Below are 56,968 nucleotides of genomic sequence, written 5' to 3'. Positions count from 1 at the left end.
ACCTCCTCGCTTTCAGCGGGAGCATCTGCAAGGGGGGAGAACCAGAAGGGGTAAAAGCCGTAGACATTGCTGTTGCCGGGCAGGTTCCGCTCAGGCACGCAATTGCAGTTCGGAATGGCGAAATCGCCGGTCAGACGCGGATCAGCGGTGTTTTCGATCCGTGTCGTGGCCAGGGCCACAGTCCGCGTTGTCAATTCCTTGGAAAGTGGCGCATCTTCGGTCTGGCCAGTCGCAGGCGGGACGGTATCGAGTGCTGCGCGAAAAAGCCTTTCCGTCGGATAGGTTATGCCCAAGAGGGTTTGCATGCGCGCTTCGAGATTTACCGCCGTGGCATCGCCCGCCGCGCGAATGACGTCGGGCAGCGCGACGATCCGGTCCAGCAAGTCCTGTGTGAGCTGCCAGTCACTACTGATCGCCGCATCGATCAGCGCCATGTCGCGGGCCACGATTTCATTGACCTGATCGGGCACAAGCGGGCGCAGCAGCTCGCGGACATCCGCTTTCAGCAGTTCCACATTTGTCCCAACGATGAAGGGACCGTCATAGATGGCCTGGGCAAAGACCTCGTTGGTCAGCGTCTGCAAGGCGGCGGTGACACTGGCATCGGTGATCCCAAGCAGCGGCGGCAATTCAAGTGGTTCAAAGTTTTCCGGATCGACGCGGGCCACGTCCAGCGTATCCGTGACCTCCTCCGCCGCACCGCTGAGCAAATCTGCCGCAGCCTCGATCTGTGCATTCAATGCATCGGTCAGCGCATTGGACAGGTTCACCTCAAGCCCGGCGATCAGATCATCGCGATTGGCCACCTTAACACCGGTGAGGGGCGCCAGAATGGGGGCGCTATCGATCAGATCCGGGTTCAGCTGGAACCCGGCGACCCGCTCCGGATCAAGCTGATACCTGAGGCCCAACTGCTCAGGGCTCAACACAAGCTGGCTGATCCGATCCAGCCCGCAGAGGTCCAGCGCATCCTTGAGCAGATCGCGGATTGCGGTGTTGAGCAGATCTGCATTGGTAAAGCTTTGTTCGGCGAGGGGAGCCAGCAATCCGGCGATGTCCACGGTCTGCACCAGAAGATCCAGTTGCGGCTGATCGAAGCTGAAAAATGTCTGAGTGCTGGGCTGAGATACCACCGTGCAGGATGGCGGATCTTCCGCAACACCGGCCACCGCGTCAGGGGTTTTCACCGTCTCAAATTCCTGCAACAGAGACAAAACCGTGTGCTCCGTGCCCGCCAAGAGGAACAAGCGCCGCTGCAAATCCTTGGGCATCCACCGCGCAAAAGCCGGGTCCTGCAGATCCTCCAACGCGCCGGGGAAGGCGGCCTCCAACCGCCCAAAGGCCTCCAGCGCATCGACAAAATTTGCCCCGGGACCGGTGACGGGAATGACCTGACAAAGCTCCTCTGGTGTCTCGTCCAACCCCAGAATGTCAAAGGCAGTCTGTGCGTCATTGGTCAGCGCAACATCCGCGAGACCGCTACAGGAAACGTTCAGGCTTGGCCGCAACACCACTGCCGTCATGGCAGGCGTGCCCGCAAGGCGCAGGAGCGTCAGATCGGGGGTCTCGGCCGGTGTCAGCGAGACAAAATTATCAACCGCCGTCAGGCGTCCGCGCCAAAGCGGCGCATAGGATGTCAAATCACCGAATTCGAGGGCCAGTTTCACCGTTTCAGCGGCGCCGTTTTCCGTTGTCAAACCGGGTATCTCGGCGCATAGCCGGGCCAGCCCACCCCTGGTGTAGCTTCCCCAGGTACTATCGGTCAGCAAGGGGTTCGCATCCTGCAGCGACGTCGCCAACCCCCGCTGCATCGTTGCAAAAAGCGTGACCTGATCCGCGTCTTTCAGGCTCTCAGGCAAGACCGCTCGGGTCTTGATGTCGAACAGATCAGTGGCGGAAAGGGAACTGAACAAGGCCTGGCAAAAGCTCTGATCTCTCTCCTGTTCCTGCGCGCTTGCTCCCATCGGGAGCAGGCTGATCAAAAGGGCGAAGACAGCCAACAGCCTTTGGATCAACGGGGTCATGCTGTACGTCCTTCTTTGCGCATTTCGCTTGTGATTGCGTTGCGGATATCCTTGGCGGAAACCGTCGCTGACTTGCGCCGCAAGGCGGATATCGCTGCGTGCCGCACCACATTAGTGATTGATCCGCCAACCAGCGCATGTTCCTGAGCGATCTTGTCCACATCCACGTCGTCGGCCAGGGGAACGCGTGCGAGCAGCCCTGACCAGATCTTGTGACGCTGCTCCGGATCCGGTCTGGTGAACCCCAGAGCCATCTGAAAGCGCCGGAAAAACGCGTCATCGATATTGCCGCGCAGGTTGGTCGCGAGGATCACAAGGCTGCGACAATCCTCGATCCTTTGCAGCAGATAGGAGACTTCCTGATTGGCATATCGGTCGTTGGAAGAGGTCGTCGCGGTACGGTTTCCAAAAAGCGCATCGGCCTCGTCAAAAAACAGAATCCACTCGCGTTCCGCCGCCATGTCAAAGACAAGCCCGAGGTTTTTCTCGGTCTCGCCGATGTATTTGGAAACAACCATTGACAGATCGATGCGGTAGACGTCCAACCCGGTGCGTTTGCCCAAAAGCGACGCGGTCAGGGTTTTGCCGGTGCCGGGTGGGCCATAGAAAAGCGCCTTGAAGCCATCCCCCAATTGACGTGACAGGCCCCAGTCACCCAAAATCTGCTCCCTGTTCTCCAACCAGGCGATGATGTGGCCTAGGTTGTGTTGCAGATCACGGGGCAGGGCGAGGTCGTCCCACTCCAGCCCGGTCTTGAGCCGTTTGGCTGGAAAGCTTGGGGAAAAATCAGGTTTTGGGGCCGATCCTTCGCACAGGGCGACAACCCGGTGCACCGGCAGATGGAGCGTTGCCGAAAAAACCGTGGTGGAGGTGGTGCCAAGATCGAGCCCCGCCGCCTGTCGCAAGGGATTATCGACGTCGAAATAATGCATCGCATGAATGCGTTGTGTCGGATCCGACCCGGCCACCAGAAACAGGGCCGTTTCTGCCGTGGGGTGGAAGGCATTTTCATTGATGATACCCCCGAACTGCGAAAACACGCGATCAATGGGCGTGTTTTTGACAAAAAAGGGATCAAGAATGGAGGAATGCACATGGGGCGCGATCGCCAGCGCCAATATCAACCGTGCCTCCAGGGATAGCTTTGCGCGTTTGATCAGCTGCGCCAACGCCGATGCGGGCGGCAAATCGGGTGGGGACCGCAATTCGAATTCAGTCTCTGTTCCGGCGAAAAAATGCTTCAGCCGACCATCGATCACCTGCGCCAGCCATGACAGCTCCGCGCTGATGGCCCGCGCATGATCTGTTACCTGTGCGGCGTCAGGCAAGCGGTGTACCTGGGCGTCAGCCATCTTGCTCTCTCCAATTCACGGTGCAGGGCTCAGGCATCCAAGGCAGGGCGACCGTCCCAAAGCTCCATGGCAACTGATCAAGCAACATATCAAACGGGCCACGTTCAACACGCAGCACCCAAGAGGCTTCCTGCGCGCGCAGCGTTGCGTTGCGCCGGATAAACGCCTCCCGCAACCCGTCTGGTGACGTCTGCCCCAGCGCGCCCCAACGCTCAATCACCGAGGCAAGCAGGCTGTTGATCAAAGCCAAGTCAGGCGGTTCCGCCACCTTGCCTGTTGGCGCCGCCCAGTTTTGCGGCAGACCCAAAAGCAGTTTCTCAACAGGATCGGTGGGCTGATCTTCGACGGCTTGCGGATCGCCAATCAACTGCAGCGCGCGTCTGGCGATGGGCACGTGCTGCTTTGGAAGCCGTCGTTTGGAATCCAAGAGCTCCAGACGTTCGAACAGGAGCGGGAGGAACGGGTGGAATAAAACCAGACCGCCGCGTTGTGAAAGGTAGCTTCGTCCGGGTTCTGTCGAAACAGGCTTTACAGGGTCTGTAACGTTGGATTCACCGCCCGTTTTTGCTCTGTCGCTCTTTGTGTTCGCAAGAAGGGCTTCCACCGTAGACAGCGCTCTGTGTCGCAACGCCGGAGAATACGTACCATCCGCGTAGCTCAACCGTACTGCGACCTGCCGCAACGCCTTGCGCAAATCGCGCGTGTCTGGAAACAGGACGCTCAACCGCTGCGCTAAGAACGCCTCAAACGTGTCGTCAGGGCCACGCGGGGCGGTGACCAGCGCCATAATCGCCTGTGCGTATGCGCGCTCCATTTCAGAATGAGACGGGTCAATGTGGCTTTCGGATCTAGCGCTCCTTGAGGTGTCTTCGACTGCGGTGTCATGGGCTGTCTCCGCCCCATCTAGAGCCTTCGCATCCGGGGTATGGGTCGGAGAAGACATCCCGCTGCCTCGCGGTTCCTGCTCAAAATCCAACGCGCGCGGCTCTGTTTCTGAACCCGAAAAGGGACTGAGGTCCTCCCCGTCTTGTTCGAAGGACGAGTCGGGTTTCGCAGATGGTGCGCTTTGGGGATCAGATTCCGAAACGGTCGCCTCGCGGTTTGTCTTAGGGTCAGCTTGCTGCGCGGCGGGTCGATTTTCCGCATCATCCGCAGTCTCCAGCGCGCCGCCCTTAGGTGCCAGGTTTTGATCGCTTAGAGGCCCAACGGATGGCACCGATATCGGCGAAGCCTCTTCGGTTTCGCTGCCCCCGCGATGCGGAGTTGCGGCGCTTGACGGTGAGGACCCGAATGAGGCTTCCGGAGCCCCCACATCAATTCTTGGCAAGGCTTGCCAAACCAAATCGAACAATGCGCGCCAGTGAAGGCCACTTTCTGCGTCGAGACCATCCGCGACAGCCTTGAGTGTGGGTGCTACGGCACGCAGAGCCGAGGCACCCACAGATTGGTTAGGTGGAACAGTATCTCCTGGATTGAGATCGCGCGTTGCGATGGTTTGCCGATCATCGCGGGCCGTATCCTCTGATGCGCCTCGCGCCATAGACTGGGTGTCGTAGCCATAAGCCTCCGGGTTTTTCAAATCGCTCGATTTGCCTAAACTGGGGTGCGTTTCATTCAGAGCTGCGAGGGTCTCTTCTGATCCGAAGTGATCCGAAGTCTCGCGCGGCGCGCCGTCTAAAGATTCGTCACTCTTGCCGTCGCCTGGCTCGCCGGGTAGGGAGCCAGCGCCATCACCGGCCCGGCTTGTATCTTCCGCCGTTGGCGCAATCGGATCAGGCGTATCGACCACTGGGTGGCGTGGTCGCGTTTCCACCAAGGGTGGCGAATTTTCGGAGCGTGTTTTTGAGTTTGTGTGCGAGGCTGTCCGATCAGCAGTCTCAGCTTTGAAATCGCGTTTCTCTACTTTGCGCAAGGTGGAAAAACCATCAGCGTTACCGCCGCTTTGCAGATGGTTGAGTGCTGCAATCGCTACGTCTTCGCTATGTCCAGCGGCAACCAGCAGCCGGATCCATAGATCAGCATCACTCTCTGGCGCATCATGGCCATCGTAAAAATGAATCGGCGGCTTCTCCGACGGATCAATACCAACTGGCTCCGCGTCCGCAACGTTGGCGGGATGTTCTAAACCCGACGCGTGTGGCCAGGTAGCAACTTGATCTGTCGGCGACGCATCATCGCTTGAAACAGGCGGAGGTATTTCTTGATTGGCCGCTACCGCTTTCTGCTGCGCGGCGGCCTTGTCCTTGGCATTGGGACTGGGAAATGCTGACCCAAGCTCCGCTGCTTGCCAAGCGTCGGGGTTCTGAATCTGACGATCAGAGGAAACCTCGTGCACCTCAGCAAGCTCATGCAACTCAGCAAGAATACGGGCTGCAAGGTGAGAAGCGATTGACCCGGCACGAGCACCTGCCTGTGTGTGTCCGGAGCGCACCAGCAATTCTGTTGTGACAGCCTCAAGGCGCTTCGCGATTGCGCCAAGCTGATCAACCCGATCGACCAGAAGCTGCGCAAGATCATCGCTTCCTTCAGCCACAGAGGTTTTTCTGGTGACTTCCGCTCCAGTTAATGATGGGTGTTCGGACAAATCGCTGTTTGACAGCAAGAAATCCGCCTCTGGAGCTTCTTTGTCTGGTTCACTTCGCTCGGTTTGCGAAACTTGACGCTCATCATCCGTTTCTGCTGCCGAATTCGCTTCGACAAAACCAGAGGAGGACACACCGTGGTCTGCCCCGAAACGCTCCGGGGTTCCCGATTGCCTCAGCCGGTCGTAAACACCATCCTCAGCCTGATCTACGGTCGCTGTTGGGTACGCGCGGATTGCCCCGCCTGCCGTCCCGGAGAGTGTTGCGACCTGCACATGATCATGATCCGAAAGGAATTCGCGAAATGCTGCACGCGTTTCCTCATCCAGGGACCCAATGGCGGCCCTGATATGCGCATGCAGCGTCGTCTCGGTCAGCCCGCCGGATTGTGGCGAGGGCGTCATGGCGCGGATGGCGCGGGTCACTGCCATGCGTTGCGCCTGATCTGAAACCCCTTGCAACCTCTGCTGCATCTGAAACAGCACCGCAGAAAAAGCTACCGAAACAGTTTGCTTGAGAGGGCTTGTATGGTCGGGTTCTGCTTGCGGAATAGGATCACCCCGCGGGCCGGATTGGCCAGCCGTCTGATGGGTCTCAGACAATGTACGGGGCAGGGTCCCTGGGGACCCCGAAGGCAAAGCATCCTCATCTGGCCAGTGCAAATAGGGGTCCAAGGCCGCCCTGAGCCTTTCCGCAAAGACACGGCGCACATCTGTCCAGTCTGGATTTTCCGGCCAGGTGCCCAGGTCGATTTCCAACATCTCGACCCGCGCGACAGCCCCGTCGAGTGAAGGCTCTGTCAGAACGGCCTCAAGGGTGGTGAGCAAATGCAATCTGGTCTGGGACAAAACTGCATCCGGCGTCGCGAGTGGCCCGGTTCCTGAGGCGACATTGAAGTCAATGGCCATGGTGCCGATGGCGTGCACGGGTCCTGACCCATGAGGTTCTCTGAGGGGGTTGGCACTCATCGCGACACCTTCCGATCACTTAGGAAAGCACGCAGGCTGCGTTTGGCCTCAACATCGCCAGCCAGATATTGGTGGTGCAAATCCTCGAATTGCACCATTTCCTGATGCTCAAGCCAAAGCGGTTCAATCAGCAGATGCGCCGGTGAAAGCGCATGGATCAGACCCTCGACATAGGACCGATAGGTTGGTTGCGTGGTGCGCGCGGTCCACCCTGTCAAAACGAGGGTGGCCGTGTTCGGTGCAAAATCGACCCCGGCGGTGCGCAGCAGAATATCCTCGACCAGATAGGCCCCCTCCGCAAACATGTGCTGCCGCTTCCAACTGGCGCGTAAGCGCTGGGTGAATGTGACGGCATCCGCGTGTGTCTCAAATACTGCGCAGGTAAAAAGATGCGTGGCATGCCCGCCGTCAAAGAAAACGCCAAAGGTTCCATCCGCTTTTTCGGACACCACAAAGCAGCCCGGCGAGGCCGCGCGCACAAACAGATCCGAAGGGCATGACGTGTCGGAGCTCCAGGGGCTGGCCTCCCGCAGCGCATCTATGGACAGAGGGTCGGCAGATATGTCGCGCGGGATCAGCATGTCAAAAGGATTGGCAGGCAGCTTGAGTTCGCTACGGGGAAAATCCGGCTCCACACCCGCGGGCTCAGCTGCGCCGGATGGCGAGATATCCTGACCGGCCCGCGCCAGACCCTCGCCGTTGCCGCGTTTCAGATCGGCAAGGAGCCTGAATTTTTCCAGGAAAGTGCCAGGCTTTCCGCCTTCCGGACCGGACCCCCGCCCCCGGTTCAGGCGGGGCAGGGCATCCAGGAAATCAAGTCGCCAGCGGATGCCGAACGATCCCCGCTCTGCCGCCGTGCGATAGGTATGAAGACCCGCATGCAGGGTTTTGGGCATTTCTTCACCCTGATGGGCGATCAGGAAGTCCAGCAATGCAATGCGTTCACGCTGCACCGCAGGGTCAGCGGTGTTTTCTTGCGTGGATCTTTTTAGAAAGCTCGGCAGATCCCGCAGGGTCACAGACATCTCTTTCAGATGCGCGTTGATCGCGGCACGGTATCGCTCAAGCAGTTGCGCCTCTGGCGATTTTCGCGCCTCGGCCTGGTAGACATTTGGCAAAAGCGCATCGACCGGCGCAGTCTCAAAACTCCGGCGCTGACCCGGCGATGGCGGTGCCCAATCCGCAGCTTCAAGATGGTGCTGCGCCTTCGCAATATGATCTGCGGAGACACGCACAAATTCTTCAAGGATTTGATTGGCGTCCAAGGTCAGAGGAACGCCATTCAGTGTCAGCACAAGATCGATATCAGAAGAAACCTCCGGAACCGTCAGGTCGAGGTAGTGCACACCGGCGATTTCTTCGGCTTGCGCTGATGTCGGCTTTTGACGTGCAAGCGACATATCGGTGATGTCCGACACGCCAGGGATCGCCCGCAGATCGGTCAGGTGGTTTTCCAGGTTCGGCACCTTGCCGTCCTGATCCGAGGGCGCATGCAGATAGGTTTGTGGATGATCATAAACCGTCTGCCGCGTCGCGCCCGCGGCAATCTCGGTGCCAACAGCCTGCCCGCGCAGGATGGCCGATATATGGTAGTAAATCTCCGCCGCCACGCGCTCGGGGATTGCGGTACCGGTGATTTCCACGATACCCGAAAGCTGCGCGGGCGCGCGCTCGGCAACATGAAGATTGTTGAGATCACAACCCAGCGGCCGACGCGCCCGGAACGCCCGCGTGACATCTGCGAGCACCTGCGTTGTAATGGTTTTCGCATCCGTTCCCGGCGCGCCCGGTGCCGGTATGATCACCGCATCAAGCAACCCGACTTGCGGGCCGCGCGAGATCAGAACGCGCGCGGCGCCCGCCACCTCAGCAAGCTCGGCAGCGAGATCCAAAAGCGTGACCGGATCGCCCGGAAGCGTCTCTGCGGGCAGGAATAGAGACAGTTGATCAAATTGAATGGCGCCCTTGGCGTTGGTCAGCAGGTCCGGCGTTGTGTGGGTTGCCTGAAAGGACACTTCGGTCAGCGCATAACACGTCTGCTCCAGCAAGGTGACGCCGGGATCGTGAATATTGTAGTCCGTCCAGATGTTGCCGGATGCCGCCTGCGCGTGACCGATCGCTGTCCGACTCAGCGTATCGAAATCAATGGGTGCAGGCGGCTCCAGCGTCATAGCAAGCCCTCATCCCGGTCCGCATTCCCGCGAGAGCCTTCCATGAGGGAATCAAACCACAGCCGCGTGAGGTAATAGCGGATGTTTTTACCAGCACCGTAATTCGCATTTGAGCGCAGTTGCAGTTTGAAATGGTGTCGTTCCTGCGTGGCCACCCACCGCAGTTTCAACCGGTCTGCATAGCTGCCATAGACAGCGGTCTGCGACCGGATGCGTCGGCGCCCGAACAACCAGTTGAGGATTGGATTGCGCGGATGAAAGGCATTCATCGCAATGGCATGCAGCATTGCATAATGGCCCGCGTTCACCTCGGCACCCGCACCCGCCATGACTTCAAAGGCCTGGCAGCCCGTCATCGACGCGGTGATATCGTGCCATTTGCCATCCGCCGGGATGTGCGCGATGTCAGGCGAGGGCATGCCGACCCGTCCGGCCATCCGGGCGACCCCGTTGATGTCCAGCCGCCATGCCGGATTTTCATTGTCAAACCCCGCGCGCCCATCCCGCGTCAGACTGAAACCCTGCGCCTTTGTCTGGGGGGTGCGGTTGTCCAGCTGGTTGTCCTGCGCCCCGAGATGCGGTTTGAAATGCAGCGCGCCAGGCGCCTGCCCGGAGGTCGTTGGCCCGTGTTCGATTGTCCAGGACGGCGTCGGTGTGCTGAGCCCCTGATAGAGGCTCATAACGCGCAGGGATGTGCCCACGGAATTCAGGTTGAGACCGTCGATCGGGGTCTTGGAATACCCATCCTCGACCATATTCACATTGCTGTCGATCAGATCGCGGTAGTGCTCTGCCGTTGGCAAAGCCCCTTCGCGGAAAAAAGATTTGAGCGTCGTTCGGTCTTGTTTTGTCACGAATTCGTCCTTTGGCTCACAATGAGCATGTCGCCAATGGACAGCCTGCCAATCCCGCTTTGGGTGGGTCGGTCGTCCTGTGGCGTGAGTAGCGGTGTCAAAGCGTGATCTGCGGCGGATAGCGGCAGGCTCCAGGGATGCGCTGGCGTGATCCAGGGGCCGTGCGGGCCGCGCGTATCGGATTGCGCCGTATCCAGCAGGACGTGGCGCCCAGTATCATCCGCGGCCAGATGCAAGACGGAAAAGTCATTGATCCGGCGCACATAGTCCAGCGCGTTGATATGCGCACGCAGCAGCTTGACATTGAGCGACCAGCCAAACCGTTTCATCGGCTCTGGCGCCGTCCAGACCGAGAGATACCGGTTCAAATGTGTCTTGAGCCGTTGCGCCATCGCGCCGTCATCGCGGTAGTGATCAAATGCAAGACTGGCGCGCACGTGCAGACGCTCGAAGCTGGGGTTCACCACGTCATATTCCGCGAATTCCGGGCCGAGCGCTTCCAGGTGATCCTGAATGCGTTGCAGGGTGCCCACGTCAAACACCTGCGGCGATGCCGGTGCATCCGCGGTCAGAACGGGCGGCTTGCGGACGGCAACCACGGTCACCCGGCCTGGCGCGGGTTGCGGTGAGCGGCGGTCCAGATGCGGCAGGCATTTCACCATCCAGACTTCGGGAAAGGCATCGAGCACGAGCCGCTCGACATCCCATGGTGTGACACCTCTTTTGCGGTGGCGCAGACGCTCTCCGACCCGCGCGGTGAAATCCCGCGCCGTTTCAGGCGGGCGCACCGCGCCAAAGATCGGAATCTCCGTGGGCGCGCCGATGCCCACCTGGGGCGGCTCAAACGTCCAGCTCCGCGGCTCAGAGCCATTGCTGAAGCTATCATCCCTGCGCACCACCCAAACGCCATTGGATTCGATTGAGGTGACATTTGGAAAGGCGCTGAGATCGGGCTTTGTCGCCACAGCCGCGAGCCAGACCCCGGTGCCCGGCATTTCTGGTGTCTCACGCACTGCGTCCTCAGGCAGGTTGATCGCAATCAGACCGGAGCGCATCAGGCCCGCCGTGCTGTCGGACGAAATCGCCGTCGCGGGCAGAGGCGTCCAGCCGGAAGTGGTCAGATAATACCAGGCAATCGGATTGGGTGCAGGCACACGGCGCAGATGCCCGCTGTCTGCGACATTCAACAACAGCGTCACCGGGCCAGTAGCGTCAGGGCCGGAAATCTGCAGGAAGAGATGCCCGTACCCAAGCCGTGGAGGGAAGAGCGTGACGTGACGCAATGCGCGCTTGGGAAAGACTTCGACCTGACCAAACGGGCCAACCTGAACTACTTTCTCGCCAATCCGTGCGGTTTGCGGTGCGTTTACTTCGATCTTCGCATGCGCCGTATAGGAAAGCGAAATCTTGGCAATGCGCGGCACGAAAGGGGCGGGCGGCACGGGTCGGGGCGGCAGGATGGGTTGCGGCAAAACACGTGGCCGCATCGCCTTGACCAAGGCCATTGGGTATTCATCCGCCAAAAACCCATTTGCCGTATCGCTCAACGTCAGGCGAACCATGCCTGAGGGGACGTTTTGACGTGCACTGAAATCCTGCGGCCCGAGCGTCCGATTTGCGGGTGCGGAAGGCGCGTGCAGTTCCCCCTCGAAGGTCCAGCGCTTCTTCATCTCGCCCAAATCGGAACGTTCAAACATGGGCGTGGTTTCGGGCCCCAGTGCTTTCCACCCCTCGCCGCTGAGGAATTCAAGCGCCAGTTTCGGATCCGGGACCTGTTTCGTGTTGGCGTAGTTTTCGTAGTGACCTTCGAAACCGCCAATGGGATCGGGCGTTTCCGCCCACTCAATCTCGATTCCCACATCGGTCACCGGTTTTGAGGCCATTTCGGCCGACCCGACCCAGAAAGAGGCACCGTCCTTGGGCCGTGCCCCAAAGGGCATGAACAACTGATCCGTGACAACCGGACCGTCATCCGAAAACGCAACAAGCTGTTTCGTCCCGACCGCTTTGACACGCATATCAAAGTTCTTGATCTGGTAGCGTTCAAAGAAAGACACCGGGCAGATCCGCGCGTTCGCGGCGTATCGTATGGACAGGATTGGCGCAACTTCATCTGGCGGCGCGACAATCGGAGCCACCGTATCATTCAGTTTGAGTTTGAGCGTCAGGCCCCCTTCGCTCTTGTGAACATTGGACAGCACCTGCGTCACGGTCGCCTGTACCGGGCCATCTTTGGTGCTGAGGGTAATGGCAAAGGCATCGCTCAGCAGTTTTTCAAAAACGTCCTCTGGCCCCAGCACAAAGGACCCGTCCGGCTCCGTCTCGAAGGCCTCGAAAATCATGGAAGGGTGTGTTGGGCCATCCGCCTCGGTGGCTGACTGGCCGCTCAGATCCGCGCGACATACATCGATTTTGGCGCGCAGGGCAGTCCAGTAACGCCCCGTGGGAAAGGGCTGATTTTCAATCAGGCTGAGCGTCACAATCCGGCCCAGCAGCACGCGCAACGGCTCCACCCCAAGCGCATGATGCGCCAAAACCTCGTAGACAAGCGACAGGGACAGGGTGACGCGCCGTTCTGCCGCCAGAGCCTGTGTTTTGCGCGCGATCCTTTCGATGCTGAGGTCGAGATCGAACGGGCTGAAGGCCTGCACCAGCTCAGGATCTTCGCGCAGGGCCAGCACCAGATCCGGATCGAGTGGCCCGTCCCCTCGGATGTCGGACAACGTTTTGGGCCGGTGATCCGATTGCGCGGGCAGGGCGCTGCGCCGCGTCATATTGATGGAAACTTCGATCCAGCGTTCCCCCTCGGCCAGCGCCAGGATCGGCGAGGCAACGTCGAGGCCCAAGGTAACGGGTGCGCTGGTCTGTGGTGAAAAGACCGGAGTGCAGTCGGTACGCGACCCCGGCGCATATTCTTCGGCACGCACACCCGTTATGCCATTCAAAGCGGCATTGAGTGAGACAAGTGGGTCCATATCGTAGCTGAGCACGGCGGTTCGGGACAGGGTCGCCGAGCTCACCGCCACGGTCGCCTCTGTCTCAAAGCTCTGGACCATACCTGCCTCGGTACGGGCCTGCAGCGGCGCGCCTTTTTCAAGAACCGCAGATCTTCGGTTGAGGGGCAAGTGCAGCAGGACGCGTTCGCGCGATGCGGCTTCTGGCTCCTGTCCAATCACCGCGCGATAGTAGTATTGCGTGAACCGGTCCAGAAAGTCGTTGATCTGCGCGTCCACCAGCTCAGAGGCGCTCAGTTCGGCGATGAGCAACCCAAGGGTCGGGTCCATATTACCTGATGCAATACGCGCATCGAAGGCCGTCTTTGCCACGGGTTGCAAGGTGACAACCGTATTGCGCAACAGCGCATGGGTTCCGCGCATCCCGGTCTCGATGGCACGGGCCTTGTGCAGCGCGTCCCGGTTGTCTTCGAGCGCCCGCGCCGCAATCCCCCAGCTTTGCACAGCGGCAAGAACATCCTTTGATTTGCTGCGCGACAAACCGTTCAACCGTGGGGTCAGATCCGCCTCTGCATCGATTTGATTGATCTGTTTGGAGAAAAGCGACAGGTGGCTGGCTTTGATCCGAATGAGCCAGTCCCTGAGGCGGCGCGACAAGGTGCCGATTTGCTGAAGCGCCGCATCGGGGTCTTCCTCAAGTGCGACATCGAAACGGCGCGCGGCATCCTCGGCATGAAACGAAATCAGTTCGGCCAGAACATAGGCAGGCTCTGCCAGAAACAACCGCGCCCAGGGTCCGATATCGGCAGCGCTGCGCATATACGCGTCCTGCGCACCCAGGTGTGTCCCAGCAGCGCAGAATGCTTCAGCCAAGCGCAACGGGCGCAAATTCAGGGGGCGGTCTTCCAGCGGTTGCGGCAGCCGTTCGCCTTCGAGTGCACCGGGGGTTACCTTGATGTTTTTCCAGTCTTTAAGCACAACAACCGCGGAATTAGGAGCATGTAGTCAGGTCGGAGGTCATTGCCCACCAAGCGGAGGCATCTGTTAATAACGTATTCGGCAACCTAAATTCCCCCGAAAGTAGAGTGCAGCAACCATTGGTTTGGCGCAAGACAAAGGTTCCCGCCTAGGGCGAATTATCCGACAGGAATACGGCTGAAAGTGTCCCTACGTCACTCTCAATCGAAAAAATGCCTCCAAAGGCCTCTGGCGGGGCCGGACGATCCTGATTGGCGAATTGCATCGACTCGAAATTCGACCGCGCGGGAACGACAGAACGCCCGGTGATGAACGGGCTGACTTTGCGACCCTCTTCGGTCACCACCTTTATGTTGCCCTGACCGCTGCTGACCACGCGGGTGCCGCAAACGCCCAGGTTGGCCCAGGTCAGGCTCTCAAAGGGAAGGGCGTTGCCGTCGGTTGTCTCCAACGCTGAAATGGTGAAAAGCGCCCGGCCCGAGCCATACCCGATATCGGCGTTGAACCGGCCTTGTGCGGCTGAGGATTCCACGGTGCCGTCTGCGAGAAAGAGATTCAGAGACAGTTGGACGGGACCACTATAAAGCGCCCGGCCCGTGGTCGGAATTTCGAAACCCGCCGCACTTGTCCCCACAACAAGAGGGCCTGCATAGTCGATGCGCTCCGCCCGGTAGGTCATATCGTAGACCGCAGGCAGCGTGTCGGACTTGGGGAACCCCGCCCGGGGCGTGATCGTGCTGCGCCGAGACCCACTAAAGCCGCCCTCGCTGAGCTGTGACAAACGCCGGATTTTGCTGTCGTCGAAATTCAGATTGCGCGGCAGCCCGCTGTTGCGCGGCACACCGGTGATCGAAAACATGTCATAGCCTTCGGTGACCGTGACCTGACGCAGATAGGCACCAATCAGGCGCTTGCCTTCAAGTTTGGTCACTTCACAGGGAACAATTGGCGCCAGTCCCAACCGTTCACCGACTGCGCTGGATTTGAAGGCATCGATCGGCCCGCAACTGGTCAGCGCCAAAGCAGTGGTCGTGAGGATGAGACAAGGACGTCGCCCGCATCTTTTCATAATGGTAATTATGTTGTTTAAACCTGCCACGATCCGGATTACTCCACCGGGATCGGCAAATCGGAAACCAGTGTGCCTTCTCGGATATAGTACGGGAAAACCATATTGTGGCGGGTGTTGGTCTGGTTGACCGTATATCCAAGCTCGACCCGCAGAACCCCGTTGGCCCAATCACTGGGCACGACCGACACCGACTTCAGCGTGATGCGCGGTTCAAAAAACAAGATGGCCTGTGTGATGGCAACTCGGATGGCCGCCTGGGTTTCACCGTTCATTGGCTCAAAGACAAGGTCGTGCAGTTTGCACCCGTAGGTCGGATGCATGACCCTTTCCCCCGGGCGGGTTTCCATCAGAATGCGCAGGCTCTCAACAATGTCCTCTTCGGCCTGGGAGAGATAGGCCTGCCCGGTGTGGCCATCAAACCGGGGCGGGAAAGACCAGCCGCGCCCCAAAAACGAAGGATCGTTCTGCGCCATCTCAGCCTCCGATCAATACGGTTGGGGCGCCAAGGACAATGGCACCGCCATGAGAGGTTGTATCGCCCATGCGGGCGGCGGGTTTGCCGCCGATCATGACTGTGGCCGACCCTTTGGCGATGGTCGAAGGCGGCCCGACGCAGGTGCAATTGTCGCCCACAACCGCCGCGGGCAAGCTCACGATCAACACCGTTGCCTCACCGGGTCCGATGATCGGACCGCCCACATGCGGCACGACACCCGTCACCATCGGGCAGGTCTGCATATCGGTCAGTCTGGCGGCGGGTGGCATGGCATGTCCTCCTAGTTGATCATCACAATGGCGCCCTTGACCACCGTTTGCCCGCTTGCGGACAATTCTGCGCCAGCATTGCCGGAGGCAGTCAGTTGTGTGTTTGCGGTCAGGGACACGTTCATACCCTCAACGGTGGCGTCCCCGGTGGCCTGAAGGGCAATGTTCCCGGTGGCTTTCAGCGTGATGTCCCCGGGGCTGTCCAGGGTGATGCCGGCACTGGCCATTTCCATGGAATTGCCGTTGCTGTCGGTGATTGTGATGGTCTGAGCCTCATCGTCGAGCACAACGCTATGCCCGCCCGGTGTTTCCAGCGTCAGGATTTTCTTTGCGTCCTCGAATTCGATCTTGATCAGCGATTTGCTGACAATGGCCTTATAGGTGTTGGGTTCATCCGGCGCATAGGGTTGCGCATTCGATCCATTGTGCAGCGATCCAAGGATCACGGGGGCATTGGGATCCGCGTTCAAAAAGGCGACAACAACCTCGTCATCCACTTCGGGCATGAACTGAATGCCCGCATCTGCCGTCGAATAGGGGGCTGCATAGCGCGCCCAGACCAGCGTATCCTTCTCTCCAAACATCGGCAGGTTGATCTGTACACGCAATCGGCTGTCTGGGTCTTCGGTGATCTTGACGACCTTCCCGATCTGCAAACCGTGGATGGGCGTGGTCAACCCGGCGGCATCTGCCCCTCCCAGATCGGAAGTGTCGGAGCGCCAATCCCCCGGCAACCCCAGCGTGACTTCCGTGCGCCACTCACCGTCTTCGATAGTGTTCTCGACAGCGGACACATAAGCTTTGCCACCAAAACGATCGCCCACCCCGGTGAGCTCAAGAACCGTGTCCGGCAAGGGCAGCGCACTGCCGATAAAGCTGCACCGCCCCTGCAAGGCCGACAGGGAGGATCGCAGGGTCCGTGCGGATGCCATAACGCCGATATCCGCTGCATCAATGATATCGGGGACCGCGAAGTGATGCTCTTGCGCGCCAATCACATCGGCAAGCGCCGTGCTGGTCAGATTGCCCCAGTTTTGCGTCGGCAGCGCATCACCATCTTTTGAGACCGTCTCCTGCGCACTATCGTCCCAGGACGTGCCGGAAGCGGCCCCCAGCAAATGCCCGGTATCGGCGGCAACATCAAAGTCAATGATGTCTACCCCCAGGGTCAGGGTCAAAACCGCCGACCCGCTATCATCCGGTTCCTTGGCAGTGACTGTGCCCGCCTCCGCGAGCAGGATGAACCCATTGCGGTCCGCCAGCGCCCGCAGGAAATCCCAATCTGTCGTGTTGTTTTGCAACTGATCCCGCGCGCTGGTCGAGGTCGCGCTGACGTCCGCAGTGAGCCCGGCATCCGATATGATCTGGGACATTGCGTCACTGTCTTTCTGGGCCATGAACTGCGCGGTTTTCTCGATCACGTTCAACGCAGCGGCCTTGTCACGGCAGGTCAGGATCATGCGCGGCGGATGCGGATTGCGAATGCGCATCCGCTTGCCGTAGATCACGCCCTTGAAGATCTCCCCGGGGGTGCCCGAGCCGTAATAGGCCGAAATCTCGATTTCCTTGCCGAGGTCAAAACCCGTGCTGTCGATGGCGTCGAACTCATTTGTCGCGATGGACCCGGTCTCGATGGTCACGACCGCCTCCGGAATACGCCCGATTTTCTTGAAAACCTTCACCGAAGCAACCATCAGGGAATCTGCAATCGCGGTACCATCCACCTTGATCGTGACCCCAACGGGACCGTCGGCATTCGCTGTCGGGCTATCGGCCATGATTTACCTCACTGGCGGGAAGCGCAAAAGCGTATTAGGCGCCAGCGTCCGGAAATTGTCGAGATTATTCAACCGCGCCACTTCCATATAGCGTGAGGCATCGCTGTAAATTTTCTGGCACAGAAGCGGCAGAGTATCGCCTTCGCGCACACGAACCACATGGGTCATGTCCGGCGAAGATCGGCCCGCTTCGCGCGCTTCCTGTGCCTCGGTCACGGCCTCGACAAATGACAGGGTGATCTTGGCTCGAAGTGCCGCACCCTCCGGATGAAACAAGGTGTAGTCGACGGACATGCTCGTCAGGCGTCCAAAGAAAGCCTCCAGCCCCTCGCCCCAGACAACCTTGACCGGATTAGGCTCATGCGTGTCCCCATCGTAATCATAAGCAATGTCGCGCAGTTTCACGATCTGATCGGCAACCGTGGTCTCGCGCGTGCTCTCCACCACACCGGTGCCGTCCAGGGTGATGGAGAAATCCAGTTTCTCCGGTTCGGTACTGGAAAACTTGGTGATTGCCGCGGATTTGCCGATGGCACCAGCGCCCCCCGCTGGCGACGCGCCAGAGTATTTCAGACCCAGTTTGTGGGTATATTTTTCGGGGTTGATGGTCGCTTCAAAGGTGTTGTCATCGCCGGATTGCTCCTCGATCTGATCATTGTTGATCTTGCAGCGAATGATCTTGAGCTTGGCCACCGATTACCTTTCCTGCGCGCGGCGGTGTGCTTCTTCGATCATGTCGCGCATCTCATCGATCATCGTCCGACGCATCAGCATCAGCTGTTCTTCGAGCTCCTGCGGGCTCACACCCCCCTGCCCCGCGCTCTGACCAAATGTGCCGCGCACCACAAGACTGCCAATTTCCACCGCCATTACATCATCCTCTTGATCGTCGTGTAGGACAGCTCGATTGTCTCAATCGCCAGCTCGTTTTTCATGGCGTCCAGATTGCTCACGGTCCACTTGATCGGATAGGCATTCCCAATCGACCAGCTTGTCACGGGGATCTGGTTTTCGCTCAAGAGCGACACAACCATGTCCTTTGGCACGATGGCATCGGAGAAATCGCCCTCAAGCGTGGATTTGCACCAATGCACAAGACCACTGGCCATTGTTGTCACCGCACGCTTGAGCACGAGATTGGGATGTTTCACCGATTTGGGCAGCTGGTGGACAAAGCGATTTTCGCCCCCCTCCACCAGCGGTTCCAGATCAATGGAACTCTCCAGTCCGGACACCTCCTGAAACGCCATATCGGGCACCGGTGGGATCAATCCCACAAAGGACACCACGAAATGAAACGCGACGGGAGGGTCCATCAACTGCATGAGATTACGCGTTCTCTATGACGAACCCTTCATGCGCGATCTCGATGCTCTCCACCGCGACCTCATTGCCCTCAGCCTTCAGGTCGGTGCCCGTCACCTTGACCGGGAAGGCATTTTGCACCTTCCAGACCATCGTCGGGGCCTGCGCCTCATCCAGCAAGGAGATCGTCAGCGCCTTGCGGGTGATCGTATTCATCTTGATCTCCGCAAACCAATCCCAAATGGCATTGTCCTTGACGAACACGCCTTTCTTCATGGTGATATTGCCGGTTTTCAGCATGCCGGGCATCTTGATCGTGGAAAACACCGGGTTATTACCCGCTCGGTATTCCAGCGGCTGGGTTTCGATATCGAGGCCGGAAACCTCCTGAAACGCCAACTCCGTATCGTCCCACTTTACCTGAAAGTGGAACTTTGGAAGCGGCCAAACCGCCTGTGTCTGGGCGGAACCATCATCTGCCATAGTCTTCGTCCTTTATGATATGTCGTGTCTTACGATTTCTGCATTTGCTGCTGGAAGGTGACTTCGATGAATTCCGCAGGGCGCGTCACCGCGACCAACACGGTGATCCGCAAAATCCCCTCCAGAATGTCGACCGGCGTCATGGTTTCGCCCAGACCCACATGCACGCTGAAGGCGTCCGTGGGCACAGCGCCCGCCAGGCCGCCCGCTTTCCAGACCGACGTGAGGAAATTCTCGATCATTGAGCGCATAGTCACCCAGGTCTGCGCCGTATTGGGTTCAAACACATAGGCTTTGGAGGCCAGCCGGATCGATTCCTCAATCATGATCATCGTGCGGCGCACGTTGATGTAACGCCAATCCAGGCTGTTGCCATCCAGCGTCCGCGCGCCCCAGACCAGGGTCCCCTCCCCCACAAACGGCCGGATGGCGTTGATCGATTTACCGGTGGTGGAGACGTTGAGGTTTTCCTGTTCCTCGTGGTTGATGTTGACCTTGGGCCCGACCACGGAATTCACCGACACATTGGCGGGGGCTTTCCAGACACCGCGGTTGGCATCGACCGCCGTGTAGATCCCGGCCATGGCAGCCGCGGGCGGCATCCCGTTCATATAGGCGGTGATCTCATTCATCACATCCGTATAGAGCAGCACCGTGGCGCGCAGCGTCTTGTCGATTGTCGCAGCTGATGGATTGTCGAATACCGGGCCTGTGACCGGCCCGTCCATCAGAACCCGCAGCAAGGCAGGCGCGGTCTCCGCCCCGTCACCGGCGACAATCGTGTAGCTTGCGACGGCTTCGGGGCCCGCAAACTCAGGATCAGGCTTGAAGGTCACCTTGCCTGCCTTGCCGACCGTCCAGTCACCAACACCTTTCTGGGACTTTGCCTTGCCCTCGGCATCGTCGGAATCCATGAGCTTCACGGTCGCCTTATCCGCACCGGGATGATCCGCGGGTACGTCGATTTCAACGGCGGTACCCGCCTCCACGGCATCGGGATCAAGCAGCCCACCAACGACTTCGACGTCGATGGTCTTGGCATCTGTCGCGATCCCGTTCTTGTCGGTGACGATCAGGTCGAACTTGCCCTTGGCACCCGCGGTCGCCGTGTGAACAAAGGACACCTTGCCCGCTTTCAGATCCGCCTGGGTAAAGCTCGTGGCATCCGCGCCGTCGACTTTAAGCGCACCGGCCATGTCATCGGTGCCGCCGTCCAGCTGATAGATCAGATCTTCATCGCCGGTGTCGTCGTCCTCTGACACAACATCCTTTTCGGTCACCGCCACCGTGCCGCCCCGCGTCACCGACAGCGTAAAGTCACCGGCCAGAACTGGCGCGCCGACGCGGTCAATCTCAGGCGAGATTTCCGGGTCGCGCTTGACGCTGCGCTTCATCAGCCCGATGAGCATCTTGCGGCTCTTGGGGTCGATGTTTTCAAAGTTGAAATCACGCGACTGGAAAATCGAGGTATCGAGCCACGGATAGTAGGCCGTGCCAAAGTCCAGATCGTTGATCCCGATGTCATTGCGGAACGTGGCAACCGGGTTGCCCAGAGGATCGGCCTGCGCCAGATGCCCGCCCGAAATATCGAGAATCGCAAAGCGGTTCTTCATATCCGATCCGCAATGCTTCAGCATCGCCTGCTGCACCTTTACCGCGTTCTGACGCACCATGCGCGTGGTCTCCGGAATGACCACCATCGTGGGCTCCGGTTCTTTTTTCAGCAGGGTAATCCCGGCCATGATCTTATTGGCGTCGATCTCATCATCGGCATAGGTGCCGACGGAAACGATGTAGCAGGGCCCGCCGCCGTTCTGGAAAAAGAGCCGCATCGCCCCGTAAAGCGCATAGGCCTTGTTGGTCTGCTTGAGCTCATATTCTTCCTGACCCTGTGGGCCCTGGGTGGTGAATTTCGCACGTGGCAAGGCGGCCGGTTTCGCGGCACCCTCAGGTGAAAGGGGCGAAACGTCGTCGAATTCCGCCCAGGGCACGATCTCGAACTTGGGGTCAGGCGCATAGCCGAAATAGCTGTGGAACTCCGACATGGACGTGATCCGCCACGGCGTGTTCGACAAGGAAACGTTACCGTTTACCGCTTTCTCGGTGTAACCGATAAAGGCCGGAACGGCGGTTGCGACCTGCACAACCGAATTGGGGAATGCGTTTTTCTCAACGATGTAAACGCCCGGCGTCTTCATGGCCATCTTCAGCTCTCCTTCACCATAGTGAGACGTAAATGTCTGATTGCAGGCGCGCAGCGCCGCCCTGCTCTTCTTCGATCGGTTTGAACGAAATCCCCGCTGCGGGAAGGACTGGTACAAGTGTTTCGGGCCCGAACGCACTGGGCCGCTGTAATGTGAATTTCTGATCCGGGCGGGCGCGGGCCGGTACCGGCACATCCGAGCGGATGACAAAAGCCTGCTGACCATTGGGCAGGATCACCTGGCCCTGCGCGGAAAAGGAGACATGTGCCTTCGGGTCAACGACCTCGAGGTCTTCGATGTTTTGCCCACCGGTCACATGATAGGCCCAGAGTGCTTCGACGGCCTCAAACGACAGATCGAAGGATCGCGTCGCATCATGCGCCATCGCAAAATTAAGACGGGCAAGCCGCTCTGCACGGTGCTGGGGCAACTTGTCCTGGGCCTGATCCGGATCCAGGGTCAGCGCCTCTGTGTCGAGGCTCAGATCGAACATCAGGACATTGCGCCAGTCAGCACCCTTGGTGACCACAAACACATCCGGCGTCTGGGCCAGCACGTCCAGCGACAGTGTGTCGGGATGGGCCTCGGCATCATCTGCCAGAACCTGAACGGTGTTGCCACGCTGGCGGATCAACAGCCCCGCCTTGTCAAAAGCTGGCGCATCGGCGGGCCTGACTTGCAACGGAATGGCGTCCGATCCGTAGTACTCATGTGCCAGCGACAGGGTCAGGATTGATCGGTAGGCCATCAGGATGCCTCCCCGCCCTGCCCGGCCGATTGCCCGGGTCTGGTGATCAGCGGCACAACTTCGGAGACAACGCCCGCGTCGATCATCACAGAGCGCATCTTGAACATGACCGACGGGACGTAGCGCCCGCCCAGATTGCCCCACATCTGACCCATCTCTTCAACGCGGAGGTTGGAGATGTCGAGACTCAACTGGCTCAAACCCTGCGGCATGTCTGGCGTGTTGCGCGGTGTCATCACCGGGTTGGCCTGAAAATAGGTCAGCGCCGCGGAGATCAGTTTGAGCCCCTCGGCATAGGTTTCGGCGTCATAGGCGGAGGCCAGCATGAAATAGATATCAAGGTGGATCGCCTGGGCCTGCATCACCTGTACCGAGCCGCGACTGGCCCCGGTGCGCGGCGTTGCGTCCTGGGCGATGTTTGTCAGAAACAGGACCAGCCGGTTGCGCGCATCCGCAGCCGGTTTACCTTCGGCATCGGTCAAGGGTGACAGACTCACCAGATCGTCCTGCACGCCGTAGCGCGCCGCCAAATGGCTATTGAGGCGTTGCGCCACAAGTCCCAAGGCAAGATCGATCACAAGCCTGTCGTTCCCATCGCAATGGTCTTGATGAATGTGCCAGGTCCAGAAAATCCGACCGACATCGACAGCCCCCAAAACAGTTTCCGTAACGGCAGCGTAGACATGCTGCCGCAGAAATCAACTCATGAGTGAACAATCTTTTGGCGATCACTATTCGTCAAGACCAACTTAAGAGCGAATGATACTTTTGCTGATGCTGGTCACGATCAATCCCGTCGTGATGAACCAGAGCGCCACATACATATATGTGGTGAGCAGAAACAGCGGGCTGTTGCCGCTGGCAATCACGATATTGGCGCGCCCGACGATCTCATCCGCACCAATCACCGAGGCGGTTGCGGAGGCCATGATGATGATCAGGAAGTACTGTACCCAGGCGACGATAAAGGTCTCGCGCGCGCCATGCACACCCGCTGACTTCTGGCGGAAATACCCCACCGTCTGGTCGGACGCGAAGCCGATCACCGGAAACGTCAAGGCAAGCGTGGCCTTGAGCCAGAGCGGCACTTTGTAGATTGCTTCCCCGATCTCCACCTCCGAGGGCAGCATGAAGGCCATGTAGAACATCAACACAAAGCTGGGCACATTGCGGCAGACATCCGTGGCCAGCCGCGCCGGTTTGCCAATAAATCCGCCCCGCGCACGTAAGCTGCCAATCGCCAAGCCCACGGTCGTGCCAAAGGTCATCGACAGCGCCGAGATCAGCAAGTTCATCGCGAAGCCGCCGGCCAGATAGGGGGTGCGGTCGATCAGAACATCGATCATTCGCTCAACCCCTGCACAGTCGGTCGCGATATGGGCGCGCGCAGCAACACGCGCCGGACCCGCTGGAACAGCCAAAGCACGGACATGACAAAGACAAAATAGAGCACCAGCAGCCCGTTCATCAGCACGGAAGCATTGCCGCCTTCGGTGATGATCAGGTTCACCGTTGCAATCAGTTCTGTCAGGGCGATGGCACTGGCCATACCTGCCGCTTTGACAATATTCACGCAGGTGGAGACCAACCCGTCATAGGACCGGATCAAAGCCTTTGGCAAAGCATGTATGAGGTCGGCTTCGGGGTGTGCCGCGCGCTCCTGCTGCAGACCGTGGGTGATCAGCACCGCATTGGTGGCACCGGCGTAGAAGGAAAAGATCAGCGCCGCCGTCACAAAGGCGCCGGGCGTGACGTGACCGGCATTGCTCATCAGCCCGCCCAGACCGAAAAAGACAATATAGAGCTGCAGGATCGGCGGCGTCATCCGCGCCAGCGTGATGATCGCCAGAACAGGCGCCCGGAACAGGCGCCCCAGCAGGGCAGCCTGTGACAGGCCTGCGTTGATCAGACCCAGCGTGATGCCGATCAAGAGCGCCCCTAAAATCGCGCAGAGGCTCAGCGCCAGTGTCATGCCAAGTCCGCGGGTCAGCCGCGTGCGGTCGTATGCATCGAACAAAACGGACAAATCCCAACCGGTCGCGTCTTGGATCGCCTCGGCCCATGCCGGCACATCAACCGGCGGCGCGCCGGTGCGCAGCACATCCGTGGTAACACAGGTCGCCGTGTAATCGCCGGTCTCGGGATCACGGGCGCAGTAAAACCCGTCCTCCCCGCTCCGCGCCCATATTTCCTGCGCGGTTGTCAGATAGGGGTTCGGCAAAAGACCCCATTTATCCTGCAGTTCCAGAAATTTACCCTGCGCATGCCATTCTGCCATCAGGTCAGACAGGAACAGACCCCAATCCGCAGTTTCCTCACCCTGCGCCACAGCAATCGCCCAAGGTGTGGCCAGGATCGACGGCAATTTGACGGTAAAGTTTGCATCGGCCTCTTCTGCTGCCAGGCTGACAAGGGCGACATCGTCGAAGGCCCAGCCCACACAGGCGTCCTGACGCAAGGCCAGCAAAGCATCGCGTGAACTCGGGTAGTATTGCGCCGACACAAGGTAAGTGTCATCCAGAATACGGTTGAAATATGCCCCCTGCACCAGACACACGGGACGTCCACGCAGCTGCCCCCAATCGGTATAGGGATGATCGCTGCGCCCATAAAGCGCAACACCGCTGGCATAGTAGTTGGGTTGAATCAGCCCCGCTTGCCCCCTGCGCTCTGCCGTATCGCCCATGGTCGCGATCACCAGATCGATTTGCCCTTGATTGACACGGCCCAACCGGTTGTTGGAGGTCACCGGCACAAGATCCAGCGCCACGCCAAGCCGCGCCGCAATCGCACGGGCCATGTCGGGCTCGAACCCGACGATCCCGCCGTTGGACGGATCACGGTACCCCATCGGAGGATAGTCATCCTTGACCCCGACAATCAGGGTGCCGCGCCGCAATATGTGATCCAGACGTCCCTGCGGGTTCTCTGGCATCTCTGCCCGGCGTTCCGTGGCTGGCGTTTCAGCGGTTTGCGGCAGGACCGGTCCAGCGAGCAGCATCAGCCCCAACAGGCACAGCCGCATCAGACAGGTCACGCGGGCACCGCCAGCGCAATGATACCATACCCCCAGCGGGCCGGGCAGAACGGCGTTAGGACGCTGTCGACCCAGCGTGCAAGCGCGTTGTTCAGCAGCCAGCTCTCCGGCAAAACGCTCTCTGCTTTCAGACTGCGCAACTCGAAACCCGCCGCCGCCAACTCGCGACACAGGCGTGCGGGGTCAAACAGCTGGTAGGGCAAGACCACATGGGTGCCGTCCATGCGGCGTTCATAATGTATGGCACCACCTGCATCCGGACCGGCGACGCGCTGTTCGGCAAAGAAGCGGCGGGCCATGTTAGGCACTGATATCAGCAGGCGCCCGGTCTCTGGTTTCAGGGCACGATGCATCTGGCGCAGCGCATCATGACGCACCTGCGCATCCTCGATATGTCCGAGCACGCCGAAAAGACAGAGCACCACGTCTGCCTCCCCTACCCTTTCAATGTAGTTCTGCAAGGCGTCCGGCGCCGGACCCAAGATCGCCAGATCGTCCCAACCGATCTGTGCGGCGCGCTCTTTCAGGAGCGCGATGGCGGCCGGGCTGATGTCAAAGCCTGCGGCCTGTGCCACCTTGCCCTGCAGACGCAACAGATACCTGCCGCTGCCACAGCCGAAATCCACCAGATGGGTGGATGGCGATACGATATCGCAAATGCGCTGCCAGGTCGTTTTGTTCGGGCTGGGATACCGACGATCATAATGACCAGACGTGAAATATGCGTGGTACGACGAAGTGATGTCTTTACGGTCAGGAGCCATATCTGCGTCCTCATGGTCACGCATCAGTTCGGGGCCACAGTGCCAACGCCCAGATAGGCCTCAACCCGTTTGCGCCATTTGGGGTCGCGCATAAGCTCGATCATGGCTTTGTCGATGCCGCGGCGCAAATCACTTCGATCGCGCGAAACGCCCCACCCATAGGGTTCGTTTCGGTAGACCTTTGAATCCACGGAGATCCTGTCCAGATATTGATCCGTCCGCGACAGATAGGTCAGCGCCACCCAGTCCCCCAACACGGCCTCTACCTCGCCGCGGTCCAAAGCATCAACAGCCTCGGACCAGGATTGGTAGACAAGGCATGTGTCACTCTCATCGGCTGCGGTCGGCACGCTACACAAGGAGTGCGTCGTGTTTTCTTCGGTTTCGGGATATTGCGCGATCAAAAAGGCCTGAGCGGTCGACCCTTCTAGCGTGGCAATGCGCTTTTCCGGCAGCCGTTCGGCCGGTGTGACGTCCAATCCGCCGATGGACCCCACAAAAGCTGTGGTCAGCACGCCCAATATTGTCGCAGAGAGCACAGTGCCCAGAAGCGCCATGAGAATTTCCAGCAGTCGGCCCCAGCGGGTCCGGAATTGGTCGGACAGACCCTTGAGACCGATTGTGCGGACTAAGGCCTCAACCATGCTGTCGAACCAATGCCCAAGCCCGGTGTCGATCTCCTCCCCCGAGCCGCCCGCACGCAACGCCGCCCGGATCAACACGGCAAGCACGAGATTGATCGCCAGGAACACCAGAATTGCCCGAATAACCCCCGGTTGCGAAATGGTCTGCAGGATCACACCAGTGGCTTCGCTGAAATCAATTGCGCTGGTGGAACGATGCGCCAGCGTGAGACCGGACTGCAGGTATTGCTGTGAAAAATCAAACCCCTGCATCCGTTCTGCGGTGATGGTCAGGGGGGAGATGACCACATCCACCGCGCCGCTCTCTAGGGCGCGCAGATGATCATCGATGCTGTTACATAGAATGATGTCGCTTTTGGCCATCAACCCGTTTGAGGTCAATTCATGCTCAATCGAGGTCCAGATATCGACGGAAAACCCTTCATCGAGCCCGCTTGGACTGCGTGAGGTGAAGGGTTCGGCATTGCGGATGGCAACCACCACGTCGGCGCTGGCGTCTGGCGCCTGGCAGGACGCTGATGCACCCTGTGGAACAAGGGTTGCCGGGATCAAAACAAACAGTGCGACGCAGGCTGGCATCGGCAACAGACAGGATAGAAGCTTAAGAAGGTACTTTGGCATTGCGTGGGTGCGGTCCGTGAAAGCGTCAGGTTTTCGTACAGCGCCTAGTCACGCTCTAACGCATTTCCCTCTTGCATCGCCCGCGCGCCCATCACATCCGCCTCGCGTTCCAACCCGGCATCATCGTTCAGGGCCTGACCTGCAACCTGACCATTGGGTTGCACCCGCCCCTGCGCCTGTTGCGCCACATGCCAGGCTTCATGCGGCAGGTGGGTTTCCTGACCGGGCCCGAGGTGAATCGCCTGACCCTGCGCATAGGCATGCGCCTGCAACTGCGCCGGTCGTGAAGAATTGTAGTGCACTTGAACGCCGCTCATGTCGACGCCGGACAGCTGCTCAACCCCGCTTTGAAGCGAAGCCGGCAAACCCTGGGACGATCCATCACCAGCCTTCAACTGCACAGGGTCGGTGGCCAAAGATCCGTTCTTGGCTTTGCCTTGCAGCATTTCCTCGTCTTCGATGCGTTGAACAGGCTCTGCCGCGCGCTGAAGTGACTTGAGATTTTGCGGGTGACCGCTGGCATCCGCGTGTTGTTGCAGGTTCTCAAGCGGGGACCCCGCCACCGAGCGGCTTGCCGCTTGAGCCGCATTCCGGGGTTTCTGAGCCCGATCCGAAGCAAAAATATGAGCCATAATGTATCCCTTTTGAATACAACCGTAGCACGAAGATTATGCTATCGTCACCCGTCATGTGAAAAAGTTGATCACACCGATCTGCAGATAAGCTTTTGCGGTGCGCGCTATGGCTCAAATTGGACCTGATCAATCGGCCCCAATTCCGCTTCCACGACACCCGCAAGCAGGCGAATGTGGTGTGTCTCTATATAGCGCTGAACAAACACGCTGGGGGCTTTCAAGCGGAGTACCCCTTTTTCGAAACGGACAAAGCGCAGTCGTGTGAACCATGCTTCAAAGAGGTTGGGATGTTCCCGGGCCAGATTTGCCATCGCATTCTGCCAGGTGCTGGGTGTGGGATTTGGTGCGCGATCAGGTTCGGTTGGTCGCACATAGGTTTTCAACTGAACAACCTTGACCTCCTCTTCGCCATATCTTTGGCGCATACGATGATCAAAATCAGGCCCTACCAAAGACCAAGAGGGTTCTGAAAGCGCCGCGATCTGTCGGAAATTGAGGCTGTAGGCCCCTACCCTGCCCCGCACACCGCTGCGTTTGCAGATCAGCAGGTTGCTTTGCGTTAACCGCTTCATCTCGCGTTTAACCGTGCGTTCATTGACCGACCACATGCGCGCCATGTCGCGCTGTCCAACCGAAAGCTCATTTGTACGCCAATTGTAGCGCGCCGTGATCAATGCGATCAAACGCATCAACGAGGTCTGCAGTGTCTGCGACCCATTCAGCCCGGCAACGGACAAGGCCGTAAGCACATCATATTTCAGGGGCCCGGCTTCCGGTCCCGTCAGTTTTTGCGGTTCCATTTTGAATTTCTGCCCACTGCTTCTACAATCCTGTTTGCCTCGAATTCCGATCTCTCTGGACCGATTCCATTCACGGGTTAAGAAACGCTGAAATCCCGTATTTTGTCAACAGGACGCGAAAAACGGGAAAATCCGGAAAAAACTAAAAATATCAATTTGAAAGGGTATATTGGTTAAGGGTGACATTGATGCTGTCACCAAATCGTGCCCCTCGTGACACCGTATATCACCAAATCAGTCTCTGACTGTCACCAAATATTTCACAAGATGCGGCAATCTCCTGGTTCGGCGGGAAAACTCAGGATTTTGAGAAATCGAAAATTCCTTTTGCTCAAATCATGAAATCCCGTTATTCATCGAGCAACCCGAAAAAGCACGAGCAGCGCCATGAGAGACTTCAACGACCTTCTGACAATGAATGAACGCAGCCTGGCCCAGCAAGCTGCGGTGCGCAGGGCGACCTTTTCACCAGGTGAGGTGAAAGAGCTTCGACCCTTCTCGATCTGGGAGATCAGTCAGTTCATGTTCGATGTGCCGGCAGACACGCTGCGCAAGAAACTGGCGGAAGACCCTTCCCTGCCGCAGGGTTTGACAGAAGAAGATGGCCGACAACGCTGGTTTTCTTTGCAGGAGATTAATGAGCTGCGCCGCAGGGTGCGTTTTAGGGGGCGAGACCTGTTACCGGAGCGGCCTAAGGGGCGTGCGATGCGGGTTGCGGTTTCGAACTTCAAGGGGGGCGTTGGCAAGACTGTCGTGGCACAGCATCTCGCCAATGCCGCAGCACTCGACGGCTACCGCGTGCTGTGCATCGATTTCGACCCACAGGCCACCTTGACCCACTCGATGGGGATTACCGAGGTCAAGGAGTGGAATACGGTCTGGGGCATCATGTGCCGCGATCTCTGCCGCGAAGCGGATCGGATCATGGAGGGATATGACGATCCGGATGATTGCCCCTACCCGTCCTCTGATGAGTTGCCGGATGATGTGCGGTCGATTGGCGCACAACGGTTTCAGGATTTCATTCAGCCGACGTGCTGGCCGACCATCGACATTATCCCTTCCTGCGCCAATGCGGCCTTTGTTGAATTTGCCAGCGCGCAATACCGGTCGCTGCATAAAGCATGGAGCTTTTTTGGCTGTGTTGCGCGCTACCTCGATGAGCTGCCGGATGATCAGTATGACATCATCATTTTCGACTGTCCGCCAGCGATCGGCTATCAGTCCCTGAATGCGGCCTTTGCCGCGGACATCCTCTATATTCCGTCGGGCCCTGGATATTGGGAATATGACAGCACAACCAGTTATCTGGGACAGCTTGGCGATGCGATGGCGGACATCTCGGTGGGTTTCGCGTCGCTGGCGGCTGATGCGGGCATCACCTTGCCAAAACAGTTCAGCGATATTCGGTTGCTGATGACCCGCTACGAGGGCGCGAACCCGTTGCACCTGGCGATGATGGATGCGTTTCAGAATGTATTCGGCGCGGATGTCTGCGCCAACCCCATTGAAATGACGCGCGCGGTGGAGCAATCCGGCCGGTTCCAGATGTCCGTCTACGAGCAGGACTATCGTCAGATGACGCGGGAAACCTGGAAGCGCGCACGGCAAAGTTTTGATCGGGCCTACGCAGAATTTCGCACAACCGTGCTTGCGGCCTGGAAGCACAATGGAACCCGAAAGGAGGCCGCAGAATGAGCAGTAAAAATAAATTCGGCTTCGAACCCCTTGATGCAAAGCCCACCGGGGCCCGTCGCGAGCGTTCGCCGGGGCCCATGGGGGCTGCGGTGCGTGACGTGGCTGAAAGCCTGCAGGAGACGACTGAGGCCAAAGTGGCACAGCGCCGCCAAAATGCGGAGGACGCCAAAGCTTTCCGCGCTGCGCAAGAAGAGGGCAGGGTGCTCGTCCAGCTGGCGCTCAGTGACATTGCGACCGATGATTTGCCGCGGGACCGCTTGGAGCTTGAAGCCGTTGCTGCCTCGGATGAAATGGAAGAGCTGAAGGCGTCGATACGCGAGCGTGGGCAGAAAGAGCCGGTCGAGGTCTATCAGGGGCCTGATGGTCGCCATCAGCTGAAAAAGGGCTGGCGGCGGTTCACGGCGCTGTCGCAGTTGTTGAGCGAAACGGGCGAGCAAGATTTCGCGACAATCGTCGCGCGGGTGGAGCCGGGCCAATCGGATCGTATTTCGCGCTATGTGGATATGGTCGAAGAAAACGTTGTGCGCGAGGATCTGACCTTTGCCGAGATGGCCCAGGTGGCGATCACGGCAGCGCAGGACGATGGGATCGACGAAGCGGATCCGGCACAATTGGTCAATCGGCTCTATGGGGCGCTGCACAAGACAAAGCGATCTTATATTCGGAACTTCGTCTTTCTGCTCACCACTTTGGGCGATAGCTTGAAGTGGCCCAAGGCCGTCGCGCGGAACCTTGGCGTTGATGTGGCGCGGGTGATCGGCAGTGAAGAGAAAGCTGCGGAGCTTAGAGCGCAATTGGCGGAGTGCAGCACGCCCGAAGCGCAGAGCCGGGTTCTGTCGGGTTTTCTGGAGAGTGAGAAGAGGGGGCGAACGGCTGCGCCCAAGACGGTTCCCGCGAAACAGAAGTTCGAATTCTTCGTTGGTAAGACCAAGGTGACCGCTCGTCAGGGTGAGTGCCGTCTGGTGAGCGAGCGCGATTTCGCGACCATCCCCAAGGACCGCCTCGAAGACGCTGTGCGGGCGTTTGAAGAAGCACTCGGCATGGGCGTGACGGTGCGGTAATGCGTTGGGTTACCCGCGGGCAACCGGAGAATTTATGTTGTGTACAGTGCGGTTACCCACGGGTAACCTGACTAACGCGGAATAAATTATAAATAAAAACAACAAGTTAAGATGATTCTGTCTGATTGAACGCCTCGCGCGACCCATTTCCGGATGCTCATCGACGATGCCTACCGCTTATCTTTCTGTGACGAAGGCATTGACGCTTTTCTGCGGGCGTCGCGTATCGACGGGTTCAGGTCTTATCCCGGCTGGTTGGTCGGGTGGCTGTTTGCCGTTGATCGGCAGGCGGGCTTTGTGCTGTGGGAAGCGCATTTGCGCGAGACTGCAGCGGGGCAGGAAGATCATGCGCTTTGCCCACTGGGAGAGAGCCAAACGCCCTAATGATCGCGAACCAGGCCCATAAGGGCAGGGCGCGCACATCCACCGGGTTGCCCTCCTTCGATCTGCGTGTCGTCATCAGAAAAGTTCACGAAGAAATCAAAAAAGCACTGCGCTGTTGTACCTTCATTGTATGGCAGGACCGTTTCGAGCGTGTTGAGCCACAAGAACTGATCGTGGAGCACGAGCTGCGGGTGATGTGGGCGCGAGGGTGATCATCTAGGCGGTGGCACGGATAGAATTGGTCCTCATAAAGGCGTCTCCTATGATCGAGGTTTGAAAATGGGTCTGTTGGGGCCAGGGGAGCCAATGGCTGAAAGGTACCTTGCCCGCAACGCTGTCACCCCGAATTTTAGCCCCCTGTTCCGACGCAGAACAAACGGCACCATTTCGGGAAACACGGTCTTACAAGAATCGGTTGCCAATGTTGTAAAGAGGAGCCGGTTTGGCATGGGGGCTTGATGTGCGCGCCCGTTTGACCACACCGAGCAGTGAGAGGTGACCGCGTGAATGAAATCCGAAGAGCCACGCCTGCCGATGCCGACGCATTCTATCGCATATCGCTTGAAACGGGTCATCTTGGCGGCGATGCAACCCGTCTTTATGCTGACCCGAAGATGATGGGTCATATTTACTCCGCGCCCTATCTGCGATTTGAGCCGGATCTGGCATTTGTCGTGGGGCGAGAGAAAGAGGTTGCAGGCTTCTGCGTCGGAACGGCAGATACCTCGCGTTTCGAGACGCTGCTCGAAGCTGAATGGTGGCCGTCACTGCGTGCGCAGTATCCCAAACCCGATCAAGCCCTTCAGGCCACTTGGTCGGCGGATGCGCGGCGCAGCCATATGATCCATGTACCGGAAACAGCGCCTGCGGAGGTTGTGGCACGATTTCCCGCGCATATTCATCTCAATCTGCTCCCCGTGCTGCAGGGGCAAGGGATTGGCCGCCGATTGCTGCAGTATTGGGTGGAGGTTGCCACACAGTTTGGGGTCACCGCCGTTCATATCGTTGCCAACGCCAAAAACCCGCGTGCGCTCCGGTTTTGGCGCAGCCAGGGCTTCGATGAAATACCCTGCCCGCTTTCCCGAACGGTCTGGATGGGGCGTAACCTGTCTTAGTCGGACGGCAGCGGACCTCTTGAAGTTGCCTGTTCTCGTGGTCGGGCAGGGGACGCCAACAGTGTTTCAATCGCGCAGAACTATGTTAGCCTGAGACAAGGAACCAACCGTGTTCGCCGATGGGAACCTTTCACAAGACTGGAGCGCAAACGCATGACCGACAGGCTGAATACAGTTTTGGAAAAGATCGATGCGGCGAATGCAAAGGACCCGGATGGGGCCTGTCTGATCTATGGTCAAAGGATGAGCGCGGAGCTCGGGCGGCTGTTCGGGACAGATGTTTCCGAGGTGTTGCAGATTGCGGCGCGGGGGCAGCATATCGAGCGGTGGTTGTCCAAACGCACAGACTATCCAGAAGGGCGGGCGGGTTATTTGCAATGGCGTCGCGATCTTGGGCGTGCGCATGGCGAAAGACTGGCAGGTCTGATGGCGGATGCCGGTTATGACGCTGAAGATTGCGCGCGCGTGGGTGTTTTGCTGCGAAAGGAAGGCATCAAGCGGGATGCCGAGGTGCAGGCGCTGGAGGACACCATCTGCATGGTGTTCATGAAATGGTATTTCGCCGATTTTTCCAAAAAACATGCGGATGAAAAGGTGCTTGGCATCGTCACGAAAACGGCTCGAAAGATGTCCGCTGATATGCGGGCCCGTGTCCTGCAGGAATTCGATCTGCCGGGCGATTATGTCGAAGCCTTGAAGGCTGCCTAGTGGCGGTGGTTGCCCACCATCCGGGGCGAGTTACCCAATGGCGATCAGGTGGTTATCAAATGCCAGCGGGTGCTGGGCAAGGGTGGTTGTGCCGCCGGCATCAATCCGTTGCACACCGCCCAAACCATCCGTCGCCAGCGCGTCCTGGTTTGCGCGGGCAATGCCACATATGTCCGCCCGGCGCAAAATTTTTGACGTTTCTCTTTTTAAATCAATAATTTGCGCCACGCCGCCCCGCGGAAAGGTTATGCCGATCTGGTTTCCTCCCACGGTGGCGATGCTGCCTGCATACCCATCCAGCCCGTATAGAAACCCGCTGTCCATTTCGAGCAGCTGAAGCCCGACGCCCGGTGTGTAGAGGCCAACAATCGACGGGGAGGCATAGACATCGCCCTGCCATTGAAACGCACAGGCGACGCGCCCATCGTTGAATCCGGCGATGTGGCGCAAGGAGTTCTGGTGCAAGGGGGCGGGTAACTCTGCGGCTTCCAAAATCTCGCCCTCCGCGCTCATAAGCGCGAGATTCGGTTGCATCGTGTCGAGATTGAGCTTTTCCCGGCCGGTGTCAGGGTGGGTGCGGATGCCGCCGTTGGCGATGGCAAGGGTGTCGGTGCCGGGCAATCGGATGATCTCATGCGGGCCGATGCCGTTTGATGACAGCTCACCCAGTCGTCGGTATTCGTTGGATGCATCCCAGAGGCCAATGCGCCCGGCGCCGGTTTCGATCTCGTTTTCGGTTGTGTAGAGCCTGCGCCCATCTCGGGAAAACGCGCCATGACCATAAAAGTGTCGTCCTTCAGGAGCGTGAAGCCTTTGCAAGACGGTACCCTCTGAGCACTCCAGCACCAGTGCGAAGGTACCGGGGCGGCGGGCAAATGCGACAGCCTCGGCCCGGTCCGGGTGGGCCGCAGCGGCATGGCCTCGGCCCGGGAGTGGCTGTGTGAAGGCGATCCTGCCATCGCCGCGCAACCCGACAAGGTGGTAGCTGCCATCTGTCTTGCGCGCGGCACTCAGATGTGTTGGCGCCCCGGCGGCGGCCCAGCTGGTTGTCGGAAAAGTGGCGGCAGCCGCCGTTGCCTGCATAAAGCTGCGCCGCGTCTGCATCTTAGTCCCCGTCCAGCGCGTTAAAACCGGCGCTGATGCCAAGGGCGGCCCCGATATCATCCGCGATCAACACCTGAAGATCGCGGATATTGCGTTGCAACACCTCGATTTTGAACCGTTCAGCAGGCACGGCGACCCCGGCAAAGGAGGGATCCTCGAGAGCTTGCACCCGGTCAATGGCCGCTGTGAAGGCGCTGTTAACCTCGGGTAGGGGGGTTTCGGAAAAGGCGTTTGTCATCTCTTGCAGGGCTTCCAGGCTCAGCACCACATGTCTGGCGCTGCGCCCCGAGCGGCGCGCTTCGGCCCGATTTGGTCGTGGTCGGTCGAACGTGCCCAGCGGTCTGCCCAGCCGCTGATCGTGCATGAATTCCAAAGCGGTCGACAGCGCGGTATAGACCGCGCGGTCTGCATCTCCGGGGCTGAGATAGGTGGTGTTGCCCGCCGCGCCGGGGGTGACAAAGGTTTCACCGAAACCCCCTTGCCAGTCGGCAGACAGGTGGCGCGCGGCTTGTGCAATATGCCCTGCAATCGCCTGCGTGTAGGTGCATGCATATTCGGCGTTATCCTGCCGGTCAGTGAGCAGGCGCTCAAGTGCAGAAAACCCCTGCGCCGCGACCGAGACCTGGGCAAAGGCCTCTGCGTCCGCAACCACCGGGTCCTCATCGGCCATGAGCCGGGTCATCGCTTTGCCAGTGCGATCCTTTGGATCTGGCCAGAAGGAAAGGGACAAGGCGGTGCCACGCGCCTCAATCGGTCCAAACTGGATGTGGCTGACGCCGATCCAGGTGTCATACGCCGCATGATACGCGGGCATAACCGCCGCTGCCGTACAATCCGTTTCCGCCGCAGTCTCCAATGCCCCCGCCGCTTCGGTAAACGCCGCATATCGTGGCAGGATGTGGTTATCGCGCACCGCGATCAAATCGGCAAAAGCGGGGCTACCAAAGATGATGGCGCAGCAAAATGTGACACTACGAAGGGTCATAGGCTCTCCAGAAAGCGGATGAGGGCGTCGCGGTCTGCTTTGGGCATCTCGACGACACGTGATTTAGCTGCTTCCGCCTCGCCGCCATGCCAGAGGATGGCTTCCAGCAGGTTGCGGGCGCGCCCGTCGTGCAGAAAATAGGTGTGTCCGGACACTTGTTGCGTCATGCCAATGCCCCAAAGCGGAGGTGTGCGCCATTCCTGATCGGTGGCGCGGGCTTCGGGGCGATTGTCTGCCAGGCCCGGCCCCATGTCATGCAGCAGCATATCGGTGTAGGGCCAGATCAGCTGGAAGCTTTGCTCCGGCTGCCCGTCCAGCCGGTGGGTGACGTGTTTGGGGGTGTGACAGGAGATGCATCCCGTCTCATAGAAGACCTGCTTGCCCTGCAAAACCTGTGGATCATCCACATCGCGACGCGCGGGTACCGCCAGATTGGACGAATAGAACGATACCAGTTCCAGGCCGACGTCGGAAATTTCTGCGTCGTTGTGGGCAGGCGTATTGCCGTCAGGTGCGGTACGGCACTCGGGTTGCTTTTGCGAGCAGTCCCCATATCCCGTTGGGTGCAAGGTGGACGAAATGCCGATGTCGCCATGGAATGCGCCGGCGGATTGTTCCCAAACGCTGGGCTGGCCGGCTTTGAGCCCAAAGCGCCCCAGCATCGGTCGATCATAAACTGTGGACCAGACGATGTTCGCGCGCCCGGAAATCCCGTCGCCATCCGCATCCTGCGGGTCTGCCCGTGCAAGGATTTCCGCCGCTGGAATCGCGTCCAGTAGGCCAAGCCCGATCATTTGCGGCGCGACGCGGGCACTGGTCATTATCTCGGGATGCAGCGGGCCGTAGCCGAGATCCGTAAGCTGCAGAACAGGCTGGCGCAGTGATGCTGTTTCGCCCTCCGACAGCTCGACGGGCATCTCTGTATAGCTGATGTCGATCTGTGCTTCGGCGGGGTGTCCGGCAATGCCGAAATCCTGTATCTGGCCGCCATAGACAGGGTCGGGCGCGCTCGAAATGTAGTCTTCGATCTCGGCGATGGCTGATGCGTCAGCCGGAACCGAGATCCGCACCAGCATGGAGGTTGCGGTATCCTGCGGGTTCTCGGGCGGATGGCCGCGCCCATCCTTCAAATGGCACCTTTGACAGGACCGCGCGTTATAGAGCGGGCCCAATCCATCGGATGCAAGGGTGGAAGAGGGCGACGACACCCAAAGCTTCTTGAAGAGACCATTGCCAACCTTGAAGTCCAGTTCCCGTTCAAAAGAGATGTTCCCCGAGGGCTGGCTGAAGGCATTTGAGTTGGTGGCGGGGCGCACGGTTGCAGCACCTGCGGCATTTGCTTCGAACTGTTCTGCCTGGGTGAAATCCTCGGTCGGCGCGATGATGGACTGAATGCGGGCGCGTTCCTCATCGGTGCGGGGGATGACGTCGAGGTGCAGGTCCTGCAGGTCGGTCGCCCAGGCGGGTGATACCAGGATCGCTGCGCCAAATAGACACAATGCCCGCACGTTTTGTTTATGAATCATTGCGCTCTCCGATATACCCTATAACTATACTCAGGAATTATCATTGGCGAGTCCCCCACCCGTCACTATCGAAAAAAGAGCTGCGACATGATGCCCATCACGCAACAGACCCCCGCTTCGGTATTTCCTGCTGAGCAGGAGGCTACGCCGCCGGTCCTGGATATCGGCGCGCGCGAGGTTCTGACCCATTTGCGGATGACCGCGCTGGGGTGCAGGGCGGCGGCCCGGACCGACCTCTTCGAGGCCTGTGCGCTGTTGTCATTGGACGGCGAGGACGCCAAGCGCACGTTTGTTGCCACGCTGGTCAAATGCCTTGGGTCGGCGCTGAACAAATCCGTTGTCTGGTATCGGCCGGGTGTGGCGGAATTATCATTCGACGAGGCCTGGCTCATGCAGTGTTTGCGGGCTTTCAGTACCGCCGACGCCACCAGCCTGACCTTTTTGTTGCGGTCCCGTGTCGCAGCGCATGATCGGCGGTACATCGGATTTTTGCTGGCGCGTATTTCCGAGCAATTCACTCCGAATTAGAATAATTCTAAAAAAGGCTTGGCAAGCCGTGATCAGGCACTATGTTTCGGTCACAGCCAGCCAGCACTTCGCCAGCCAGCCGACATCCAATAGATCGAGGGAGAGCGCAGATGACGCAGACTGCAGCCGCATTGACACCAGATGCTAAATCACAAATTGCCGACGCTTTGAACCAGTCCGTTGCCGAAACCGCAGTGACGACGATGCTGGCACAAAATTTTCATTGGAACGTAAAGGGCATGGCATTTGGCCCGCTGCACGATCTCTTCCAGAAAATCTATGAAGATCATTTTGTCGCGCAGGATGATCTTGCGGAGCGTGTTCGGGCCATCGACGCACACGCCGAAGGCACGCTGGCGGGTATGCTCAAGCGTTCAAAGATCAAAGAACACGATGGTAACGCCAGTGATCAGGAAATGATCCGCATGATGATGGACGCGCAGGTCACGCTGGCCAGCACGCTCGCCGGTGCCGGTGAGCTGGCGGCCTCCCATGGCGACACGCTGACCGAAGATCTGTGTATTGCGCGCGGACAAGAGCATGAGAAATTTGCCTGGTTCCTGCGGGCCCATCTGAGCTAGACGCCAGTTCCAGATCGGTAAAGATCGCGGCTAGAGAACATCCTCTGCCGCGATTTTTCGTTTCGTCAGCTTTTTGCGGTAAGCTTTCTGCCAATGCTTGAATGCGCCCATCTGGTCCTGTTGCGCCGTCAACATCTGCACAAATGCGGTGCGGTGGCTGTCTTTCTTCAACGCTTTGAACATGGATTTCTGCGTTTTGGTCATGGAACACCCGATGCAATGGCCCTGACGTTTGTATTTGCACACGTCAATACAGGGGCTGGGCGTCTTGGGCATGAGATGAACCTTGCTGCAGATGCTGGCGGGGGACAGTCATTTGATCGTTAAACACGCGCCGGTCGAAGCGATCAGAGACCGGCGCGTGGCACCACCCAAATAGGTGGTTTGCGCAGAGATTTAAGGGGAGAAGAACACTCTGCGCAAAACCGTTATTGGAAAACGGCGTTGGGATCATCCAGGCTGTCGGACCCTTCGAAGGCAATCTGATCGACCCCAAGGGCAGCAACGGCCCGTTCGATGGAACGGGTCTGATCCACCAGAGCATCGACGGCCCCCATGATCAACGCCTCGCCCTTTTCATTGCCGCGTTCCAGCATCATATCGTAGGCAAAACCGGCTTCTGCTGCGGTCTTCATCTCCGACATTTCCAACATGGTGGCGTCCAGTTTCGCGCGCAATTCGGTGTCTACGGCGCTATCTGCTTCTGCAACAAGCGCGGCCAGCGAGGGACCCGACACCACGGTGCCATCAATCGCCGTATAACTGCCCAGATAGACGTTGCGAATGCCAAGCGCGTCGTAGAAATGGCTGTTGTGGGTGTTGTCGGAGAAGCAATCATGCTCTTCTTCGGGATCGTTCAGCAGAACGCCGAGCTTCATGCGCTCGCCTGCCTGCTCACCGTAGCTGAGCGAACCCATGCCCGTCAGGATCGTGGAAATCCCGGCAGTTTCGTCTGCGATGAGTTGGGCGCGGGCTTCGCCGCCGTCCTGCCATTGCGTGACCATCCATTCAAGGTCCGAGACCAGAAGGTCCGTAGCCGCTTTCAGATAGTCGCCGCGGCGGTCGCAGTTCCCGCCGGTGCAGGCATCGCCCATGGCATAGTCTGTCCAGGGACGCGCACCCGCGCCTGCGCCGTGGCCGTTCAGATCCTGACCCCAGAGCAGAAATTCGATGGCGTGATAGCCGGTCGCTACATTGCTTTCGACCTCATCGGCTTCGTGCAGCTCACCTTCGAGCAGGGCAGGGGTGATCTCGCTCGCATCCACCGTTTCGCCGGACAATGTAAAGCTGGGATTGGCAATCACGTTCAACACGGCATATTCGTTTTCATCCGTGGCGCCGCCATAGGAGGCATCCACATAATCGATCAGCCCCTCGTCGAGCGGCCAGGCGTTCACCTTGCCTTCCCAATCATCGACAATCGCGTTGCCAAAACGGTAGACCTCGGTCTGCTGATAGGGCACGCGGGCGCTGATCCAGGCCTGTTTTGCGGTCTGGAGCGCCTCGGCGGAGGGCGCCTCGATCAGCCCGGTCACTGCAGATTGCAAGGCCTGCGCCGTTGTCAGGCTGTCGCTGTATTTGGCCAGCGCGATGTTGGCGTAATTGTCCAGCACCGCGGCTTTGTCCGCATAGACCGGGCTGGCGATGACCGCAACGGTGCCCAGGATGGCTGATAGTCTGAATTTCATGGTTGGCTTTCCTCTAAATTGAATTCGGGTCAGTGAAGCCGGACGACATTTGTAGCGTCACCGGGTTTTTTGTGTTTCGCGGCGGACCGGCTGATGCGGCGCGTGACGGTGCCCACCTGTGCGGCAAGCAGCGCAACATGTTCGGCATGTGCGGGCAAAACCACGAGGCCCGCCAGCATCGCGGCGTCCCCCAGATCTCCCTCACTGGCGGCGCCCACGATGTGCAGGAAAACGCCTTCATCAGCGCCGAGGCAGTCGCAGTCCACGCAATGATGCACCAAAGGCCTGCGCGCGTTGCGCGACAGCAGGGTGATCAGATCGCCGAACACCCGAATTTCCTGCGCCGCCATCTCCGAGGACAGATGCGACGCGTAGTCACGCCATACCGCTGCCTGACCGGAGGGCCCGGCGCACCACAACCGCAATTCGCGGACCAGCAAGGCTTCCCAAGGGCATAGGGTGGACAGGCTGCCAATGGTGACCCCGCCCCGTTTGTTCAGTTCCGGCGTCATTTTGTGAGGATCAGTTTGCCGGCGCGGGTGATGCGCAGGAAATAGGTCTGACCGTCCAGAACGAGGCGGGCCTGCGTGCCTTTGCCAACGATTTCACGTGCGTTGTAGGCAGGCAGATTTTCCGTTTCCGGGGTGGTCTGGATGGCTTTGGGCGGGGTTTGTGTCAAGGCCATCATAGTCCTCGGCCCAACCGGTCAAAGACATGTTCAAGCGCGATCTCTGTCTCCACGAGACCCATCATTGCGGCTTGCATTATCTCTCTCCGGCAGCAGGCGTTTCGTTTCTGGTCATCTGTTTTCTTGTTCTTCGTCATCTTTGCCTCCGGGTTTTGGCGTGTTCCGGGCTGCCCCTTGTTGGGTGGCTGGGAAGACAGAATGGGCTTGGTCTTCTGGATGTTTCGGTTCGTGTGCGCGTTGGCCGGATGTTAGTCCCAGCCAACGTCGATGAATATTTTCTGGGCCTCTGGCACATTCTTTGCGACTTTCGACAGATCCGCCGTGTCCGCTTTGAAAAGGCCAAGTTTCGCCACCGAAGCGCTGATGGCGACACCGGGCACGGCGGGGTATTCGTCATTGCCGGCGGAGAAATACTGCTGCGCCTGATCGCTGGTCAGGTATTCCATGAATAGGATGGCGTTGTCCCGATTCGGCGCGTGTTTGGCCACGCCACCGCCCGACAGGTTGACATGCGCGCCCTCGGCGTTCTGCGCGGGAAAGACCCAGCCGATTTTATCGATGTCACTGGACAGATCGCTGACGTCTTTGCGCAGCGCCCGCGCAAAGTAATAGGTGTTGGAGATCGAGATATCGCACTCCCCCGACACCAGACCGCGCAGCTGATCGGTATCGCCGCCCTGCGGCGCGCGTGCGAAATTATCGACAACGCCCTGCGCCCAGGATTTCGCCGCTTCAACACCGAAATTTTCAATCACGGCAGCCAACAGCGTTTGCGAATAAACATTGGTAGATGATCGATGGCACACCTGCCCGGCGTATTTGGGGTCTGCCAGATCGGCATAGGACATCGGCGGTTCCGCCACGTCGGCTTTGTCGTAAAAGATGATGCGGGCGCGCTGCGAGAACCCAAACCACTGATTGTCTTCGTCCTGCAGATTGGCAGGGACGCGGGTTTCCAGAACTGCGCTGTCAATCTGTTGCAGAACGCCCGCATTCTTGGCGCGTTCGAGCCGCGACGTATCGACGGTCAGCAGGACATCCGCCGGGCTGTTGACGCCTTCGGCTTCCATCCGTGCGATCAATTCGTCGGCTTTGCCTTCGATGCGGTTGATCGTGATCCCGGTCGCTTCGGTGAAGTCCGAGTACAACCGCTCATCCGTGTCGTAATGCCGTGAGGAATAGAGGTTCAACTCCCCGGTGGCGGCGGCGATTGTTGGTCCACATGCCAGGGCGATCGCGGTCAACGATGTGGCAATGACCCGGGAGGTACGTGGCATGAAAGCCCCCTTAGAATTGGTTACTAAAACAGTCAGATACTTTTTGAGACGGAAAATCAAGCTTCCTGAGTATTTTTGTCGGAAAATTTTCCAGACCGGAAGATTTTCGCTCGATATCTGGACCCGGTCTGCTGCCTGAAGGTCCGAGCGTCGGATAAATCGACGATGCAGCGATGTGCGAGGGGCAGTTTTCAGGCGTCACCGCCACCGCGGCGAATCGTCAAATTGGCTGGTGGTCAAAGTGCGCCTTGGTTTGGCTGAGAGGCGTCTGGCCTAGACGACACCCTGCAGCCATTCAACAAGATGCGCCACCTGTGGTTTCGTCGGATTTTCCTCGGGCCAGACCAGATAGTAGTGCCCGGCCGTCAGGGTGGGCGTGCCCCAGGCGGACACAAGTCTGCCGCGCTCAATCTCTGCCTGTGCGAGATAGTCAGGAAGCAAGGCAATGCCCATGCCATGGATCGCCGCCTGCGCAATGGTCGAGAACTGGTCGATTAGCATGCCCGGCAGGCTGCTGGTGTCCACGCCCTGCGCGCGAAACCAATCCTCCCAGGCATTTGGCCGGGTTGCGAGATGGAGCAGGGGGCACTGCGCCAAATCCGCGGGGCCAACGGCTTTCGCATTCAGATACCTCGGCGCACAGACAGGTAGAACACGCTCATCGGCAAGGGGGAGATAATTCACGCCGCGCCAGTCGCGCGCACCGTAATGCAGTGCTGCGTCAAGCCGTTCCTGTGCAAAGTCGAAGGGTACCAGACGGGTCGACAGATTGACCGTTACTTCGGGATGATCGACTGCGAAGGATTTCAGGCGCGGTGCCAGCCAATGCACCCCAAATGCGGGTAGGATCGCCAGGTTGAGGCTGCCACCCGAGGGATTGGCGCGCAGGGTGAGCGTGCTTTGCGACAGATCGCCAAGGATGATCCGTACCCTTTCGCAGTAGTCCCGCGCGGCGGGTGTCAGTTTCAGCCGCGCGCCCTCCCGCGTGACAAGTCGCATGCCGATCTGGCCCTCCAGCACCTTGATCTGACGGCTGACGGCGCTGTGTGTCAGCGACATTTCTTCTGCGGCCGCTGTCGCGCTTCCCAGCCGGTCAACGGCTTCCAACGCCAGAAGTGACGGGATCGATGGCAAAAGGCGGCGCGGCCCAAACATGTGAGATTCCCTCCAACAAATGTGCGTGGATATCGATAACATCCGCCTGAAAAACATGCCATTGTCCGGGGAATCCGACAAATCAGATGTGATGAGAATGAAAAGTATCTCCCAAACACTGGCGCTGATGGGCAGTCAATGCGCCTGTCGCACGCGTTGAAGGTGTTCTGATGGACCGCGCCGCAATTGTTCACGAAAACTTCCTCAGACGCGTTGCTGCGGGTGATTTGCCGACAGGTCAGCGCGCGGCGGGGCCACTGCCCTCTGAAACTGCTGTTGCGATTTTTCGGGCGGGGTGCCTGAGCCGTGCGCTCGATATGCAATCGCGCAAGATGCAAAAGGCGGGCGAGGGGTTCTACACCATCGGCTCTTCCGGGCATGAAGGGATGGCGGCTGTCGCGGCTGCGCTGCGTCCGACAGATATGGCATTTCTGCACTACCGGGATGCGGCGTTTCAGATTGCGCGGGCAGGGCAGGTGCCCGGACAGTCGCCCGCCTGGGACATGTTGCTGAGCTTTGCGGCCTCCTCCGAGGATCCGATATCGGGTGGGCGTCACAAGGTGCTTGGTTCCAAGGCGCTGATGATCCCGCCGCAAACGTCGACAATCGCATCGCATTTGCCAAAGGCCGTCGGCACCGCCTATGCCATCGGCGCCGCGCGCAGACATCGGCCCGAACATCAGCAGCTCGCGCCCGATAGCCTGGTGCTCTGCTCATTCGGGGATGCCTCGGCCAATCATTCAACGGCCCAGGGTGCATTCAACACTGCATCCTGGACGTCCTATCAGAATGTCCCTTTGCCCCTGCTATTTGTCTGTGAAGACAACGGAATTGGGATTTCGGTCAAGACCCCGAAAGGGTGGATCGCGGCCAGTTTCGCAAACCGTCCGGGGTTGCGGTATTTTTATTGCGATGGGCTGGATGTTTACGACACCTTCCGGGTGGCGTCCGAAGCGGCGCAGTATGTCCGCATCCAGCGTAAACCGGCATTCCTGCATATCCGAACCGTGCGGCTTTATGGTCATGCGGGTGCCGATGTGCCGACGACCTATCTCAGCCGGGATGAAGTTGAGGCGGATGAGGCCAACGATCCGCTGCTGCACGCGGTGCGATTGTTGCAGGAGAGCGGCGCGCTGGCGGTGCCAGAGGCGCTCGGGATCTACAAGGAAACCTGTGCGCGTGTCGAACGCGTCGCGGCGGAGGTGATCACACGCCCGAAGTTGCGCACGGCCAGCGATGTCATGGCCTCGTTGATCCCGCCCAAGCGGATCTGTCGTCCGACAAATGGGCCGACGCCTGAGGCGCGCGCCGCAGCGTTTGGCGGTGACCTCAAAGCGATGCAGGAGCCGCAAATCATGTCGCGCCTGATCAACTGGGCGCTGACCGATCTGATGCTGACCCATCCCGAAATCGTCCTGCTGGGCGAAGACGTGGGGCGCAAAGGCGGCGTTTACGGGGTGACGCAAAAGCTCCTGTCCCGGTTTGGTCCGGACCGCGCCATCGATACCCTGCTGGATGAGCAATCCATTCTGGGCCTTGGCATCGGGATGGCTCAGAACGGGTTTCTGCCAATCCCGGAGATCCAGTTTCTGGCCTATCTGCATAATGCCGAGGATCAACTGCGGGGCGAAGCGGCCACCTTGCCGTTTTTCTCGAATGGGCAATTCACCAACCCGATGGTGGTGCGGATTGCGGGTCTGGGCTATCAGAAAGGCTTTGGCGGTCACTTTCACAATGACAATTCGGTGGCGGTCCTGCGCGACATCCCTGGCTTGATCCTGGCCTGTCCCTCGCATGGGGCAGATGCGGCAAAGATGCTGCGTGAATGCGTGCGACTGGCCCGCGAAGAGCAGCGCGTCGTGGTGTTTCTGGAGCCCATTGCGCTTTATCCCATGCGTGATCTGCATAAGGCCGGTGATGGCGAGTGGATGCAGCTTTATCCGCCGCAAGATGAACGCATCGCCTTTCGGGAGGTTGGTGTGACAGGCGACGGACCGCTGGCCATCGTCAGCTTTGGCAACGGGCACTTGTTGTCCAGACAGGCGCAAGCGGTGTTGGAGCAGGATGGAATTGATACGCGGGCGATTGACCTGCGGTGGCTGTCCCCCTTGCCGGAGGCGGCGCTGCTGGCAGCATTGAAAGGCTGCTCGCATGCGTTGATCGTGGATGAAACCCGCAGAACGGGCGGGGTGTCTGAAGCGCTGATGGCTTTGCTGAGCGAGCGTACGGAAATGCCCCATGCCCGTCTGGCCGCCGAAGACAGCTTCATCGCAACCGGACCTGCCTATGCGGCGACAATGCCGTCCTCGGACAGCATCATCGCGGCGGCGCACGCGCTTTGGGAGGGCGCGCAATGACAACAGCCGTGGTGATCTGCCCGGGACGCGGGACCTATAACAAGGCTGAGCTTGGCTACCTCGCACAGCATTTCCCGGATGCGGACATGCTGACTGGTTTTGATGTGCTGCGTGAAAACGCGGGGCAAACGACGTTGACGGAACTGGACAGCGCGCCGCGTTATTCGAGCGCCCGGCACAGCCGTGGCGACAATGCATCCGGGTTGATTTATGCCGCCACGCTTGGCGATTTCCTGTCAATCGACCGGGACCGGATCGAGGTTGTTGCGGTCACTGGCAACTCCATGGGGTGGTATTCCGCTCTGGCTTGCGCTGGGGCGGTGTCAGCGAACGCTGGCTTCAATCTGGCCAATACCATGGGCACATTGATGCAGGCGGCGATGATCGGCGGGCAATTGATCTATCCCTTTGTTGGCGAGGATTGGCGCGCCGATCCTGCGCGCAAGGCCGATTTGATGGCGCAGGTGCATGAGATCAACGCACAGGCGGACCATGTTCTTGCCCTGTCCATTGATCTGGGTGGGATGCTGGTTCTGGCCGGAAACGAGGCGGGGCTTTCCGCCTTCGAAGCTGCAGTGCCCCGCACGCAGGATCGCTTTCCGATGCGTTTGCCCAACCACGCGGCGTTCCACACAGGTTTGCAGTCCGATGTCGCAAAACAGGGCAGGGATCAGATCGACGTCGCCGGTTTTGGACAACCGGCCATACCCATGATCGACGGGCGCGGTGCCATCTGGTGGCCGGGGGCCACCAAAACCGGGGCGCTTTGGGAGTACACGCTGGGGCATCAGGTGACCGAAACCTATGATTTCACCCGCGCGGTCTCAGTGGCCGCCCGTGAATTTGCGCCAGACCTCTTTATCATCACCGGACCGGGATCAACACTTGGCGGCGCTGTTGCACAGTCTCTGATCCTCGCGGAGTGGCGCGGCATGCGCAGTAAGCAGGATTTTCAGAAACGACAGAAACAGGTGCCGCTGCTTGTCTCCATGGGGATGGACAGCCAGCGGAACATGGTTGTTTGATGCGGGTAACGTGAGCGCGCAGACGCTTAGTGTTATGCGCGGCATTAACTGGACATTTGCAATTTAGGTGCCATATATGGAGAAGGTAGCAATTTGCCACCTCTTGGATGGAGAAACCACAATGGCTCAGTCAGTGAAGCTTGCCGATGATGTGATGCGGTATGTCCGCAAAGAATCCAGCCTGCAAAGCCGGTCTGTGGCCGGGCAGATTACCCATTGGATCAACATCGGTCGCGCGATCGAACAATCACCCGCCTTTGACTACGCGCATGTCAGCGCGGCGTTGGAGGCCGCGCTGTCGCCGGATGATCTGACTGCCGAAGAGCAGGAGGTCTGGTTTGCGCAATTTGCCGAGGACATGGCAGAACCCGGCGATGCGGAACATGCGTTTTTTGCAAACCGCAAACAGCTCGGTCGTGGCGTCGGGATGACAGATGCGGGTGAGCTGGTGCATCAGGCATCCGCCGCCAAAGAGTGACCCCAAACAAGCGGCCCACTCTGGTGATGCTGGCCGGACCGAATGGCGCGGGCAAATCCACTCTTTTCGAGACGCGCGTGCGACCGGGCTTTGCGGCGCCATTCATCAATGCCGATGAAATTCATCGCAATGAATTACAGCAGGACGATCTGGATTCCGCCTACAAAGCGGCCCGATTGGCGGCGGAACGGCGGGATAAACTGCTCAAAGCGGGCAAGAGCTTCGCCACGGAATCTGTCTTTTCGCACCCCTCCAAACTGGAACTGATCCAGCAGGCAAAGGCGCTTGGCTACCGGATCATGCTGTTTCATGTGGGCGTCGCACATCCTGATTTGTCTGTGGCGCGTGTCACCGAGCGGGTCAGGGAAGGCGGTCACGCGGTGCCGGAGGAGAAGATCAGGGGACGATACGATCGCAACGGGCCACTGATCCGTCAGGCGGTGCTGCTGAGCGATGTGGGCCATGTCTTTGACAATTCGGCCCTGAACGAACCGCCCAAACGGGTGCTGTCGTTCAAAAACGGTCAGGTGTCTTTTGTCTTGAGCCACGTGCCGCGATGGGTGCACGACATCTATGCCAAAGATCTGACGCATTAGACATGCGCCCTATCTGCTAAACGCTCCGACGTCAGATTGTTGTTGACAGATACCGGCTTGGGCATCGTTAATCGGCGCAGGGTACAAAGACCGATTGCATGACAAACAGCGCCGCCAAGACAGTTTTCGTTTACGCACCGATGATGCGTCGGGTCACGGGGTGTGATCTCGTCGCGAGTTAGGGCGGGTTGAACGCCGATCCCCCCCTGAACGTGCTCCGGACCATCCCACATGACATTTCTTGCGCCCTTGCGGCTTGCCATCGATATTGGTGGTACCTTCACCGACACCGTGCTGGTTGATGCGGCGGATGCGGTCATCGCTTCGACCAAAACATTGACCACGCATGATAATCCGGCAGAAGGTGCTCTCCTTGGTGCGACGCGGGCGTTGGCGGACGCCACTGCAAGCATGAAGGATATCACGGGGTTCATCCACGGCACCACCCTGGCCACCAATGCGCTGATCGAGAAGCGTGGGGCGCGGGTTGCAACGATTACGACCGAAGGATTTCGCGACATCCTCGAAATTGGCTACGAACGGCGCTACAGCCAATACGATATCAATTTGCAAAAGACCGATTTCCTGGTGCCCCGGGATCGCGCGTTGACGGTGCGCGAACGCATGTCCGCCTCGGGAGAGGTTTTGATCGCCCTGGACGAGGCCAGCATCGCGGATCTGATCGCCAAGATGGATGACTGCAAGGCCGAAGCGGTGGCAATCTGTCTGATGCATGCTTATGCAAACTCCGCGCATGAGCAGCGGCTGCGGCACCTTTTACAGGAGGTGCGCCCGGATCTGCGGATCTCCATCAGTTCCGAGGTCAGCCCCGAAGCGCGAGAGTTTGACCGGCTCTGCACCACCGTGGCCAATGCCTATATCCAGCCGCTGATGGCCCGTTACCTTGACGCCTTTGCCTCTGCGTTCAAATCAAAAGGGCTGCGGTGCCCGATCCTGATGATGACGGCGGGGGGTGGCATGACCACATTGCATACGGCAGGCCAGTTCCCGATCCGGCTGGTTGAAAGCGGTCCTGCAGGTGGCGCGATCCTGGCAGCCCGGATTGCCAGGGAAAACGATCTTGGCGCGGTGCTTTCATTTGATATGGGCGGCACGACGGCCAAGCTGTGCCTGATCGATGATGCCACGCCGCAAACCTCCCGGCAGTTCGAAATTGGTCGGGCGGCGCGGTTCATCAAGGGGTCCGGCATGCCAGTACGCATCCCCGTGATTGACATGATCGAGATCGGCGCTGGCGGCGGATCCATTGCCGCGGTGGACCGCCTGGGGCGGTTGACGGTCGGACCCAAAAGCGCGGGATCAGAGCCTGGACCGGTGGCTTTTGGTCGGGGAGGGGGTGATCCGACCGTCACAGATGCGGATGTGGTGCTCGGCTATATTCAGGCGGAAAATTTTGCCGAAGGTCAGTTTGCAATCGAAACGGCGGCAGCGGAGGAGGTGCTTCTGACAACACTTGGCATGCCGCTGGGTCTGGATGCTTGCGGCGCGGCGGATGGGGTGAGCCGTATAGTCGATGAAAGCATGGCCAGTGCTGCGCGCACCCATGCGGTGGAATCAGGTAAGGTGTTGAGCCAGCGTACGATGATCGCCTTTGGCGGTAACGGGCCGCTGCATGCATGTCGCGTGGCCCGCAGTGCCGGGGTGTCCCGGGTTCTGATCCCGACCAACCCCAGTGTCGGCTCCGCGTTGGGGTTTCTGTTTGCGCCTTTGTCCTTCGAGATCGTGCGCAGCCGCTACGCGTTATTGGCAGAAATGGACATTGCGGCGATCAACAGGTTGCTGGGTGACATGTGCCGTGAAGCCCTTGCAGTGGTGCGCCAGGGTGACGCCGAAGCACCAATCACCACCCGCCGATCGGCCTATATGCGCTATCACGGGCAGGGGCATGAGATCGAAATTACGCTGCCGGATCGCGCGATCTCAGCGGAAGATCTGAAATCGCTGACCACTGCGTTTGAAACCGCCTATTCCGCTCAGTTTTCGCGGCCCGTGCCCGGTATGAACATCGAGATTCTGAATTGGTCGGTGCTTCTTTCGACACCCATGCGGCCCTTGTCCGAAATCACCGCGCAACCCCGCTTGCGACATATCCAGCCGACCCGGACAAAGCGCATCTTCTGCGACGTCAGCGGGGTTTTTCGCGATGCGGCTTTTGTGCCGCGAGAGGTGCTCAGACCGGGTGACCATCTGTCCGGGCCGGCGCTGATCGCAGAGCCGCAAACAACCACATTTGTGGGCGCAGATTTCACGCTGGACGTGGACATGCGCGGCACCCTCATTCTGACCCGGGAGACCCAAAGTGACTGATATCTCGCCCGCCCACCTACAAGTGATGTGGAACCGCCTGCTGGCCGTTGTCGAAGAACAGGCGCAGACCCTGATCCGCGCGGCCTTCTCGCCGATTGTGCGGGAATGCGGTGATATTTCGGCTGGTATTTTCGACGCCCGCGGCGAGATGCTTGCGCAGGCCGTCACCGGCACCCCGGGGCATATCAACACGATGGCGGAGGCGGTGAAACACCTGCGCGCGCGTTTCCCGGCGGAGACCATGAAACCCGGTGACATCTACATGACGAACGATCCCTGGCTGGCGTCGGGGCATCTGAACGACTTCTTGCTGATGATGCCGGTGTTCCGGCAAGGGCATGTGGTTGGCTATACGTCATGCACCTCACATCTGGTGGATTTGGGAGGGCTCGGGATGGGCCCTGAAGGCTCAGATGTCTACGATGAGGGTCTGTTGATCCCGCCCTGCAAACTGGTGGATCAGGGCACCGTCAACACCTTGTTGATGGACATCGTGCAGGCCAATTCACGCGAACCCATCGCCAACGAGGGCGATATCTATGCGCTTATCGCCTGTTGTGAAGCGGGTGCGGCCCGGCTGTCGGCGATGATGACTGAATTCGATCTCAGCGATCTTGATCGCCTGTCACACTATATCATTGAAACCTCCCGACGGGGGACGCTGGATGCCATCAGCCAGGTTCCGGAGGGGCGATACATCAATGAAATGACGATGGATGGCTATGATGTCCCCCTAACCCTGCGTGCGACGCTGACCGTGCGCAAGGACGGCCTGCATCTGGATTTCGCCGGGACATCGCCCTGTTCATCCAAAGGCATCAATGTGCCGCTGAACTATGCTGCGGCCTATTCGGTATTTGCGATGCGCTGTATCATCGGGCCGGATATTCCAAACAACGCAGGCTCATTGGCCCCCTTCGTGGTGACCGGGCCGCCGGGATGCATTCTGAACGCAGAGCATCCCGCGCCGGTAGCGATGCGCCATACGCTGGGCCAAATGACACCTGACCTTGTGCTGGGGTGTTTGCATCAGGCCTTGCCCGATCTGATCCCCGCCGAAGGGGCTTCCTGCATGTATGATTTGCCAATGCGTCACACGGCTGACGCGGCGCGGAATGGCGGGCGCAGATTTGCCATCGAACTGGTGCACAACGGGGGTACGGGCGCGCGCCCGACCTCCGACGGGCTGTCGGCGACCGCGTTTCCCTCTGGCGTCTTCGGCAGCCAGGTCGAAATCGCCGAAGCCGTTGCGCCCGTCACCATCTGGAGGCGCGAGTTACGCCCCGACTCAGGCGGTGCCGGTCAATATCGGGGGGGTCTGGGTCAGGTGATCGAATTGTCCTCCGCAATCGATCAGCCCTTTCTGGTGTTCCTGTCCGTTGAGCGTCTTGAAAACCCGGCGGCGGGGCGACAGGGCGGGCAATCCGGCGCACCGGGGCGCATTCGCGTCAGCGGTCGCGCGGATGACATTCCGGGCAAATGCGAGCTGCGGGTTGATGCCGGGGAACGGTTGACTTTTGAAACGCCGGGTGGCGGCGGTTTTGGCGATCCTGCGCTGCGCGACCGGGCGGCGATGCAATCTGATGTGAAGTGTGGCGTTGTCACACCGAAGGCCGCGCATGCGCTCTACGGGGTCAGGACATGATCCGCGCGGTAAAATCCGTGGCGGACATGCCCGCCTATGCGCTTGCTGACCTCGGTAACAGCACTGCGATCTCGCTGGCGCAGAATGAATGCGCTTTCGCTCCCAGCCCGACAGCGATCGATGCAGGAACGCAGGCTCTGCGTGACGGACCACTTTACCCCGACCCGGATTGGGGGGACCTGCGCCGCGCCATTGCAGAGGTGCACGCAGTCCGGCCTGAGCAGGTTCTCTGTGGCGCGGGATCGATGGAATTGATCGGATGCGTCATTCGCGCCTTCGCCGGACCAGGGGATGAGGTTCTAGGATCGCAATACGGCTATCTCTTTGCGGCCACCGCCGCACAACAGGCGGGCGCAACATATATTGCAGCCGCAGAAACCGGTTTTACCGTTTCAGTTGACCGCATGCTGGAAAAAGTCACGGCCAGAACGCGTGTCGTTTTCATTTGCAACCCCGGCAATCCCACGGGGACGCGGATCGCCAATGCAGAAATTTCCCGGTTGCGCGATGGGTTGCCCGGCACGGTACTGTTGGTGGTGGATCAGGCCTACGGCGAATTTGACGATCAGGACCCGCGCGACGTCTTTGCGCTGGTGGCGCGCGGGAATACTATTGTGATCCGTAGCTTTTCCAAGGCTTACGGTTTGGCCTCCGCGCGTGTTGGCTGGGGGCTGTTTCCCGGCACAATCTTCCCAGAGGTGCGCAAGCTCCTTAACCCGAACAACGTCCCGCGTGTCAGCCAGCAGATGGCAGCGGCAGCGATGCGCGATCAGGCGCACATGCGCGGGATCGTGAGCCAGACCGTGCAAATACGGGATGGTTTTTCCCGCCAATTGCGGCAGGCCGGATTAACCGTTCCGGAGAGCCACACGAATTTCGTGCTGATCGCCTATGCCGCTGCCGAGCGCGCCACCCGGGCAGATACCCTCCTGCGTGCCGAAGGATATGTTCTGCGCGCGATGGGTGGATACGGTCTTGGGTCTTGTCTGCGCGTCACCATCGGAACGCAGGACGTGATGACGACCGTTGCCGATATTCTGGTGCGGGAGGCCGCAGATGAAAAGTGATCGCACCGGGCCGAAAATCGGGGTGCTTGTGCCCTTTACCAACTGCAATCTGGAGCCGGATATGATGGCGCTGTGCCCGCCCGGCTGCACCGTGCATTTCGAACGGATGGGGGGGTACGACATCGATGAAATACCCGGTTCCGATCAGATGGCCAAGCTCGGCGCTTCCGATATCTCGGAAAACCTGCGCTTGATTTCCGGTGTCCGCCCGGCGGCGGTGCTCTATGGCTGCACCTCGGCGACGCTGACACACGGGCGCACCTTTGATCGCGAACTTGCGGCACGGATCGCGGAGCTCTCCGGTGCGTTGTCCTTTACAGCTGCGGGGTCGCTGATCATCGCGCTGAACGCACTGGCCATCACACGGGTTGGTTTTGCATCGCCCTACATCGGCGACATCAATGATCAGGCGATTGCATTTTTGGCTCAAGAGGGCGTCGACGTTGTTCAGCGTGCCGATATCGGGCGCGATCTTGGAAACTACGGACAGGGGGCGCTGACACCCCCGGAGGTCTATGACCTTGCCCTGCAGGCAGATCACCCACAGGCGCAGGCGATTGTTCTCTCCTGCACCGATATGCGGTCGGTTGAGGCTATTGCACGGATCGAAGCAAGGCTCGGCAAGCCTGTGGTCACCTCCAACCAGGCGATGATTTTCGCGATCTCGCAGGCGTTGGACCTAACCCGTCATCCTGACGCGCCGGGGCGGCTGTTTGATTGCCTGTAAAGGGTGCTAAGCGCGTGGCGCAGGCTCAATACCCGCGCATGGGATCAACGATGTTCAATAGCGGTGTGCCGCGCCGGTATCTCGTCAGGTTGTCGCAAAACATGCGCACCGATTTCAAATCCCAACCGTCATACACGGATGCGCAATGCGGGGTCACGATGACATTCGGCATCTCCCAGAACGGGCTGTCCTCGGGCAATGGTTCCGTTTCAAATACATCCAAGGCCGCTCCTTTGAGCGCGTTTTTCTGAAGCGCCTGCGCCAGTGCTTTCTGATCGACAACGCCCCCGCGGGATACATCTATCAGAACGGCGTTGCGTTTCATCATCTTGATCGCTGTGGCGTCAATCATGCCAAGGGTGCTGTCCAGCAGCGGCACGCACACCGCAATGAAATCCGCTTGTGGCCAAAGATCTGGCAGATCTGCCATGCCCTGCACCACATCAACGTGGTCAAGCGGCGCAGGGCGTGCACGCACCCCCAAAACCGTCAGCCCGAGGGCTTTGCAACGCTGCGCAATGGCCTGCCCGGTTTTTCCCAAACCAACGATGAGAATGGTTTTGCCTGCAATGGGTTCAACCTTTCCAGCGCTCCAATGGCGTTCCTTTTGCGCGCGCCTGAACCCGGGCAGGTCCAGCGAGAAATGCAGCATCGCGCCCAGCGTGTATTCGGCCATCATATCAGCCGCGACCCCCGCTGCGTTGGTCACGGTCAGCCGTTTGCTGTCCCATGTGCCCAGATGATCCGTGCCCGACCCCCCAACAGACAGCCAGCGAACTGTCGCGCTGTTCACAGTGGCGTCGCGGGGAAAGCCAGGCGTGCCGGCAAAGCGCACGGAATAGACCACCTCGGCAGCAGTATCCGCAATCATCTGCGGCAAAGCGGCGTATGAATCGCAGGTATGGAACTCCAGATCAGGATGCGCGGCGGTGGCGATCTGCAATGCCGGCTCCGGATTGTCCGTGTGCAAGATAACAACGGGCGCGCTGTTCATGAAGTTGTCCTATCGTCAATTATTGCCGCGATCCTGGCGGAAAAGGCCCAGCTTCTCTTGCGCGGCCCTGTCCGAGTAGGAGAAAATCACCGTCTCTTCATCGGCTTCATGCCTGATCCAGCGCCACGAGGGCGCGACGAAGATGTCCTTTGGACCCCATTCATAGGTCTTGTCACCGATGGTGCTGCGCCCGGTCCCTTCGACAACAGTGAAGACGGTTGCATCTGTGGCGCGATAGGCTGCCGTTTGGAATGCCTTTGGCAGAAGCTGCAGGAAGGTTGCCATCGTCGGCATCGCGTATCCGCCATCATTCGGGTTCACATAACGCATTTTCAACCCGTGGCAGGGATCCCAATCCGCTTGCTCTTTCATCTTTTCCAAAGCTGCCCGAGAGCGTTCGTAAGGATAGTTGAAGATTGGTGAGGCCGCGGATTTTGTCTCGAAATCGACCGGCAGCATATTGGCGCCATATCGCGCCAGACTGTCACCCGTTTCCCGCGTTAACGGTTGTGCCTCGGCGTCGAACCCTTCCGCAAAAGACGCATCGAAAAAGGACACCAGCGGAATGTCCAACCCATCGAGCCAGATCATCGATTCACGCGTTTCGTTTCCGTGATCATGCCATGCATTGGGCGGCGTGATGACAAAGTCACCGTACCGCATCTCGGTCCGCTCTCCGTTGACGGCCGTATGCGCGCCGGACCCATCCAGCACGAACCGCAATGCCGTCTGGCTGTGACGATGTGCTGGCGCGACCTCCCCCGGCATGACCAGTTGCAGCCCAGCATAAAGCGATGTGGTAATCTTTGAGGTCCCGCGCAGCCCGGGGTTTTCGAGGATCAGAACGCGCCGCTCCGCCGCCTTAGCGCTGATCAGGCCACCGGCTTCCAGTAGATGCGCCTTCGCATTGGCGAACCTCCAAAGATGGGGCTGGCAATCGCTCTTGGGCTCCGGGGTGATGATGCTCGACATGACTTCCCAGAGCGGGGTGAAGGCTTCCTTGTCGATCTTCTCATAAAACGCGAGGCGTTCAGGCGTGATTGCGGGTTTTTCTGTCAGCGACATGCGGCTCTCCAGCGGTTCGAAACATCCGGACACCATCAGGCTAGCAGATTTTCGATGACACGCGAGCGTGGCATTGCCCGCCAGGGATTGCGCCCTGTCAGGCCACTTTGGCTAGGGTTTGGGACCATTGCGGGCACGTTGGATGAAATTGAACAGCAGCGTGAGCAAAAGCAGAAGGATCAGCGCAATCAGGAAGACCTGGGGCCAGACCGCCTTATGGTCACAGACGGTCAGTATGACCAGCATCGCCAGAATACCCGCCACTCCAACGCGCACAAACCCCAGACGGAACGCGATCTTATCCACCAATCCGCTGTAGAAGGACCGCCATGTGAGCAAGGCAACCACCGCAAAAACGGCCATCGTGACGAGCGCGATATAGGCGCGTCTTGGGCAGGACCAGGTGCAGACCTGATCAAAGGTGCCTTGTATGATCGCCAGTTCCGCAGGCAAGGTCGGCGCGTTCCATTCAGACGCGATGATCTCGGCCAGTCTGGGCGTTTCAGGCGCATCAACCAGCGGGACAGGCCAGAAACCGATGCCTGCAAAGTTATCCTGAAAATAAACCACGTCATCGACAAACTGGCTAAAGGCCTCTTTGTTCGGATCCGGGTCCTGATCGTCAAGCGGGCGTTGTTTCACGAATTCATGCGCTGCAGGCGGCAGAACCGGGATGATGCTGCGCAACACGGTGGACCGTTCCGTGCCGCGAAAATCGCCGTGGTCCATGCGCGCGCGCAGGTTCTTTTTGGTCTCCGTGGTGGGCCGTTCGAGGAAAACGAGGATTTTGTTGACTGTCTTTTCGCCATCTTCGCCAGCAATCAGCAATTCGCGCAGATCGTTCATCAGCGCTTCGCTCGGGGAGACATCGATCAGGGAGAAGTCGAAAGCGACGTTCACGGACTGACCGCGCTGGGTGACTTCATTTTGCACCTGCTCAATGATGCTGATCATTTTGCTGGCGTTTACATCGTCGTTGGGCCGGCCGGAATAATCCTCGAAAATCAGGGTGACGCCATCCGGTTGCATCGTGTCAAAAAGCGTCGGGATTGCATCCCTTATGCCATTGAGCGAGTGGTCGCGAAACCGCTCGATGGGCCCCGATTGATCCACAATGCGCTCGATTGCATAAGACAACTCGCGCTCCGACCACTCCGCCCAGTTGCGCAGATCAAAGGCGAGATCGACTTCGGCGCGGTGCCGGTGTGCGCTGTTGATGAAGTCGCGCTTCATCTTCACCCAATGCGTCACATTTTTCAGCTGCAGGTTCCGGTCGCCTGCGGCGGCATCCGGAAACTCGAAATTGAATTCCAAGCCGTAGAATGCCACCCGACTGATCAGCCCGAAATCGATGGGGGTAGGGGCGGGCGGGACCTCCTCGCTTTCAGCGGGAGCATCTGCAAGGGGGGAGAACCAGAAGGGGTAAAAGCCGTAGACATTGCTGTTGCC

Annotated in this window: 50 protein-coding genes and 1 pseudogene; 16 read left to right on the top strand and 35 right to left on the bottom strand. The window is 59.2% G+C overall.

The features are described from left to right. The 23 genes from Q1A20_RS23695 to Q1A20_RS23585 form a co-directional block, all read right to left on the bottom strand. A partial coding sequence (locus Q1A20_RS23695) for a hypothetical protein (RefSeq protein ID WP_299919123.1) occupies nucleotides 1-2,024 on the bottom strand: 2,024 nt, incomplete at its 3' end. Further along, on the bottom strand, nucleotides 2,021-3,376 hold the full coding sequence (locus Q1A20_RS23690; protein ID WP_299410729.1) for an ATP-binding protein: 1,356 nt from the start codon (nucleotides 3,374-3,376) through the stop codon (nucleotides 2,021-2,023). The genes Q1A20_RS23690 and Q1A20_RS23695, both read right to left, overlap by 4 nt. Beyond that, nucleotides 3,369-6,926 (bottom strand): contractile injection system tape measure protein, encoded by a 3,558-nt coding sequence (locus Q1A20_RS23685; RefSeq protein WP_299919121.1) that lies wholly within the window; start codon nucleotides 6,924-6,926, stop codon nucleotides 3,369-3,371. The genes Q1A20_RS23690 and Q1A20_RS23685 overlap by 8 nt, the downstream gene beginning before the upstream one ends. Further along, a complete protein-coding gene (locus Q1A20_RS23680) occupies nucleotides 6,923-9,097 on the bottom strand; it encodes a hypothetical protein (RefSeq protein WP_299410798.1) in 2,175 nt (724 codons plus the stop codon). Before Q1A20_RS23680 ends, Q1A20_RS23685 begins: the two co-directional genes overlap by 4 nt. Then, nucleotides 9,094-9,951 carry a hypothetical protein gene (locus Q1A20_RS23675; RefSeq protein WP_299410796.1) on the bottom strand — a complete coding sequence of 286 codons (858 nt, stop codon included), beginning with the start codon at nucleotides 9,949-9,951 and terminating at the stop codon, nucleotides 9,094-9,096. Before Q1A20_RS23675 ends, Q1A20_RS23680 begins: the two co-directional genes overlap by 4 nt. Beyond that, nucleotides 9,948-13,724, bottom strand: a complete 3,777-nt coding sequence (locus Q1A20_RS23670) for a hypothetical protein (RefSeq protein WP_299919117.1) — start codon at nucleotides 13,722-13,724, stop codon at nucleotides 9,948-9,950. The genes Q1A20_RS23675 and Q1A20_RS23670 overlap by 4 nt, the downstream gene beginning before the upstream one ends. Nucleotides 13,725-14,031: 307 nt before the next feature. Continuing rightward, the gene (locus tag Q1A20_RS23665) at nucleotides 14,032-14,814 is read right to left on the bottom strand and encodes a hypothetical protein (protein ID WP_299919115.1); all 783 of its coding nucleotides are present in this window, start codon (nucleotides 14,812-14,814) and stop codon (nucleotides 14,032-14,034) included. Nucleotides 14,815-14,990: 176 nt separating this feature from the next. Beyond that, nucleotides 14,991-15,428 (bottom strand): GPW/gp25 family protein, encoded by a 438-nt coding sequence (locus Q1A20_RS23660; RefSeq protein ID WP_299410792.1) that lies wholly within the window; start codon nucleotides 15,426-15,428, stop codon nucleotides 14,991-14,993. A 1-nt stretch (nucleotide 15,429) separates the two neighbouring features. Then, nucleotides 15,430-15,720: a PAAR domain-containing protein gene (locus tag Q1A20_RS23655; RefSeq protein WP_298976488.1), complete on the bottom strand. Its 291-nt coding sequence runs from the start codon at nucleotides 15,718-15,720 to the stop codon at nucleotides 15,430-15,432. A gap of 11 nt (nucleotides 15,721-15,731) precedes the next feature. Next, entirely contained in the window at nucleotides 15,732-17,498 is a 1,767-nt protein-coding gene (vgrG, locus tag Q1A20_RS23650; protein ID WP_299410790.1) for a type VI secretion system tip protein VgrG, read from the bottom strand. Nucleotides 17,499-17,501: 3 nt separating this feature from the next. Beyond that, nucleotides 17,502-18,191 (bottom strand): peptidoglycan-binding protein, encoded by a 690-nt coding sequence (locus Q1A20_RS23645; RefSeq protein WP_299410788.1) that lies wholly within the window; start codon nucleotides 18,189-18,191, stop codon nucleotides 17,502-17,504. 3 nt (nucleotides 18,192-18,194) lie between these two features. Continuing rightward, nucleotides 18,195-18,368, bottom strand: a complete 174-nt coding sequence (locus tag Q1A20_RS23640) for a hypothetical protein (RefSeq protein WP_298976492.1) — start codon at nucleotides 18,366-18,368, stop codon at nucleotides 18,195-18,197. After that, a complete protein-coding gene (locus tag Q1A20_RS23635) occupies nucleotides 18,368-18,823 on the bottom strand; it encodes a phage tail protein (RefSeq protein ID WP_299410787.1) in 456 nt (151 codons plus the stop codon). The genes Q1A20_RS23640 and Q1A20_RS23635 overlap by 1 nt, the downstream gene beginning before the upstream one ends. A 4-nt stretch (nucleotides 18,824-18,827) precedes the next feature. Beyond that, nucleotides 18,828-19,286: a phage tail protein gene (locus Q1A20_RS23630; protein ID WP_298976495.1), complete on the bottom strand. Its 459-nt coding sequence runs from the start codon at nucleotides 19,284-19,286 to the stop codon at nucleotides 18,828-18,830. A gap of 29 nt (nucleotides 19,287-19,315) precedes the next feature. Then, on the bottom strand, nucleotides 19,316-21,490 hold the full coding sequence (locus Q1A20_RS23625; RefSeq protein ID WP_299410785.1) for a cadherin-like domain-containing protein: 2,175 nt from the start codon (nucleotides 21,488-21,490) through the stop codon (nucleotides 19,316-19,318). A 13-nt stretch (nucleotides 21,491-21,503) separates the two neighbouring features. Next, nucleotides 21,504-22,238: a hypothetical protein gene (locus tag Q1A20_RS23620; RefSeq protein WP_299410783.1), complete on the bottom strand. Its 735-nt coding sequence runs from the start codon at nucleotides 22,236-22,238 to the stop codon at nucleotides 21,504-21,506. After that, a complete protein-coding gene (locus Q1A20_RS23615) occupies nucleotides 22,238-22,894 on the bottom strand; it encodes a DUF4255 domain-containing protein (RefSeq protein WP_299410782.1) in 657 nt (218 codons plus the stop codon). The genes Q1A20_RS23620 and Q1A20_RS23615 overlap by 1 nt, the downstream gene beginning before the upstream one ends. 93 nt (nucleotides 22,895-22,987) lie before the next feature. After that, nucleotides 22,988-23,584 (bottom strand): hypothetical protein, encoded by a 597-nt coding sequence (locus Q1A20_RS23610; protein WP_299410780.1) that lies wholly within the window; start codon nucleotides 23,582-23,584, stop codon nucleotides 22,988-22,990. Then, entirely contained in the window at nucleotides 23,581-25,275 is a 1,695-nt protein-coding gene (locus Q1A20_RS23605; RefSeq protein ID WP_299919109.1) for a transporter substrate-binding domain-containing protein, read from the bottom strand. Before Q1A20_RS23605 ends, Q1A20_RS23610 begins: the two co-directional genes overlap by 4 nt. Further along, complete coding sequence (locus Q1A20_RS23600) at nucleotides 25,272-26,039, bottom strand: bifunctional 2-polyprenyl-6-hydroxyphenol methylase/3-demethylubiquinol 3-O-methyltransferase UbiG (protein WP_299919106.1); 768 nt, start codon at nucleotides 26,037-26,039, stop codon at nucleotides 25,272-25,274. The genes Q1A20_RS23605 and Q1A20_RS23600 overlap by 4 nt, the downstream gene beginning before the upstream one ends. Before the next feature lie 23 nt (nucleotides 26,040-26,062). Then, nucleotides 26,063-27,304 (bottom strand): ABC transporter substrate-binding protein, encoded by a 1,242-nt coding sequence (locus Q1A20_RS23595; protein ID WP_299507525.1) that lies wholly within the window; start codon nucleotides 27,302-27,304, stop codon nucleotides 26,063-26,065. A gap of 44 nt (nucleotides 27,305-27,348) precedes the next feature. Further along, on the bottom strand, nucleotides 27,349-27,936 hold the full coding sequence (locus Q1A20_RS23590) for a DUF4157 domain-containing protein (protein ID WP_299410774.1): 588 nt from the start codon (nucleotides 27,934-27,936) through the stop codon (nucleotides 27,349-27,351). Between the two features lie 107 nt (nucleotides 27,937-28,043). Continuing rightward, a complete protein-coding gene (locus Q1A20_RS23585; RefSeq protein ID WP_299410772.1) occupies nucleotides 28,044-28,739 on the bottom strand; it encodes a DnaA N-terminal domain-containing protein in 696 nt (231 codons plus the stop codon). 387 nt (nucleotides 28,740-29,126) lie between these two features. Here Q1A20_RS23585 and Q1A20_RS23580 point away from each other — a divergent pair, with 387 nt between their 5' ends. From Q1A20_RS23580 to Q1A20_RS23555, 6 genes are all read left to right on the top strand, one after another. Continuing rightward, entirely contained in the window at nucleotides 29,127-30,437 is a 1,311-nt protein-coding gene (locus Q1A20_RS23580) for an AAA family ATPase (protein WP_299410771.1), read from the top strand. Beyond that, complete coding sequence (locus Q1A20_RS23575) at nucleotides 30,434-31,498, top strand: ParB N-terminal domain-containing protein (protein ID WP_299919101.1); 1,065 nt, start codon at nucleotides 30,434-30,436, stop codon at nucleotides 31,496-31,498. The genes Q1A20_RS23580 and Q1A20_RS23575 overlap by 4 nt, the downstream gene beginning before the upstream one ends. A 153-nt stretch (nucleotides 31,499-31,651) precedes the next feature. Continuing rightward, complete coding sequence (locus Q1A20_RS23570) at nucleotides 31,652-31,882, top strand: hypothetical protein (protein WP_299410767.1); 231 nt, start codon at nucleotides 31,652-31,654, stop codon at nucleotides 31,880-31,882. After that, nucleotides 31,882-32,094 carry a hypothetical protein gene (locus Q1A20_RS23565; protein ID WP_299410765.1) on the top strand — a complete coding sequence of 71 codons (213 nt, stop codon included), beginning with the start codon at nucleotides 31,882-31,884 and terminating at the stop codon, nucleotides 32,092-32,094. Before Q1A20_RS23570 ends, Q1A20_RS23565 begins: the two co-directional genes overlap by 1 nt. 291 nt (nucleotides 32,095-32,385) lie before the next feature. Further along, on the top strand, nucleotides 32,386-32,997 hold the full coding sequence (locus Q1A20_RS23560) for a GNAT family N-acetyltransferase (protein ID WP_299919099.1): 612 nt from the start codon (nucleotides 32,386-32,388) through the stop codon (nucleotides 32,995-32,997). 153 nt (nucleotides 32,998-33,150) lie between these two features. Further along, nucleotides 33,151-33,705 carry a DUF4202 domain-containing protein gene (locus tag Q1A20_RS23555; protein ID WP_299410762.1) on the top strand — a complete coding sequence of 185 codons (555 nt, stop codon included), beginning with the start codon at nucleotides 33,151-33,153 and terminating at the stop codon, nucleotides 33,703-33,705. Nucleotides 33,706-33,735: 30 nt separating this feature from the next. Here Q1A20_RS23555 and Q1A20_RS23550 read toward each other — a convergent pair whose 3' ends face one another. Genes Q1A20_RS23550 through Q1A20_RS23540 form a run of 3 tightly spaced genes read right to left on the bottom strand, consistent with a single transcriptional unit; the run spans nucleotide 33,736 to nucleotide 37,320 of the window. After that, a complete protein-coding gene (locus Q1A20_RS23550) occupies nucleotides 33,736-34,809 on the bottom strand; it encodes a DUF1513 domain-containing protein (protein ID WP_299919096.1) in 1,074 nt (357 codons plus the stop codon). 1 nt (nucleotide 34,810) lies between these two features. Next, nucleotides 34,811-35,794: an imelysin family protein gene (locus Q1A20_RS23545; RefSeq protein WP_299410759.1), complete on the bottom strand. Its 984-nt coding sequence runs from the start codon at nucleotides 35,792-35,794 to the stop codon at nucleotides 34,811-34,813. Beyond that, nucleotides 35,791-37,320, bottom strand: a complete 1,530-nt coding sequence (locus tag Q1A20_RS23540) for a di-heme oxidoredictase family protein (RefSeq protein WP_299410757.1) — start codon at nucleotides 37,318-37,320, stop codon at nucleotides 35,791-35,793. The genes Q1A20_RS23545 and Q1A20_RS23540 overlap by 4 nt, the downstream gene beginning before the upstream one ends. An 87-nt stretch (nucleotides 37,321-37,407) precedes the next feature. On the opposite strand from Q1A20_RS23540, the gene Q1A20_RS23535 reads away from it, so the two are divergent. Together Q1A20_RS23535 and Q1A20_RS23530 are read left to right on the top strand one after the other, a co-directional pair. Then, complete coding sequence (locus Q1A20_RS23535; RefSeq protein WP_299410755.1) at nucleotides 37,408-37,848, top strand: hypothetical protein; 441 nt, start codon at nucleotides 37,408-37,410, stop codon at nucleotides 37,846-37,848. 110 nt (nucleotides 37,849-37,958) lie between these two features. Then, complete coding sequence (locus Q1A20_RS23530) at nucleotides 37,959-38,429, top strand: DNA starvation/stationary phase protection protein (RefSeq protein ID WP_299919093.1); 471 nt, start codon at nucleotides 37,959-37,961, stop codon at nucleotides 38,427-38,429. A 30-nt stretch (nucleotides 38,430-38,459) separates the two neighbouring features. Here Q1A20_RS23530 and Q1A20_RS23525 read toward each other — a convergent pair whose 3' ends face one another. From Q1A20_RS23525 to Q1A20_RS23500, 6 genes are all read right to left on the bottom strand, one after another. Then, complete coding sequence (locus tag Q1A20_RS23525) at nucleotides 38,460-38,705, bottom strand: DUF1289 domain-containing protein (RefSeq protein WP_299919091.1); 246 nt, start codon at nucleotides 38,703-38,705, stop codon at nucleotides 38,460-38,462. A 152-nt stretch (nucleotides 38,706-38,857) separates the two neighbouring features. Next, nucleotides 38,858-40,117, bottom strand: a complete 1,260-nt coding sequence (locus Q1A20_RS23520; protein ID WP_299919089.1) for an imelysin family protein — start codon at nucleotides 40,115-40,117, stop codon at nucleotides 38,858-38,860. Nucleotides 40,118-40,146: 29 nt separating this feature from the next. Then, nucleotides 40,147-40,629, bottom strand: coding sequence for a hypothetical protein (locus Q1A20_RS23515; protein WP_298976530.1), 483 nt, complete (start codon nucleotides 40,627-40,629; stop codon nucleotides 40,147-40,149). Next, entirely contained in the window at nucleotides 40,626-40,802 is a 177-nt protein-coding gene (gene hemP / locus Q1A20_RS23510) for a hemin uptake protein HemP (RefSeq protein WP_299507555.1), read from the bottom strand. The genes Q1A20_RS23515 and hemP overlap by 4 nt, the downstream gene beginning before the upstream one ends. Before the next feature lie 251 nt (nucleotides 40,803-41,053). Then, nucleotides 41,054-42,082, bottom strand: coding sequence for an extracellular solute-binding protein (locus Q1A20_RS23505; protein ID WP_299919087.1), 1,029 nt, complete (start codon nucleotides 42,080-42,082; stop codon nucleotides 41,054-41,056). Between the two features lie 273 nt (nucleotides 42,083-42,355). Beyond that, nucleotides 42,356-43,237, bottom strand: a complete 882-nt coding sequence (locus Q1A20_RS23500) for a LysR family transcriptional regulator (protein WP_299919085.1) — start codon at nucleotides 43,235-43,237, stop codon at nucleotides 42,356-42,358. A 170-nt stretch (nucleotides 43,238-43,407) separates the two neighbouring features. Here Q1A20_RS23500 and Q1A20_RS23495 point away from each other — a divergent pair, with 170 nt between their 5' ends. From Q1A20_RS23495 to Q1A20_RS23460, 8 genes are all read left to right on the top strand, one after another. Then, nucleotides 43,408-45,594 carry a thiamine pyrophosphate-dependent enzyme gene (locus Q1A20_RS23495; protein ID WP_299919083.1) on the top strand — a complete coding sequence of 729 codons (2,187 nt, stop codon included), beginning with the start codon at nucleotides 43,408-43,410 and terminating at the stop codon, nucleotides 45,592-45,594. After that, nucleotides 45,591-46,619 (top strand): ACP S-malonyltransferase, encoded by a 1,029-nt coding sequence (locus tag Q1A20_RS23490; protein WP_299919081.1) that lies wholly within the window; start codon nucleotides 45,591-45,593, stop codon nucleotides 46,617-46,619. Before Q1A20_RS23495 ends, Q1A20_RS23490 begins: the two co-directional genes overlap by 4 nt. Before the next feature lie 121 nt (nucleotides 46,620-46,740). Next, the gene (locus Q1A20_RS23485; protein ID WP_298976540.1) at nucleotides 46,741-47,097 is read left to right on the top strand and encodes a hypothetical protein; all 357 of its coding nucleotides are present in this window, start codon (nucleotides 46,741-46,743) and stop codon (nucleotides 47,095-47,097) included. Then, on the top strand, nucleotides 47,094-47,693 hold the full coding sequence (locus Q1A20_RS23480; RefSeq protein WP_299410743.1) for a zeta toxin family protein: 600 nt from the start codon (nucleotides 47,094-47,096) through the stop codon (nucleotides 47,691-47,693). The genes Q1A20_RS23485 and Q1A20_RS23480 overlap by 4 nt, the downstream gene beginning before the upstream one ends. Before the next feature lie 231 nt (nucleotides 47,694-47,924). After that, nucleotides 47,925-50,021, top strand: a complete 2,097-nt coding sequence (locus Q1A20_RS23475) for a hydantoinase/oxoprolinase family protein (protein WP_299919079.1) — start codon at nucleotides 47,925-47,927, stop codon at nucleotides 50,019-50,021. Beyond that, nucleotides 50,014-51,666, top strand: a complete 1,653-nt coding sequence (locus Q1A20_RS23470; protein ID WP_299919077.1) for a hydantoinase B/oxoprolinase family protein — start codon at nucleotides 50,014-50,016, stop codon at nucleotides 51,664-51,666. Before Q1A20_RS23475 ends, Q1A20_RS23470 begins: the two co-directional genes overlap by 8 nt. Continuing rightward, on the top strand, nucleotides 51,663-52,733 hold the full coding sequence (locus tag Q1A20_RS23465; protein WP_299410738.1) for a histidinol-phosphate transaminase: 1,071 nt from the start codon (nucleotides 51,663-51,665) through the stop codon (nucleotides 52,731-52,733). The genes Q1A20_RS23470 and Q1A20_RS23465 overlap by 4 nt, the downstream gene beginning before the upstream one ends. Next, entirely contained in the window at nucleotides 52,723-53,460 is a 738-nt protein-coding gene (locus Q1A20_RS23460) for an Asp/Glu racemase (protein WP_299410736.1), read from the top strand. The genes Q1A20_RS23465 and Q1A20_RS23460 overlap by 11 nt, the downstream gene beginning before the upstream one ends. A 25-nt stretch (nucleotides 53,461-53,485) precedes the next feature. Here the strand turns inward: Q1A20_RS23460 and Q1A20_RS23455 are convergent, their stop codons facing one another. From Q1A20_RS23455 to Q1A20_RS23445, 3 genes and pseudogenes are all read right to left on the bottom strand, one after another. After that, nucleotides 53,486-54,454 (bottom strand): D-2-hydroxyacid dehydrogenase, encoded by a 969-nt coding sequence (locus Q1A20_RS23455; protein WP_299919075.1) that lies wholly within the window; start codon nucleotides 54,452-54,454, stop codon nucleotides 53,486-53,488. 15 nt (nucleotides 54,455-54,469) lie between these two features. Continuing rightward, nucleotides 54,470-55,519, bottom strand: coding sequence for a gentisate 1,2-dioxygenase (gene gtdA / locus Q1A20_RS23450; RefSeq protein ID WP_299919073.1), 1,050 nt, complete (start codon nucleotides 55,517-55,519; stop codon nucleotides 54,470-54,472). A gap of 111 nt (nucleotides 55,520-55,630) precedes the next feature. Further along, nucleotides 55,631-56,968 (bottom strand): annotated as a pseudogene (locus tag Q1A20_RS23445) (hypothetical protein); the annotation flags it as partial.

Origin of the sequence: uncultured Roseobacter sp. (assembly GCF_947501835.1) — a bacterium.
Taxonomy (GTDB): domain Bacteria; phylum Pseudomonadota; class Alphaproteobacteria; order Rhodobacterales; family Rhodobacteraceae; genus Roseobacter.
This window is presented reverse-complemented; position numbering and strand designations above follow the sequence as displayed.

What these genes read in the sequence shown, in the direction of transcription:
- Q1A20_RS23565 (WP_299410765.1), top strand. Translation starts at nt 31,882, where the DNA reads ATGATCGCGAACCAGGCCCATAAGGGCAGGGCGCGCACATCCACCGGG.
- Q1A20_RS23580 (WP_299410771.1), top strand. Translation starts at nt 29,127, where the DNA reads ATGAGAGACTTCAACGACCTTCTGACAATGAATGAACGCAGCCTGGCC.
- Q1A20_RS23520 (WP_299919089.1), bottom strand. Translation starts at nt 40,117, where the DNA reads ATGAAATTCAGACTATCAGCCATCCTGGGCACCGTTGCGGTCATCGCC.
- Q1A20_RS23475 (WP_299919079.1), top strand. Translation starts at nt 47,925, where the DNA reads ATGACATTTCTTGCGCCCTTGCGGCTTGCCATCGATATTGGTGGTACC.
- Q1A20_RS23685 (WP_299919121.1), bottom strand. Translation starts at nt 6,926, where the DNA reads ATGAGTGCCAACCCCCTCAGAGAACCTCATGGGTCAGGACCCGTGCAC.
- Q1A20_RS23610 (WP_299410780.1), bottom strand. Translation starts at nt 23,584, where the DNA reads ATGATCGATGTTCTGATCGACCGCACCCCCTATCTGGCCGGCGGCTTC.
- Q1A20_RS23550 (WP_299919096.1), bottom strand. Translation starts at nt 34,809, where the DNA reads ATGCAGACGCGGCGCAGCTTTATGCAGGCAACGGCGGCTGCCGCCACT.
- Q1A20_RS23495 (WP_299919083.1), top strand. Translation starts at nt 43,408, where the DNA reads ATGGACCGCGCCGCAATTGTTCACGAAAACTTCCTCAGACGCGTTGCT.
- Q1A20_RS23485 (WP_298976540.1), top strand. Translation starts at nt 46,741, where the DNA reads ATGGCTCAGTCAGTGAAGCTTGCCGATGATGTGATGCGGTATGTCCGC.
- Q1A20_RS23570 (WP_299410767.1), top strand. Translation starts at nt 31,652, where the DNA reads ATGCTCATCGACGATGCCTACCGCTTATCTTTCTGTGACGAAGGCATT.
- hemP (WP_299507555.1), bottom strand. Translation starts at nt 40,802, where the DNA reads ATGGCCTTGACACAAACCCCGCCCAAAGCCATCCAGACCACCCCGGAA.
- Q1A20_RS23500 (WP_299919085.1), bottom strand. Translation starts at nt 43,237, where the DNA reads ATGTTTGGGCCGCGCCGCCTTTTGCCATCGATCCCGTCACTTCTGGCG.
- Q1A20_RS23535 (WP_299410755.1), top strand. Translation starts at nt 37,408, where the DNA reads ATGATGCCCATCACGCAACAGACCCCCGCTTCGGTATTTCCTGCTGAG.
- Q1A20_RS23555 (WP_299410762.1), top strand. Translation starts at nt 33,151, where the DNA reads ATGACCGACAGGCTGAATACAGTTTTGGAAAAGATCGATGCGGCGAAT.
- Q1A20_RS23635 (WP_299410787.1), bottom strand. Translation starts at nt 18,823, where the DNA reads ATGCAGTTGATGGACCCTCCCGTCGCGTTTCATTTCGTGGTGTCCTTT.
- Q1A20_RS23540 (WP_299410757.1), bottom strand. Translation starts at nt 37,320, where the DNA reads ATGATTCATAAACAAAACGTGCGGGCATTGTGTCTATTTGGCGCAGCG.
- Q1A20_RS23530 (WP_299919093.1), top strand. Translation starts at nt 37,959, where the DNA reads ATGACGCAGACTGCAGCCGCATTGACACCAGATGCTAAATCACAAATT.
- Q1A20_RS23690 (WP_299410729.1), bottom strand. Translation starts at nt 3,376, where the DNA reads ATGGCTGACGCCCAGGTACACCGCTTGCCTGACGCCGCACAGGTAACA.
- Q1A20_RS23680 (WP_299410798.1), bottom strand. Translation starts at nt 9,097, where the DNA reads ATGACGCTGGAGCCGCCTGCACCCATTGATTTCGATACGCTGAGTCGG.
- Q1A20_RS23505 (WP_299919087.1), bottom strand. Translation starts at nt 42,082, where the DNA reads ATGCCACGTACCTCCCGGGTCATTGCCACATCGTTGACCGCGATCGCC.
- Q1A20_RS23585 (WP_299410772.1), bottom strand. Translation starts at nt 28,739, where the DNA reads ATGGAACCGCAAAAACTGACGGGACCGGAAGCCGGGCCCCTGAAATAT.
- Q1A20_RS23545 (WP_299410759.1), bottom strand. Translation starts at nt 35,794, where the DNA reads ATGACCCTTCGTAGTGTCACATTTTGCTGCGCCATCATCTTTGGTAGC.
- Q1A20_RS23655 (WP_298976488.1), bottom strand. Translation starts at nt 15,720, where the DNA reads ATGCCACCCGCCGCCAGACTGACCGATATGCAGACCTGCCCGATGGTG.
- Q1A20_RS23595 (WP_299507525.1), bottom strand. Translation starts at nt 27,304, where the DNA reads ATGCCAAAGTACCTTCTTAAGCTTCTATCCTGTCTGTTGCCGATGCCA.
- Q1A20_RS23630 (WP_298976495.1), bottom strand. Translation starts at nt 19,286, where the DNA reads ATGGCAGATGATGGTTCCGCCCAGACACAGGCGGTTTGGCCGCTTCCA.
- Q1A20_RS23600 (WP_299919106.1), bottom strand. Translation starts at nt 26,039, where the DNA reads ATGGCTCCTGACCGTAAAGACATCACTTCGTCGTACCACGCATATTTC.
- Q1A20_RS23640 (WP_298976492.1), bottom strand. Translation starts at nt 18,368, where the DNA reads ATGGCGGTGGAAATTGGCAGTCTTGTGGTGCGCGGCACATTTGGTCAG.
- Q1A20_RS23515 (WP_298976530.1), bottom strand. Translation starts at nt 40,629, where the DNA reads ATGACGCCGGAACTGAACAAACGGGGCGGGGTCACCATTGGCAGCCTG.
- gtdA (WP_299919073.1), bottom strand. Translation starts at nt 55,519, where the DNA reads ATGTCGCTGACAGAAAAACCCGCAATCACGCCTGAACGCCTCGCGTTT.
- vgrG (WP_299410790.1), bottom strand. Translation starts at nt 17,498, where the DNA reads ATGGCCGATAGCCCGACAGCGAATGCCGACGGTCCCGTTGGGGTCACG.
- Q1A20_RS23660 (WP_299410792.1), bottom strand. Translation starts at nt 15,428, where the DNA reads ATGGCGCAGAACGATCCTTCGTTTTTGGGGCGCGGCTGGTCTTTCCCG.
- Q1A20_RS23625 (WP_299410785.1), bottom strand. Translation starts at nt 21,490, where the DNA reads ATGGCCATGAAGACGCCGGGCGTTTACATCGTTGAGAAAAACGCATTC.
- Q1A20_RS23490 (WP_299919081.1), top strand. Translation starts at nt 45,591, where the DNA reads ATGACAACAGCCGTGGTGATCTGCCCGGGACGCGGGACCTATAACAAG.
- Q1A20_RS23455 (WP_299919075.1), bottom strand. Translation starts at nt 54,454, where the DNA reads ATGAACAGCGCGCCCGTTGTTATCTTGCACACGGACAATCCGGAGCCG.
- Q1A20_RS23465 (WP_299410738.1), top strand. Translation starts at nt 51,663, where the DNA reads ATGATCCGCGCGGTAAAATCCGTGGCGGACATGCCCGCCTATGCGCTT.
- Q1A20_RS23575 (WP_299919101.1), top strand. Translation starts at nt 30,434, where the DNA reads ATGAGCAGTAAAAATAAATTCGGCTTCGAACCCCTTGATGCAAAGCCC.
- Q1A20_RS23620 (WP_299410783.1), bottom strand. Translation starts at nt 22,238, where the DNA reads ATGGCCTACCGATCAATCCTGACCCTGTCGCTGGCACATGAGTACTAC.
- Q1A20_RS23670 (WP_299919117.1), bottom strand. Translation starts at nt 13,724, where the DNA reads ATGCGCAGCGCTGCCGATATCGGACCCTGGGCGCGGTTGTTTCTGGCA.
- Q1A20_RS23525 (WP_299919091.1), bottom strand. Translation starts at nt 38,705, where the DNA reads ATGCCCAAGACGCCCAGCCCCTGTATTGACGTGTGCAAATACAAACGT.
- Q1A20_RS23460 (WP_299410736.1), top strand. Translation starts at nt 52,723, where the DNA reads ATGAAAAGTGATCGCACCGGGCCGAAAATCGGGGTGCTTGTGCCCTTT.
- Q1A20_RS23590 (WP_299410774.1), bottom strand. Translation starts at nt 27,936, where the DNA reads ATGGCTCATATTTTTGCTTCGGATCGGGCTCAGAAACCCCGGAATGCG.